This window comes from Micromonospora sp. WMMD1155 (genome assembly GCF_029581275.1).
Taxonomy (GTDB): Bacteria; Actinomycetota; Actinomycetes; order Mycobacteriales; family Micromonosporaceae; genus Micromonospora.
Genome location: NZ_CP120742.1, coordinates 1649815 through 1706060, shown reverse-complemented (window position 1 = coordinate 1706060; position 56246 = coordinate 1649815). Strand labels below are relative to the sequence as shown.

The following is a 56246-nucleotide window of genomic DNA, read 5'->3' as shown; positions in this document are numbered from 1 at the left end:
TGTGGGCGGCGAGGTCTTTCGTCGTAGTCCTGAGGAGTTCGTGCAGGAGGTGGAGCGTTTTCGGGCTCACTACCTCGAAGGTGACGGCCCGATCTTCGCGCTTTACGAGACGGTGCAGGCGGTCAGGGACGTAGCGAAGGCCGAAGACCGACACCTGACGGCACAGGAACGCGCGATTATTCGCGGGATCAGGAAGCGGACGTTCGTGATGTTCGAGGAGCAGCTCCGCGCGGCTGGTGACCTCGGCGCGGACCCGGACATCGCGAGAGCTGAGTAAGCGTTGCTCCGCGTGTTTGTCGACGCGAGGGGGGCCGGTGACGGCCGAGGGTGTGGACCGCCCGGTTGGTGCGGGCGGGGGAGCGTTACGAGCAGGCCGTCTTCGGTGGTGACGTGAAGTCGTTGGACGAGGCGGAGCCGGACCTGGCAGCGCTGGAAGCGGATGTGGTTCTGGCGCGGGCCCGGATCCTGCACGCCCGTTTCCTGGCGTGGTAAGCGGGCAGGGTGGGCGTGGAAGTTGGCGTGTCCGAATAAGATCGACGCATGGCGAGATCCGGCTCGGAGAGCATCTGGTCCACCGTCTGGGTATGGCCGGTCGGCATCGCGGTCGGTCTGGCTGTCGGCATCCCCGTGTTCGGCGCGAAGGGTGGGGTGGCGTTCGGCGTAGCCCTGGCCGTTGCCTTCGCGGTCGGCCTTGGCGTGATCAGGAACGGCCGGAAAGCCACCGTAGAGGATGGCCCGGTAGGTCTTTCCACCCGGGATGACCTGCGTGACCAGTCAATCCAAGGTGAGACGGACGGTAGCGCCACCGCCGTCCGCACGGACAGCCGGCACCGACCGTGATCGACTCCGTTTCGCCGAAAACGCGGTATCCGCGGCTGCGGGATACCGCACTTTCGGCGAAACCGAGTGGATCATTGCCGGCAGGGTCGGGAGAGGCCACCGGGCCGGGCGGTGTGGCCGAGGCGTTGGCCGTACAGGAGGAGTTGCGGCCGCTGGTCGATTTGGTCGGGCCGGGGCCGAGCGCACCTGCGACGATGGCCGGCCTGGATGTCGCGTACTCCCAGGATGGTGACCTTCTGGCGGCGGCCGTGACGGTGTTGGACGCCCGGACGTTGGAGGTGACCGAATCGGCGGTCAGCGTGGGGCGGCCCGCGTTCGACTACGTGCCGGGGTTGTTCGCGTTCCGTGAGTTGCCCGCGCTGCTCGCCGCACTGGACCGCCTGACCGTCGTGCCGGACCTGTTGGTCTGCGACGGGCACGGGCTGGCCCATCCGCGTCGGTTCGGGTTGGCCTGTCACCTGGGGGTGGTCACCGGGCTGCCCGCGATCGGGGTGGGGAAGACGCCACTGGTCGGGACGTGGGATCCGCCGGCCGACCAGCGGGGTGCCTGGTCACCGCTGCGCGACGGCGGTGACGTCGTCGGCCGGGTGCTGCGGACCCAGGACGGCGTGAAGCCGGTCTTCGTCAGCGTCGGGCATCGGATGAGCCTGGAGAACGCGACAGCGCAGGTGCTCGCGTTGACGCCGCGCTACCGGCTGCCGGAGACCACCCGCACCGCCGACCGCCTCAGCCGCGACGCACTCGCCGAAGCCCAAGCCCAAGCCCAACAAGCCGACTGACCGTGGCTGAGCGCCCGCGTTGAGGCAGGCCGCCGACCGCCCAGGCGCCCGCGTTGAGGCAGGCCGCCGACCGCGCCCGACCGCGCCCGACCGCGCCCGACCGCGCCCGAGCGCGCACAGCGCGGGCCGGCCCACCCTGCCTGGGCGGGCCCTTTACCTACGGCGAACCGCGGCGATGCTGATCCTTTCCGCGGGTCGACGGGCCGGGTCGCAAACAGGGTCGTAAACCGTAACGCCGCACACATCCGGCCCGCTCTATGACCGGCGGCCCTGATGGGCCGGTAGTAGCCTGTCCCGCGGACCCCACCCGGGGAGAACGGTGAGGTGATCATGACGGTGCGTCGACGCACGATGCGGCTCGCGGCGGTCTGCGCGCTGGTGGGCGGCCTGGTGCTGCTCGGCGCGTCGCCGGCGTCCGCCGACAGCGACGTGGTCCGGGTCGGTGCGGCCAGCAGCTTCGCCGCTGGCGGTTCCCCGCAGGGGGTGAACGTCGCGGTGCGCAAGCGCACCGACGGGTGCGTCCTGCTGCGTACCACGTTGGGTCTGCGCCTTGACGGTCTTCAGCCGGACCAGGTGACGGTCGAGGTCGCCTCGGATGGGCGTTGGCTTCCGGTGGGCGTGTCGGGCGGCAGTGGCACGGTGCAGACCGCGCAGACGTCGCCCGCGAAGCCGAGGCTGTGCAAGGGCAAGGCGATCACGGTGCGGTACCGGGTGGCGATCGCCGCGGGCGCCCCCGGTGGTCGGCTCGTCGTGACCGGTGTGGGTCTCAGCGCCGAAGGTCAGACGTTGGGTCACCACAGCGACGCGGCCCGGGTCACCGGTGGGCGGGTGACGCCGTCGCCGACGCCGTCGAAGACGCCGTCGCCCACGCCGACCCCCACCGAGGTCGCGACCGTCGACGAGGCGGTGACCCCGGCAGCCCTGGTGTCCGGCGCGCCGGACACCAAGGCGGCTGCCGCGGAGTCGTCCGGCGGTGGATCGCCGGTGATGTTCTTCGGCATCGTGATGGTGGCGGTCGGTTTGCTGCTCATCGTGCTGCTGTTGCGTCGCTCGCGGCAGGACCGCAAGCCGTCCGACGAGTCACCGGACTCGCTTGCGGGTGACCCCGGCGGCACCACCTACCGCGCCGGTGGTGGGTCACCGGCCGCGCCCGGTCGCCCAGGCCAGGTGTACGGCCAGCAGCCACCGGCCGCCGGCTGGGGTGCCGTGCCGTCGCCGCGCCCCCCGGCCGGCGGGGTCTACGGTGCACGGCCGGGCGGCACCACTCCCGAGGCGACGCAGCCGATGCCCGGCGGACCGCCGACCGGGACGCCGCCGACCGACGAGGGCGGCCACACTGTCTTCATTCCCCGGCTCCCCGGCTGAGCGAGGCTGGACCTGCCGCCTCCGTTAGGCTCAGGCTCGGTGTCTAACTTGCGGCCAAGGAGTGGAACACGTGTCTGATCTGTCCCAGATCGTGAAGGCGTACGACGTTCGAGGGACGGTACCGGACCAGTGGGACGAAAGGGCCGCCGAGGCGCTCGGGGCCGCGTTCACCCAGCTGCTCAACTCCACTGACGAGCCGGGCGACGCGGTTGTCGTCGGGTACGACATGCGGGCCACCTCGCCCGGGCTGGCCGCCGCGTTCGCCGCCGGCGTACGCGCCGAGGGCCGCTCGGTGATCGAGATCGGTCTCGCCTCCACCGACCTGCTCTACTTCGCCTCCGGCTCGCTCGACCTGCCCGGTGCGATGTTCACTGCCAGCCACAACCCCGCGCAGTACAACGGCATCAAGATGTGCCGCTCCGGTGCCCGTCCGATCGGCCAGGAGAGCGGCCTGGCGGAGATCCGGGACCGGGCTCAGGCCCTTCTGGATTCGGGCGAAGCCCGTCCGGCCGGTGAGCCGACCCGGCCGGCCGAGCGGCGTGACCTGCTTCCGGACTACGCCGGCTACCTGCGCAAGCTGGTGGACCTCTCGGGCATCCGGCCGCTGAAGGTGGTCGTCGACGCCGGTAACGGGATGGGTGGCTTCACCGTCCCGACCGTGCTGGGCGACGCCGCCCTGTCGCCGTTGCCGCTGGAGATCGTGCCGCTCTACTTCGAGCTGGACGGCAGCTTCCCCAACCACGAGGCCAACCCACTGGACCCGGCGAACCTGGTCGACCTCCAGCGGGCGGTGGTCGAGCACGGCGCCGACATCGGGTTGGCCTTCGACGGCGACGCCGACCGGTGCTTCGTGGTGGACGAGCGCGGCGAGCCGGTCTCGCCCTCGGCGATCACCGCTCTCGTCGCCGCGCGTGAGCTGGCGAAGCACCCGGGCTCCACGGTGATCCACGGTCTGATCACCTCCAGCGCGGTCGCGGAGATCATCCGTGAGCATGGTGGAGAGCCGGTCGTCGCCCGGGTCGGGCACTCGTTCATCAAGGCGGAGATGGCCCGGACCAACGCCGTCTTCGGCGGCGAGCACTCCGCGCACTACTACTTCCGCGACTTCTGGTTCGCCGACACCGGCATGCTCGCGGCGATGCACACCCTGGCGGCGTTGGGCGAGCAGTCCCTGCCGATGTCCGTGTTGGCCGGCGAGTACGAGCGCTACATCGCGTCCGGCGAGATCAACTCGACGGTCGCCGACCAGGCGGCGGCGGTGGCCGAGGTGCGGGCCGCGTACCCGGAGGCGGTGGCCGACGAGATGGACGGGCTCACTCTGCGTTTCCCCGACGGCGCGTGGTTCAACCTGCGCGCGTCCAACACCGAGCCGTTGCTGCGGCTCAACGTCGAGGCACCCTCCCGTGATCGGATGGTCTCGCTCCGGGACGACGTGCTCGGGCGCGTTCGCCGATAAGATCGCCTGCGCCGGTCGGCACCGCCGTCGGTGAAGCCGCACACGTGGAAGGAGCCGTGCCATGGCCCTGGATCCGCAGTTGCTCGAGATTCTCGCCTGTCCGGACACGCACCACGCCCCGCTCACCTACGATGCCGAGGCGCAGACGTTGACCTGCACGGAGTGCGGTCGGATCTTCGAGGTCCGCGACGACGTGCCGGTGCTGCTGCTCGACGAGGCGCGCGGCGGCCCTGGGCAGTCCTCATGATCGACGGCACGGCTGGGGTCAGCGGCCGTCGCGAAGCGGACGAGGCCCTGCTTGACAACCCGGACGCGCTGGCCGAGCACGACCCGGGCGGCATGCTCCGGCACACCGCGTCGGCCGGCGCGCAGGTCCGCGAGAGCGCCGCACTGGCTGCTGAGGCGAACCTGTCGGTCCTCGCCGACGACGGGCGGCCCCGAGCCGTCGTCATCGCCGGCATCGGCACGGCTGGGCGTACCGGGGATGTGCTCGCCACTGTCGCCGGGCCGCGCTGCCCGGTCCCGGTCATCGCGCACCGCAGCGCGGGTGTGCCCGGCTGGGTGGGCGCGGCCGACGTGGTGATCGCGGTGAGCGCGTCCGGTCGGAGCCCGGAGGCGCTCGGCGCGGCGGAGGCCGCACACCGGCGCGGTGCCCGACTGGTGGCCGTGGGCGCTCCCGACTCGCAGTTGCAGTCGATCGCCGAGCAGGCTCGGGCGCCGTTCATTCCGGTGCCTCGGCGTGCCCCGGCGCGGGCCAGCCTCTGGGCGCTCACCGTGCCGGTCCTGCTCGCCGCCCGTTCCCTCGGGCTCGTGAAGGTCAACGAGGCGGACCTGGCGGAGACGGCGGCCCGGCTGGACGCGGACGCCGACCGCTGCCGGTCCTCCGCCGAGTCGTTCGTCAACCCGGCCAAGTCGCTGGCCCTGGGGCTGGCCGGTTCGATCCCGATCGTGTGGGGCTCGTCCCCGCTGGCGACGGTGGCCGCCCGCCGGTTCGGCGACACCCTGTCCGCCAACGCCCGCTATCCGGTGGTCACCGGCGCGCTGGGTGAGGCCGGTCGGGGCCGGGTCGGGCTGCTCGACGGCGTCTTCGGTGGCCTGGCCGAGGGGGAGCGCGACATCTTCGCCGACCCGATTGAGACCGACGGTGACGGCACCCGGCTGCGGTTGGTGCTGCTGCGCGACGGCGGGCTCAACGCCGAGGACGACACCGACGAACCCTTCGCCGTCGAGGAGCGCCGCGCGGACGCGGTGCAGACCCTCGCCGAGCGTCGCGGCGTGCGGTGCGACGTGGTGACCGCCGAGGGTGGCTCCGCGCTGGAGCGGCTGGCCTCGCTGGTCGCGGTCCCGGATTTCGCCTCGATCTACCTCGCTCTGGCCCACGGGTTGGACCCGATGGCCGTGCCGGCCATCACCGAGATGAAGGAGCTGTCGAACCAGTGAACGGACGTAGGGGGCGGCGCGTCATGCGCGGGCCGGTCGGCTTCGTACGGCGAAGCGGAGCGGTGGCATGAGCGCCAACGGTGGGACGAAGGCGATCGTCGCCGCCCTCCTGGCCAACGTCGGCATCGCCGTCACCAAGTTCATTGCGTTCCTGCTCTCCGGCTCGTCATCGATGTTGGCCGAGGCGGTCCACTCGGTCGCCGACTCCGGCAACCAGGGCCTGCTGCTGCTCGGCGGTAAGCGGGCGAAGCGGGCGGCCACCCCGGAGCACCCGTTCGGGTACGGCCGGGAGCGCTACATCTACGCGTTCATCGTGTCCATCGTGCTGTTCAGCATTGGTGGCCTGTTCGCGCTGTACGAGGCGTACCACAAGTGGCAGGACCCGCACGGCATCGAGTCCTGGCACTGGCTGCCGGTGGTGGTGCTCGTGGTGGCGATCGTCCTGGAGTCGTTCTCCTTCCGGACCGCCATCAAGGAGTCCAACCACATCCGGGGCAACCAGTCCTGGGTGCGCTTCGTCCGCCGGGCCAAGGCACCGGAGCTGCCGGTGGTGCTCCTGGAGGACTTCGGGGCGCTCGTCGGTCTGGTGTTCGCGCTCTTCGGCGTCACCATGACGCTGATCACCGGCAACGGTGAGTGGGACGCCGCCGGCACCGCGATGATCGGCATCCTGCTGGTCGTCATCGCCGTGGTGCTGGCCATCGAGACGAAGAGCCTGCTGCTCGGTGAGGGTGCCGAGGCGTCCGAGCTGGCCGCCATCGAGCGGGCCGTCACCGACGGCCCCGAGGTGGAGCGGATCATCCACATGAAGACGCTCTACCTGGGGCCGGAAGAGCTGCTGGTGGCTGCCAAGATCGCCGTGCCGGAGTGGGAGAACGCCCACGACCTGGCGCGCGGCATCAACGCCGTCGAGGCGCGGATCCGCGCGGCGGTGCCGATCGCCCGGGTGATCTACCTGGAGCCGGACGTCTACAGCGTCGCCGCCGCCAACGCCGGCACCGGCGCCGCCGCCGACACCGCCGTGCCGCCGGCAGATGGCGCGGCCGGGCGGGCCGGAGGCTGACGGGTGGAACCGCTGTACGGACCGATCCGCGACTACGCCTGGGGGTCCCGTTCCGCCATCGCGCTCCTGCAGGGGCGGCCGGTGCCCAGCGACGGGCCGGAGGCGGAGCTGTGGTTGGGCGCCCACCCGGGCGCCCCGGCCAGCGTGGCCCGTGCCGGCCTGCGGGTGAGTCTCTGTGACCTGGTGCGGGACGAGCCGGGTCAGTGGCTCGGCCAGCGGGTGTCCGAGCGCTTCGGTGACCGCCTGCCGTTCCTGCTCAAGGTCCTCGCGGCGGACGCCCCACTGAGCCTGCAGGCGCATCCGGACGCCGAACAGGCCCGGGCCGGCTACGCGGCCGAGCAGGGGCGCCCCGAGGGGGAGCGCAACTACGCCGACCCGCACCACAAACCGGAGTTGCTCGTCGCGCTCACCCCGTTCGAGGCGTTGTGCGGTTTCCGGGACCCGACGGAGTCGGCCGAGGCCCTCGCCGCGTTCGGCGTACCGGAGTTGACGCCGGTGGTCACCGCGTTGCGTGATGGGCCGGCGGGGCTGCGGACGGCGGTGCGGACGCTGCTCGGCTGGCCGGTGGCCGAGCGCGAGGCGTTGTTGGGTTCGGTGCTGGCGTCGCCGGCCGACGGCCCGGACGCGGAGTTGGTCCACCGGTTGGCCAAGGTGTACCCGGCCGACCCGGGCGCGCTGGTGGCACTGCTGTTGCACCACGTGCGGCTGGTCCCGGGGGAGGCGATCTGGATGCCGGCCGGCAACCTGCACGCCTACCTGAGTGGCTGCGGTGTGGAGATCATGGCGGCCAGCGACAACGTGCTGCGTGGCGGCCTGACCCCGAAGCGGGTGGACGTCGACGAGTTGTTGCGGGTGCTGCGCTTCGAGGTGCTCCACGATCCGGTGCGCGCCGCCCAGCCGGTCGGCCCGGGTGTGGACTGGTGGCCCGTTCCGGTGGACGACTTCGCGCTGCACCACGTACGGGTCGACGCGGCGGTGCCCTCGGTCACGCTGCCGCTGCCCGGTCCCCGGGTGGTGCTCTGCGGTGGTGGTTCGATCACCGTGGACGATGGCGCCGGAGCGGTGACGCTCGTGTCCGGCCAGGCGGCGATCGGCACGGCGGCAGGTGAACCGTTGCGGATCAGTGGCGACGGTGACGCGTACGTGGCGACGTCGGGACTGAGCTGACGGCTGTCCGGACCACGACACAAGTCCGACTTTTCCGGAATGGCTTGACGCGACCCTGCCTGAGTGTGACTCTATGAGTACGCAGCGTTATCGCGACGACGGTCCGAGAACGTGCGGGGGAACCAAACCGGGGGGATGCACGGGGCGGGCGGGACGTGGGCGGCTGAGTCTGTCCACCACCGACCGCCCCGTGCGCTGTTCCGCGGCCCGTCCCCCGGCTGCCCGTCGCCGACGCGCGTAAGGTGGAGGGTCGGCGCAGACATCGTTCGACAGGAGCTTTCATGACCAGCACCCTCCCGGCGGCCGCCAGCGGTACGTCGTCCGAGGCCCGGCCGAGCACGCTCGCCGACGGCGACTTCAAGGTGGCGGATCTGTCGCTCGCCGAGTTCGGGCGTAAGGAAATCCAGCTCGCCGAGCACGAGATGCCCGGCCTCATGGCGATTCGCCGGGAGTTCGCCGAGGCGCAGCCGCTCGCCGGCGCGCGGATCACCGGCTCGCTGCACATGACCATCCAGACCGCCGTCCTGATCGAGACGCTTGTCGCGCTCGGCGCGCAGGTGCGCTGGGCGTCGTGCAACATCTTCTCCACCCAGGACCACGCCGCCGCGGCGATCGTCGTCGGCCCGAACGGCACGCCCGAGGCCCCGGCCGGCGTTCCGGTGTACGCGTGGAAGGGCGAGACCCTCCCGGAGTACTGGTGGTGCACCGAGCAGGTGCTCGCCTGGCCGGACGGGCAGGGCCCGAACATGATCCTCGACGACGGCGGTGACGCCACCCTGCTGGTGCACAAGGGCGCCGAGTTCGAGAAGGCCGGTGTGGTCCCGCCGGTCGAGTCGGCCGACTCCGAGGAGTACGCCGTGATCCTCGAGCTGCTGCACCGCTCGCTCGCCGAGGACGGCCAGCGGTGGACCCGGATCGCCGCCGGCATCAAGGGCGTGACCGAGGAGACCACCACCGGCGTGCACCGGCTCTACGAGATGCACCGCGCGGGCACCCTGCTCTTCCCGGCCATCAACGTCAACGACTCGGTGACCAAGAGCAAGTTCGACAACAAGTACGGCTGCCGGCACTCGCTGATCGACGGCATCAACCGGGCCACCGACGTGCTGATCGGCGGCAAGATGGCCGTGGTGATGGGCTACGGCGATGTGGGCAAGGGGTGCGCCGAGTCGCTGCGCGGCCAGGGCGCCCGGGTCGTGGTGACCGAGGTCGACCCGATCTGCGCGTTGCAGGCCGCGATGGACGGCTACCAGGTCGCCACCCTGGACGACGTCGTCGAGCAGGCGGACATCTTCATCACCGCCACCGGCTGCTTCGACGTCATCACCAACGAGCACATGGCCCGGATGAAGCACCAGGCCATCGTCGGCAACATCGGCCACTTCGACAACGAGATCGACATGGCTGGTCTGGCCAAGCGTTCCGACGTCGAGCGGATCAACATCAAGCCGCAGGTCGACCTGTGGCGCTTCGCCGACGGCCACGCCGTCATCGTGCTCTCCGAGGGGCGCCTGCTGAACCTGGGCAACGCGACCGGCCACCCGAGCTTCGTGATGTCGAACTCGTTCGCCAACCAGACGATCGCCCAGATCGAGCTGTTCACCAAGACCGAGGACTACCCGATCGGCGTCTACGTGCTGCCCAAGCACCTGGACGAGAAGGTGGCCCGGCTGCACCTGGGCGCGCTCGGTGCCAAGCTGAGCACGCTGACCAAGGAGCAGGCCGCGTACCTCGGTGTCTCCCCGGAGGGTCCGTTCAAGCCGGACCACTACCGCTACTGATCGACGATTCCGGACCGGGTCGGCTGTTCGCAGCCGGCCCGGTTCGTCGTCTCCGCCGTCTGCTCAGCCGGAGCGGGGGTCACGCCGGGTGGGTCGGAACCACGTCCAGACGCACCAGGCCAGCCACCCGAGCGACACGATGGTGGCCAGCGCCCGCATGCGCAGTGCGCTGAGCAGCAGCACCACGGCCAGCACCGCCAGCCACGGCAGGAATCCCTTCACGGCGGGGATCCTCCCACAGCCGTCCGCCGCGATTCGCCTCCCAGTGGCCGAAGAGCCTGGTCACGGGGTGAGTGAGCTTGTCGTGTACGACTTGACGGGAGTCCTGAGCGGGAGGAAGGTATGCCTGCCCTAAGTAAGTCGAGGCATGCCTAATCCACTCGGAGCCCGGATGTTCGCCACCTACCTGATCGGCCTGCGGGAAGGCCTGGAGGCCACCCTGGTGGTCAGCATCCTGGTCGCCTTCCTGGTGAAGTCGCAGCGCCGGGACCGGTTGCCCCAGGTCTGGGCGGGAGTCGGCCTGGCCGTGGCGCTCTCGGTGCTCTTCGGTTGGCTGATCGAGTACACGTCGACCTCGCTGCTGGCCCGCTCCGAGGACCGGGAGTTGTTCGAGGCGATCACCTCGGTCGCCGCCGTGGTCTTCGTCACCGGGATGATCTTCTGGATGCGCCGGGCCGCCCGGACCATCGCCGGTGAGCTGCGGGGCAAGCTGACCGAGGCGCTGGCCGTCGGGTCCCTGGCGGTCGCCGGCATGGCCTTCCTCGCGGTGGTCCGCGAGGGTCTGGAGACGGCGCTGATCTTCTACTCGGCCGCCCAGGGGGCCGCCGGCGACAGTGGCCCACTGCTCGCGTTGATCGGCGGCGTCGTCACCGCCGTGGTGCTCGGCGTGCTGCTCTACGCCAGCGCCGTGCGCATCAACCTGAGCACGTTCTTCACCTGGACCGGTGCCCTGCTGATCCTGGTCGCCGCCGGCATCCTCAAGTACGGCGTGCACGACTTCCAGGAGGCCGGTGTCCTTCCCGGCCTGAACGACCTGGCCTTCGACATCACCAGCGTGCTCGACCCGACTACCTGGTACGCCCACCTGCTCGCCGGCATGTTCAACGTGACTCCGGCGCCCACCGTGCTGGAGACGATCGCCTGGGTCGCGTACGCCGCCCCGGTCCTCCTGCTCTTCCTGCGACCAGCCCGGCGCAAGCCGGCACCCGCCGCGACCACCACCACCGTCACCGAGCGCGGGGCCGACAGCGGCACCGAAGCCGAGGCCGAGGCTGGGGCGACCTCCACGCCGCAGCGCGCCTGACCCCACGAGGAGAGACAGCTCAGATGCGTACCACCCAGTTCTTCGCGTTGGCCGCCGCCGGCGTGCTGGCGACGGCCGGTCTGGCAGCGTGTTCCGGTTCCGACGAGGGCGACCCGGCCGCGACCGGCGGTCCGATCGTGGTGAAGGCGAGTGACACCGCCTGCGAGGTCGGCACGACCGACCTGGACGCCGGCACCGCCACTTTCAAGATCACCAACTCGGGTGCCAAGGTGACCGAGTTCTACGTGTACGCCGACGGCGACCGGGTGATGGGCGAGGTGGAGAACATCGCCCCCGGGCTGAGTCGAGAGCTGCACGTCGAGCTGCCGGCGGGCACCTACCAGACGGCCTGCAAGCCGGGGATGAGCGGCAAGGGCATCCGGGGCGCGCTCAAGGTCAGCGGGTCCGCCCAACCGCTCACCGCCGACGCCGCGTTGGGTGACGCCACGGACAACTACCAGCGCTACGTCAAGAGCCAGACCACCGCGCTCCTCGCCAAGACCGAGGAGTTCGTCGGCGCGGTCAAGGCCGGTGACGTCGCGAAGTCCAAGGCGCTCTACCCGGTCGCCCGTACGTACTGGGAGCGGATCGAGCCGGTGGCCGAGATCTTCGGCGACCTCGACCCCAAGATCGATGGCCGCGAGGAGGTCATCGAGGAGGGGATGGAGTTCACCGGCTTCCACCGGATCGAGAAGGACCTCTGGCAGTCCGGCGACATCAGCGAGGACGGCCCGATCGCCGACCGGCTGCTGGTCGACGTGAAGGAGATCGTGGCCAAGGCCAACGCCGAGAAGCTCTCCCCGCTCCAGCTCGCCAACGGCGCCAAGGAACTGCTCGACGAGGTGGCCAGCGGGAAGATCACCGGCGAGGAGGACCGCTACTCGCACACCGACCTGTGGGACTTCGCCGCCAACCTGGAGGGTTCCAAGGCCGCCGTGTCCGCCCTCCGACCGGCGCTGGAACAGCGTTCGCCGGAGCTGGTCAAGCAGTTGGACACCGAGTTCGCCAATGTGGAGGCCCTGCTCGGCAAGCACCGCGACGGTGACGGGTGGAAGCTGCACACCGCGTTGAGCAAGCCCGACCTCAAGGAGCTCTCCGACGGGATCAACGCGCTCGCCGAGCCGATCAGCAAGATCGCCGCGGCCGTCGCGAAGTGACCGGACCGCAGGGGGACCGATGAGCGGGAACGGGTTGACCCGGCGGCGCGCGATCACGCTGGCCGGCGCCGGTGTGGCCGGTGTCGCCGGGGCCACGGTCGGCGTGCGGGCGATGGTGGACGGCTCCCACGGCCCGGCCGCAGCGAGCGACCACCCGGCCGGAGCCGTGCCGTTCCACGGTGAGCACCAGGCGGGGATCGTCACCCCGGCCCAGGACCGGCTGCACTTCGTCGCCTTCGATGTGATCACCAAGGACCGCGGCCGGCTGGTCGAGCTGCTCGAAGAGTGGACGGCCGCCGCCGCCCGGATGGCCGCGGGCCGCGACGCCGGGCTGCTCGGCGCGGTCGGGGGGATGCCGGAGGCTCCACCGGACGACACCGGTGAGGCGCTCGGCCTGCCCCCCTCGCAGCTCACCCTGACCATCGGCTTCGGGCCGACGCTGTTCCGCGACGCCGACGGTCGAGACCGCTTCGGCATCGCCGACCGGCGGCCCGCCGCCCTGGCCGAGCTGCCGAAGTTCCCGGGCGATGCGCTGCAGCCGCAGCTCTCCGGGGGTGACCTCTGCGTACAGGCGTGCGCCAATGATCCGCAGGTCGCCGTGCACGCCATCCGTAACCTGGCCCGGCTCGGCATGGGCGTGGTGAGCGTCCGCTGGTCGCAGCTCGGCTTCGGTCGTACCTCGTCCACCTCCCGGGACCAGGCCACCGCACGCAACCTGTTCGGCTTCAAGGACGGAACGGCCAATCTCAAGGCCGAGGACACCGACCTGCTACGCGACCAGTTGTGGGTGCAGCCGGGCGACGGGCCGGACTGGATGACCGGAGGTTCGTACCTGGTCACCCGCAAGATCCGGATGCTGGTGGAGACCTGGGACCGCACCCCGCTGGCCGAGCAGGAGGAGATCGTCGGACGGAGCAAGGGCAGCGGGGCCCCGCTCGGCCGGACCGACGAGTTCGACGAGCCGGACTTCGCCGCCCGTGGCGCGGACGGCAAGCCGATGATCGCCGAGCACGCGCACGTCACGCTGGCCCATCCGAGCCGGAACGGTGGCGCCCAGTTGCTCCGCCGTGGTTACAACTTCGTCGACGGCTCGGACGGTCTCGGCCGGCTCGACGCGGGCCTGTTCTTCATCGCGTACCAGCGCGATCCGCGTCGCCAGTTCGTGCCGATCCAGACCCAGTTGGCGCGGCACGACGTGATGAACGAATACCTGCGGCACGTCTCCAGCGGTGTGTTCGCCTGCCCTCCCGGGGTACGCGACGGCGGGGACCACTGGGGGAGGGCACTCTTCGGCTGACCGCCGTCCGGATGGCGACAGCGGAAACGGCCGGGGCTGCGGTGGCGCCGGGCGGCGCCGAAGGGGGATCATGGTGACAGCCAGGCAGACGCCGGTCCCACCGAACTGAATGAGGATGCAATATTAATCCCATGAGAGCCCGCGTACTGGTGGTCGACGACGACCCCGCGCTCGCCGAGATGCTCGGCATCGTGCTGCGCAGTGAGGGTTTCCTGCCCTCGTTCGTGGCGGACGGCGAGCGGGCGTTGGCCGCATTTCGTGATAGCCGCCCCGATATCGTGCTGCTTGACCTGATGCTGCCCGGAATGAGTGGTATCGACGTCGCCCGGTCGATCCGGGCGGAGTCCGGCGTGCCGATCGTCATGCTCACCGCCAAGAGCGACACGGTGGACGTCGTGCTCGGCCTGGAGTCCGGTGCCGACGACTACGTGGTCAAGCCGTTCAAGCCCAAGGAGTTGGTCGCCCGGATGCGGGCCCGCCTGCGCCGTGGCGAGGACGTGGCCCCGGAGATGTTGACCATCGGGCCGCCCGACAACCAGATCTCCATCGACGTGCCCGCGCACACCGTCAGCCGCAACGACGAGGAGGTGAAGCTGACTCCGCTGGAGTTCGACCTGCTGGTCGCGCTCGCCCGCAAACCCCGTCAGGTCTTCACCCGTGAGGTGCTGCTCGAACAGGTCTGGGGTTACCGGCACGCCGCCGACACCCGTCTGGTCAACGTCCACGTCCAGCGGTTGCGGGCCAAGATCGAACCAGACCCGGAGCGGCCGGAAATCATCCTCACCGTGCGGGGCGTGGGCTACAAGGCGGGGACCGGATAGCCTGGTCGCACTGTGTCGACCTCGCCGCCCACACCCTCCCCGAGCACGTCAGCCCGCCGGCCCAGCGCCGGCGGGGAGGTCTGGCGTGCCGTGAGCGGCCGGGTCGCCCGGGTCGTGGCCCGGGTGCACCAGACCTGGCGTCGATCGCTCCAGGTCCGGGTCGTGACCATCACGCTCGTCGCGTCCAGTCTGCTGGTCGGCGGTTTCGCGTTCCTGATCGCTGACAAGATCACCACCATCCTGCTGGACAACGCCCGCAGTGACGTCCGGCAGCGGGTGACCAGCGGCGCCAGCTACGCCACCAAGCAGGTCTCGCTCTACGGCCAGCCGCAGGAGGCGCAGCTCCAGGAGACGATCGACGACACCGTCAACTACCTCGCCGGTGGCGACCCGCAGCAGACCAGCGGCGTGGTGGTGGCGATCACGGCCAACGGCTATCCCGACCAGATCCAGACGCGCACCGCGCCCGCCGCGAACGTCCGACCGCTGATCAGCCCGGAGCTGCGCGCGGCCATCGCCGACGGCAAGGTGGCCAGCCAGATCCGCACCGGGCGGCTCACCGGCGAGCCGACCAAATACCTGGTCTACGGCTCACCGGTGCCCACCCGCTTCGGTCAGATCGAGATCTACTACCTGGTTCCGTTGACCCGCGAGGACGTCACCGCCGCCGACGCCCGAGCCACGGTGGTGGCCACCGGGGTCGCCCTGGTGATCCTGCTCGGGCTGCTCGCGGCGCTGGTCACCCGTCTGGTGGTCAACCCCGTCCGGGTCGCCGCGCGGACCGCCCAGCGGCTCTCCGCCGGCCTGCTCGACCAGCGGATGGTGGTCAACGGCGAGGACGACCTCGCCCTGCTCGCCGCCTCGTTCAACCAGATGGCCACCAACCTGCAACGGCAGATCCTGCGCCTGGAGGAGATGTCCCGGTTGCAGCGCCGCTTCACCTCCGACGTCTCGCACGAGCTGCGTACGCCGCTGACCACCGTCCGGATGGCCGCTGACCTGATCTTCGCCGAGCGCGACGAGTTCGACCCGGCGGTGGCCCGCAGCGCCGAGTTGCTCCAGGCCGAGTTGGACCGGTTCGAGGAGCTGCTCACCGACCTGCTGGAGATCAGTCGGTTCGACGCGGGCTTCGCCATGCTGGATTCCGAGCCGACCGACCTGGTGCCGGTGGTGCACCGGGTGGTCGACCGGCTGGCCGGGCTGGCCGAGCGGGTGGGCGTCCCGATCGAGCTCGACCTGCCGAGCGCACCGGTGATCGCCGAGGTCGACCCGCGCCGGGTCGAGCGGGTCCTCCGCAACCTGGTCGGCAACGCGGTCGAGCACGGCGAGGCCCGCCCGGTGCTGATCACCCTCGGCGTCGACGAGACCGCTGTGGCGATCACCGTCCGCGACCATGGGGTGGGGCTCAAGGTGGGCGAGGAGAAGTTGGTGTTCAACCGGTTCTGGCGGGCGGACCCGTCCCGGGCCCGGCAGACCGGTGGCACCGGGCTGGGCCTGTCGATCAGCCTGGAGGACGCCCGGTTGCACGGCGGTTGGCTGGAGGCGTGGGGTGCTCCCGGGCAGGGCGCACAGTTCCGGCTCACGCTGCCGGCCCGCGCCGGCGACCGGCTGACCACCTCACCGCTGCGACTGGTCCCGGCCGACGCCGCGCTGCCCTTCGGTGGCCCGCGCGACGGTGGCCCGCTGGCCATCGGCCCGGGCACCGGCGGCGCCTTGGCGATCGGCCCCGGCAGCGGCGGCCCCGGTGGGGGTGGCCGCGGCGGCGGCCCTGGCAGCGGCGGCCCCGGCAGCGGCGGCGGTGGAGCGTCGGCGGGTGGCCCGGCTCCGGCCGGGGACGAGCAGCGGGCGGAGGTGCGCTCATGAGACGGCAGTCCCTCGTCGGGGCGCTCGGTGTGGTGGTGATGCTGGGCGCCGGTTGCGGCATCCCGGCCGGCTCCGACGTGCGGGTGGACGGCAAGGGTGGGGCGGCGACGGGGGCCGGCGTGGTCGACCTGCGCAGCGGCGAGCCGCCGAAGCGGACGTCCAGCGGCAGCGACAACGAGATGTTCGTGCGCAACTTCCTGTCCGCCGCCGCGGGCGAGCCGGACCGGGCCTACGAGCGGGTCAAGGCCTACGTCGCCCCGGAGTCCAAATCTCGCCTGCAGGACAAGAAGGGCAGCGAGGTCGCGCTGAACGTGGTCCGGCTGCGCGAGGCGGTCTACACCCTGAACAGCGACTCCACCACCACCGTGAAGATCACCGTGCAGCAGATCGGCGTGCTGCGGGCCAACGGGGTCCTGGCCCCACCCGTCGCGACCGAGTCGGAGTACGAGTTCCGGCTCCGCAGCGCGGCGTTCGACGGTGGTGCCAACGACGACCGTGCCGGCCTCTACGTCCTCGACCCGCCGAACGTGCTGTTGCTCAGCGACGTCGCCCTCAAGCAGTACTACCAGGACGAGACGATCTATTTCTGGAGTTCCGACCGCAGCCGCCTGGTGCCGGACCAGCGCTACCGGCCGTTGGCGGTGCCCAGCGAACGCCGGGTCAACGAGGTGGTGAAGTGGCTGGTCGGCGGCCCGTCCGACTGGTTGCGGCCGGGGGTCGTCGGGCTGCCCGACCGCACCGAGTTGATCAACAACGCCACCGGCGCGGACAGCCGGTGGGAGGTCAACCTCGACATGTCCGGTGACGACCGGAACGGGATCGACCAGCTGATCACCCAACTCGCCTGGTCGCTCGGTGACCTGACCGGCAAGCTGGAGTTGAAGATCCGTAACAACTCGCAACCCGTGCAGGATCTGAGCGAGCGACGAAGCGCCCAGCAGCTCTACCCGAACGCCGACAGCCCGCGGCGGTTCGGCGTGTACGAGGGTGCGATCCACCCGCTCGACTTCGAGGGCGAGCTCAGCGGGGCGGTGCCGCTGACGCCCGAGGTCAACCGCAACATCGTCTCCGCCGACCTCGGTGTGGCGAGGGACCGGCGGATCCTCGCCGCGATGATCACCACGGGCAGCAGCAACGGCCGGTACCGTCTGTCGGTCGGCACGGGCGCCGCGCCGGTCACTGGCGTGAGCCGCAGCGAGACGGAGTACTCCTCGATGAGTCGCCCGGTCTGGCTGCGTACCGCCGACACCCGGGCCGCTCGCGGCCTGGTGGTCGCCGACGGGCAGCTCTACCGCTTCGACGAGGCGGCCGGCATGTACCAGGTGCCGCTCAACCTGCCCTCCGGCAACGTCACGGCGGTGGCCGCCGCGCTCGACGGCCAGCGGGTGGCGCTGATCGCGGGAGGCCGGCTCTATGTCGCCGCGGTGAACCTCGACGGCGGCGGGGTCTCGATCGGGCCGCCCCGGCAACTGGCCACCTCGCAGACCGGCCTCACGGCTGTCGACTGGGGTCGGGAGGACCGGCTGGTGGTGGCGGGGTCGGCGGGCCAGCAGGCGATCTACGAGATCAGCGTCGACGGCGCCCTGGAGACACCGCTGCGGACCGACGTCGGAGCCAAGGTCAACCACCTGACGGCGTACCCGACGAACCGCACCGTGCGATCACCCAGCGGGGCCTACATGTACGAGGCCAACGGGGTGGCCTACCGCAGCAGCCCGTTCGAGCGGATCGAGCCGGAGCGCGTGCGGGACATCGCGCCCGTGCCGGCCGGTGTGCGCCCGAGCAACCCGTCGGCGCCGTTCTTCCTCTACTGACATGGTGAGCGGGCTCTGGGCGGACCTCGCCGACCTGGTTCTGCCCACCACCTGCGCGGGTTGTCGGGAGCGCCGGCCCGGCCTGCGGCACGGGGTCTGCCCGGCCTGCGTCTCGGCGCTGGAGGCGTTGCGCCCCCTGTCGGTCCGGCCCACACCCGCCCCGTCGGGCCTGCCGCCCTGCGTCGCGCTCGGCCCGTACGCCGGCCCGCTGCGTGAGGCTCTGCTGGCGTACAAGGACCACGGTCGGCACGGGTTGGCCCGTCCGCTCGGCGCGCTGCTCGCGGAGGTCGTCGCGGCGGCGGTCGGCGGGGCCCGTCCGTTGGCGCTGGTCCCGGTCCCGGACACGGCGGCAGCGGCCCGCTCCCGGTACGGGGACCACCTGGACCGGCTGGCCCGGCACTGCGCGGCCCGCCTCGTCCGCAGCGGTTGGGTGGTGCGGGTGCACCGTCCGCTGCGGGCGCTGCCCCGGCCCGACTCGGTCACGCTGGACAGCGCGGGGCGGGCGGCGGCGGCCGAGGCGGCGTTCCGACCTCGCCCCACCACGCCGGGCCCGGGTGGTGGGGCACCCGTCGTGGTGCTGCTCGACGACATCGTCACGACCGGCGTCACCCTGGCCGCCGCAGCCCGGGTGCTGACCGCCACCGGCTGGGCACCGAGTGTCGCCGCGGTGCTCGCGGCGACCGAGAAAAGACACCACTCGTAACCGATCGTGTTTCCGTTTCACCCATTGGTGTACGAGCTGCGAAAAATCCTGGGCGGTCTCGGCGACATGGGGTGACTGTCGAGCGAACAGGAGTTAGCGTTTCGCTGTCGGGGGTAGGAGGTCGTTCCACCCGCCCCTGGCGGTGAGAGGAGGCGTAGCCGTACCAACCGGTCGACGCCAGCGGGACTCCCCACGGCGCGCGACCGGGCCAACCGGATCGAAGACCGTCCGAACAAGGGAGGTCACGTGGACATCGTGGTCAAGGGCCGAAACGTCGAAGTACCGGACCATTACCGGGTGCACGTAGCCGAGAAACTCGCAAAGATCGAACGCTACGACCACAAACTCATTCGTGTCGATGTCGAGCTGTTTCACGAGCGCAATCCGCGCCAGGCCGACCACTGCCAGCGGGTGGAGATCACCTGCATTTCCCGGGGCCCGGTGATTCGGGCCGAGGCCTGCACGAACGACTTCTACAGCGCGCTCGACGCCGCCATCGCCAAGCTCGACACCCGGCTGCGCCGCGCGGCCGACCGTCGCCGCGTACACCGGGGGCGGCACGCGCCGATCTCCGTCGCCGAGGCCACCGCGGGCCTGCCCGTCGCGGACCTGGTGGCCCCCGCGCTGAGCGCCCCGGCCGACGGCGCCCGCGCCGGCACCGCCGTCGCGGAGCGGGTCGAGGAGGAGTACGACGACAAGCAGCCCTGGCACATCGCCCGGGAGAAGGTGCACCCGGCGGAGCCGATGACCGTCGACGACGCGTTGTTCGAGATGGAGCTCGTCGGTCACGACTTCTACCTGTTCCAGGACAAGGAGTCGGGCCGCCCCAGCGTCGTCTACCGGCGTCACGCCTACGACTACGGCATCATCTCCCTCGCCACCTGACCGCGACGTCACCGGGTCGTGGTGCGGGTTCGCCCACCACGACCCGGTGATCCGTCAGCGCAGATCGCTCGGGAGCAGCGCGAACGTCAGATCGTCCAGACGGGTGCCGTCGAGGCCCGGCAGGCGGCCACGCTGTAGGCCCTCACGGTGGAACCCGACCCGCTCCAGCACCCGGTGCGACGCGATGTTGTCCGGCACCGTACCGGCGCCCAACCGAGCGATTCCGACCACACCGAACGCCCAGGCCGCGAGCAGCCGGACCGCCCGGGTCGCGTACCCCCGGCCGCGCCAGTCGGGCAACAGGGCATAGCCGACCGACGCCTCGCCGCCGGCCACATCGGTGTACGACAACCCGCAACTGCCCACCGGTTCCCCGCTGGACACGTCGGTGATCAGCAGTCGGGCGATCTCGCCGGTCAGCCATCCGCTCTCGGCGAGACGGCAGCGCCGCTCGATCGCCTCCCGCGTCGGCGGCACGGGCGGCGCCTGGTTCGCCACCACCTCGGGTCGAGTGTGCAACCGGTGCATCAGCTCCGCGTCGTCCGGCGCGAGCCGCCGCAGCGCCACCACCCGGTCGGTGAGCACCCCGTCGGGCAGGTCGGGAAGCAGTCGGGCGGCCGGGCCGGGCGGATCGTCGGCGAGGCGTACCCAGGCCAGCAGGTCGTGCCGACCCCCGTCGCGGGCGACGGCAGCCGACCGGCGGGAACCCTCGTAGCGGAAGCCGGCGGCCAACGCGACCCGCTGGCTGGGCGTGTTCTCCGGGTGGGTGAGCAACTCCAGGCGGGCTGTTCCGGCGGCGAGCGCGTGGTCACTCAGCGCGCGGGTACCCGCCGTGGCGACCCCGCGCCCGCGCGCCGCGGGTCGTACCCAGTAGCCGATCCCGGCCTGACCGCGGGTCGGCGACGGATTGTTGAGCGTCACCATGCCCAGCAGCCGGTCCGTGGGCGGGTCCGCGACGGCGTACGCCGCGCCGCCGCCGGTCCAGACCGCCGGGGCCCCGACGTCGATCCACCAACGGGCGTCGGCCTCGGTGTACGGATCCGGCGAGCCGATCGTGAACCGCTTGCTGACCGGGTCGGCCAGGCCGTCGACGATGTCGGCGGCGTCCTCGACGCGGAGCTGCCGCAGCCGCACCCCGTACGCCTCGATGACCTTGTCGTAGGTCATGTCAGGTCCTTGGCGAGCAGCGCGCCCACCCACACGTCGGCGCGCTCGCCCCGGTGCTGCACAGCGGCCCGGGCGGTCCCCTCGACGGTGAAGCCCGCCTTCTCCGCCGCCCTGCGGGAGGCGGTGTTGCCGACGTTCGCCCGCCACTCGATGCGGGCCAGGCCCAGCGTGCTGAAGCCCCAGGCGCTGAGGGCGACCAGCGCTGCGGGTAGGTATCCCCGGCCACGGGCCTCCGGGGCGGTCATGAACCCCACGTCCGCCAGCAGCGGGTCGCCGGAGGAGAGCCGAAGGTCGATCGTGCCCACGTACCTGTCGTCGGGGTCGGCGATCACGAAACAGGCGGCCTCCCCCCGCGCCCAGGCGTCCCGGCCGTAGGCCAGGTAGCCCTGTGCGTCGGTGCGGTCGTACGGGTCCGGCACCGTCGTCCAGCGGATGCTCTCCGGGTCCTGGCAGGTCCGCACCACGGCGTCCAGGTCCGACTCCTCCATCGGCCGCAGCCGCAGCTCGCCGGTCGTGGCCGTGGCGAACAGGACGGGCTGCGGGCGGCCGAAGACGGCGGCCCGCCGGGCGGCCAGGGTGCCCGGCCCGGCCGGCCCGGCCGGCCCGGCCGGCCCGGCCGGCCCGGCCGGCCCGGTCGACCCGGGCGCGGGCACCTCACCGGGCAGCAGGGAGCCGATCCAGCCGTCGGCGGCGCCGTGCGGCGCCGGGTGGGACAGCCGCAGTCGCCCGTCGATCCGGAATCCGGCCCGCAGCGCTACCAGCCGGGAGGCGTGGTTGCCCACCTCGGCCTGCCAGATCAGCCGGCGCAGCCCCAGGGTGTCGAAAGCCCAGCGGGCCACCGCCCGGGTGGCCCGGACCATCACCCCCCGACCCCGCGCCCACGGCGCGGTCCAGTAGCCGATCTCACCGGTGCCGGCCTGGTCGATGGAGATCAACCCGCACGAGCCGAGCAGATCGCCGGTCGCCGGGTCGCAGACCGCGAACGGCGCGCCGGTGCCCTCCGCCCAGGCTCGCCCGCTCACCTCGGTGACGAAACCGTGCGCGTGCTCCGGACGGTACGGGCGCGGCACTGTGGTCCAGCGCTGGATGTCCGGGTCCTGGCAGGCTCGGTGCACGGCCTCGGCGTCCGTCTCCCGCCAGGGCCGCAGCAGTACGCCGTCCTCAATGATCTCCGCAGGCTCCACCCGTGCATCGTGCCGCAACGTTCGCCGACGGCGTAACCGGATAACGTCCCCGGCGTGCCTGCTACGCGAGTTATGTCTGGTTCGGCGCGATGGACCGCCGCTACCAGTGACCATCACGCCGATGGAGCGCCTACGATGGTTCGAGACTGTCTAGGGGAGCGTTGATCCGTGTCGATTCTGGAAAAGGTCCTTAACGCGGGCGAGGGCCGCATGGTGCGGCGGCTCAAGGCCATCGCCAATGCCGTCAGCTCGATCGAGGACGACTACATCAACCTCACCGACGAGGAACTGGCCGGCATGACCGAACAGTTCCGGGAGCGACTCGACGAGGGTGAGACCCTCGACGACCTGCTGCCGGAGGCGTTCGCCGTGGCCCGCGAGGCGGCCGCCAGGGTGCTGGGCCAACGCCCGTACGACGTCCAGGTGATGGGCGGCGCGGCGCTGCACTTCGGCAACATCGCCGAGATGAAGACCGGTGAGGGCAAGACGCTGACCTCGGTCATGGCCGTCTACCTCAACGCGCTGTCCGGCAAGGGCGTGCACGTGATCACGGTCAACGACTACCTCGCCCAGCGCGACGCGGCGTGGATGGGCCGGGTGCACGAGTTCCTCGGGCTGACCGTCGGCGTGGTGCTGCCCAACCGGCCGGCCAGCGAGCACAAGGCCGCCTACGAGTGCGACATCACGTACGGCACCAACAACGAGTTCGGCTTCGACTACCTGCGCGACAACATGGCCTGGTCGAAGGACGAGCTGGTCCAGCGCGGGCACAACTTCGCAGTGGTCGACGAGGTCGACTCGATCCTGATCGACGAGGCCCGCACCCCGCTGATCATCTCCGGCCCGGCCGAGCACTCCGCCCGCTGGTACGGCGAGTTCGCCGGTGTGGTGGCCCGGCTCCAGCCCGGCACCGACGGTGAGGGCGACTACGAGGTCGACCACTCCAAGCGCACCATCGCCGTGACCGAGCGCGGTGTCGCCAAGGTCGAGGACCGGCTCGGCATCGACAACCTCTACGAGTCGGTCAACACCCCGCTGGTCGGCTACCTCAACAACGCCATCAAGGCCAAGGAGCTCTACAAGCGCGACAAGGACTACATCGTCAGCGACGGTGAGGTCCTGATCGTCGACGAGTTCACCGGTCGCATCCTGCACGGCCGTCGCTACAACGAGGGCATGCACCAGGCGATCGAGGCCAAGGAGGGGGTGGAGATCAAGCAGGAGAACCAGACCCTCGCCACGATCACCCTCCAGAACTACTTCCGCCTCTACGAGAAGCTGTCCGGGATGACCGGTACGGCCCAGACCGAGGCGAGCGAGTTCAACAAGGTCTACAAGGTCGGCGTCGTGACCATCCCGACCCACCGCCCGATGGTCCGCGAGGACCGGCCCGACGTCATCTACAAGACGGAGAAGGCCAAGTTCAACGCCGTCATCGAGGACATCGCCGAGCGGCACCAGATGGGTCAGCCGGTGCTGGTCGGCACCGTCTCGGTGGAGAATTCCGAGATCCTCTCCCAGTTGCTGCGTCGGCGCGGCATCCCGCACAACGTGCTGAACGCCAAGTTCCACGCCCGGGAGGCCGAGATCGTCGCCCAGGCCGGGCGCAAGGGCGCGGTCACCGTGGCGACCAACATGGCCGGCCGTGGCACCGACATCCTGCTCGGCGGCAACGCCGAGTTCCTCGCCGCGAACGAGCTGCGCCAGCGCGGCCTCGACCCGTTGGAGAACGAGGAGGAGTACGCCAAGGCGATGGAGGAGGTCCTTCCCACGTGGAAGCAGGCCTGCGACGCCGAGGCGGAAGAGGTGGCCGCCGCCGGTGGCCTGTACGTGCTGGGCACCGAACGGCACGAGTCCCGCCGGATCGACAACCAGCTGCGCGGTCGTGCCGGCCGGCAGGGTGACCCGGGTGAGTCCCGCTTCTACCTGTCCCTGCAGGACGAGCTGATGCGACGCTTCCGGGCCGGTGCGGTCGAGGCGGTGATGGAGCGCTTCAACATCCCTGAGGACGTGCCCATCGAGTCGAAGATGGTCACCCGGCAGATCAAGAGCGCCCAGGCCCAGATCGAGGGCCAGAACGCCGAGATCCGCAAGAACGTCCTCAAGTACGACGAGGTGCTCAACAAGCAGCGCCAGGTCGTCTACGCCGAGCGGCTCCGGGTGCTCAACGGCGAAGACCTCTCCGACCAGGTCCGCAACATGATCGACGACACCGTCGAGGCGTACGTGCGGGGAGCCACCTCGGAGGGCTACGGCGAGGACTGGGATCTCGAGCAGCTCTGGTCCAGCCTGAAGCAGCTCTACCCGGTCGGCGTGACGATCGAGGAGCTGGAGGAGGAGGCCGGCGGCTCGCGTGCCGGCATGGACACCGACTTCCTGGTCGCCCGCCTCAAGGACGACGCGAACGCCGCGTACGACCGGCGCGAGGAGGAGCTCGGCACCGAGGGTGTGCGCCAGCTGGAGCGGATGGTGCTGCTCCAGGTCATCGACCGGAAGTGGCGCGAGCACCTCTACGAGATGGACTACCTCCAGGAGGGCATCAACCTCCGGGCGTACGCCCAGCGCGACCCGGTGGTGGAATACCAGCGCGAGGGCTTCGACATGTTCGCCACCATGATGGACGGCATCAAGGAGGAGACGGTCGGCTTCCTCTACAACATCGACGTCCAGGTGACCGAGCCGGAGCCGGAGGAGGGGGCCGACGAGGTCACCCTGCTCGACAAGCCGGTGGAGATCCGGGCCAAGGGCCTCAACCAGGCACCGCGGCGGCAGGGCCTGCAATACTCCGCTCCGACCATCGATGGTGAGGCCAGCCCGGGCGCGGTCGCCGTCGAACAGGCCGAGCAGCAGGCTCCGGCGCTCGGCGTGGGCCGACCGGCCCCGAATGCTCCGGCGGCACCGGGGCAGACCGCCCCGTCCGCTCCGCAGCGGCCCGCATCCGGCCTTCGCGGCCCGGCGCTCCCGACGGCGGGCTCCCGTCGTCCGGCACCGAACCAGGCGGAAGCGAGCAACGGCCCGTCCCGCAACGCGCCGTGCCCGTGTGGCTCGGGTCGCAAGTACAAGCGCTGCCACGGCGCCCCCAACGGCGGCAACTGACCATCAGCACCTGACGAATCGGGTCCCGGCCGACAAGGCCGGGACCCGTTCGTCGTTTCCGGCCGTTCGTCGTCCGCGGTCTGCGCGGGCCTCTCACCCCGCCCCGCGCCTCCCGCCCCGCGCCTCCCGCCCCGCGCCTCCCGCCCCGCGCCTCCCGCCCCGCGCCTCCCGCCTCCCGCCTCCCGCCTCCCGTCTCCCGTCTCCCGTCTCCCGATGATCATCTCGGGTTCAAGGAAGCCGGGGTGTCGTCGACGGGTTGATGGCCCGACTTCCAAGAACCCGAGTCGATCAACCCCTGCGGGCGCGGCTGGCGCTGGTGTGGTCTGACATGGCCTGGTCCGGCTTCGGCTTCGCTCGGCCTGGCCTGGCCTGGCCTGGCCTGGCCTGGCCTGGCCTGGCCTGGTCCGGCTTCGGCTTCGCTCGGCCTGGCCTGGTCCGGCTTCGCTCGGCCTGGCCTGGTCCGGCTTCGCTCGGCCTGGCCTGGTCCGGCTTCGCTCGGCCTGGCCTGGTCCGGCTTCGCTCGGCCTGGCCTGGTCCGGCTTCGCTCGGCCTGGCCTGGTCCGGCTTCGCTCGGCCTGGCCTGGTCCGGCTTCGCTCGGCCTGGCCTGGTCCGGCTTCGCTCGGCCTGGCCTGGTCCGGCTTCGCTCGGCCTGGTCCGGCTTCGCTCGGCCTGGTCCGGCTCGGGTGGGTCGGATGCTCCTATAGAAGTCAAGGGGTGTTGAGGGCGGTGAAGTCGGCGAGGAGGGCGGTGTGGACCTCGCGGACGATGTAGCGCTTGAGGCAGCGCATGATCTCTTTTTTGTTGAGTCCTTGTTTGGTGCGTTTGTCGACGTAGGCGCGGGTGCGGGGGTCGTAGCGCATGCGGACCAGGGCGATGGTGTGCAGGGCTGAGTTGGCGGCTCTATCGCCGCCGCGGTTGAGGCGGTGCCGATCGGTGCGTCCGCTGCTGGCGGGGATGGGTGCGGCTCCGCAGAGGTGGGCCAGGGCGGCGTCGGAACGCAGCCGGTCGGGGTTGTCGCCGGCGGTGGTCAGGAGCTGTCCGGCGACGTCGGGGCCGACGCCATAGACGGCGCTCAGGTGTGGGGCGGTGCGGGCGACGACGGGTCGTAGCCGGCGATCGGCCTGGTTGATCTCGGTGGTCAGGGTCTGGATCCGGGTGGCGATCACGGCCAGGGCCGCCTTGGTGGCTTCCACAGGGTCGGTGAGCCGGGTCTCGTTGACGGGCAGTGCGGCGCATCGGTTGACGAGTGTCGTTGCCGGACCGTTGAGTTCTTGGCGCAGCGTGTCGGGCGCGGAGGCGATCAGCCCGTGCAGCTGGTTGAGGGCAGCGGTGCGGGCCTTGACCGCTCCGCGTCGGGCGACCCGCAGGGCGCGGATGGCTTCGACGGGGCCGGTGCGGGTCTTGGGTGTGCCGTTGGCCTGCCCGGACAGGGCCGCGCGGGCAGCGGCGAGCGCGTCCAAGGGGTCGGACTTACCTTTGGCGCGGCGGGCCCGCCGATCGGGGCGGTCGACCTCGACCAGGGCGATGCCACGAGCGGTGAGGAAGCGGGCAAGTCCGGCGCCGTAGGTGCCGGTGCCTTCCACGCCTACCTTCACCACCGCACCGAACCCCCGCAGCCAGGCCAGCAGGAGCTGGTAGCCGGCGGTGGTAGCCGGGAACTCCTGATCACCCAGAATCCGGCCGGCCTGATCAACCGCCGCCGCGTGATGAGTCTTGCCGTGGGTATCGACTCCGCCTGTGACCTGACGCTTCCTGGCTGCCATGCTGAAACCGTCGTCCCTCTCGCTTGCACCGAACAGGGTCGGCACGCACCGCCGGGACGGGCGGACAGGACAGTGATGGGACCTCTTGCACAGGCTCCTATCAGGTCACGAACGCCCCGCAGGTGAGTGCAGGAACGGGTCACCCGGACAGGCCGACGAATCCGCTAGAAGACGCCAACGTCAGTCAGAGGCTGAGTCAGACCAGCCGGGTGATCCGCTCCTACATCCTCACTGTCAGAGGACGTGCAGGGCGGTGCAGAGCCAGCGGCCCCGACGATGTTCCAGGCGGAGCGCCATCGCCCAGCTCGTACCGGCTGTGCTGGTGAGGACGGCAGCCGCCTCCACGGCGGCTTCCCGAGGCTCGCAGACGCGCAGCCGGAGCAGTCGGACCGTCGGCCGGGTGGCGCGGCGGCGAGGTGCGCCGGTTCGCGTGGAGGCGCGGGCCAACTCGGCCAGTAGGTCACCCGCTCGTGGTGGGTCGAGCAAGGCACGTAGCTGTGCCGGCGAGCGGTAGCCGTTGATCACTTCGAGGCAGGTGCCGACGAACCGATGCGCGGCTCGGGTGGACTCCGGGGCGGTCGCCGGAGGGAGCGACGTGACCGGGTGCGTGGTGGGCCGAGTGCGCACTGGGCGGAGGGCGGCTCGGCGCTCGGGTGGTCGCACCGGATCCGGTCGGGTCGAGGCGAAGAGGTCGAGGGCGAGCTGGCCGTGGACGGGAGCTGGCCAGTACGAGTCGTCGACCTCGTCGGCGTAGGGCGGATCGATGGGCGGGACGGGGCGCAACCGCACTGGTGGTCGGGAAGGGCCGGGTCGCGCCTCACTCATCACCCCTCCTTGATCTTGCGTTTGCTTACGTTTGCCTACGACAAGCCTAATTCTGGGCGACGAAACGGCTTCGGTCAATGCCTTGAGGGTGGGTCGGCCAGCACCGAAAGGCTTGATCCACTCGACTTCGCCGACATCGCGGTATCCCGGCGGCGCGGACACCCCGACTTCGCCGATATGGAGTGGATCAAGCCGGGCGCAGGCCAGAGGGCTGCGCTTACTCCGGGTCGCGGTCGACCAGGGGGTTGCTCTGCACCCATTCGGCAGTTTCGTGGTATTTGCGCGCGATGTAGTCCTCCAGGCGCGCGCGTTCGACGCGCCACTGGCCGCGTCCACCGATCTTGATCGCGGGCAGTTCGCCGCTGCGCACCATGTGGTAGACCTGCGAGTCCGACACGTTCAGCTCGGCGGCGACGTCGGAGAGCAGCAGGAACCTCGGCTCCACAGGAACTCCCGGGGTTGGTGTCGTTTGGCTCAGTTTGCCACCGAAGGCCCGTACCGCCCAGCACCCGGCTCCTCCTACAGCAGGGCGGACCGCGCAAGACACACCGGCCGGAAACTTCCACCGGCCGGAGGCGGGGTGTATGACGGTCACGGCGTGCGGCATGATCTGCGCCCGTGCCGGCGGCCGCCGGCGGTGGACGATGCGGGGAGACGACCGGTGACCGACGAGCTTGTCCGGGTGTACGTGCCGGCGACCGTACCGATGTTGGCCCGGCTGCGCGCGGAGGGCCTGGCCGCCGACGAGGCGCATGCCGTGACTCCGGCGTTGCGCGAGTGGTACGCCGAGGGCGACGAGGAGGAGCTGGAGTACGTCGCGTTCACCCGAGCCGCCCAGGACGCACTGCACCTGCTCCGGGCCGACCCGAGCGCTCCCCGCCGCCGTGTCGTCGTCTCGGTCGACCTGCCGGCGGGCGCGGTCGGGCGGGGCGACGGTGAGCTGGGTTCCAGCACGGTGACGTTGGTCGACGCGGTGCAGGTCGGTGCCATCGCGGCCATCCACGTGGATGGGGCGGAGGCGGTCGAGGACGTCACCGCGGCGGCCGACGTGGTGACCGAGGCCGCCGCCGGCGACCCCGACGCGCAGTTCGCCGTCGACGGCGCTGAGGACCACGAACTGGAGTGGTACGACGTGACGGAGCTGGACCTGCTGCTGCGCGCCGCCGGCTGAGCCGGACGCCGCGAGCGGGCGAGGTGCGGGGCCCGCCGGTCAGGCGCTGAAGCGATGCCGCGAGCTGTGGGCCCGGTCGCCAGGCACCAGGCCGGTTCCAGCCCGACCCGCCACGAGCCGGGCGTGAACCGTAGGTCAGCGGGCGGGGTCGGCCTTGGCCGGGTCGGTGTCGAGCCTGTCGAACACCTCGGCCGGGTCCGGCTCGGCGGCATCCGAGGCGACCGGCTTCGGCCTGTCGGCCGGTTCGTCGTCGTCGTGGTGTGCGGGGCCGAGCGTGCGGCCGAACGCGATGAGCGCGGTCAGCGCCCCGACGAAGAGCACCCAGATGCCGTTGTCGATCCGTGAGGTGCCCAGGGAGGTCTGCGCGACCGCGTCCGCCTCGCTGAGCGCGCTGGCGAGGTCGAGCAGCGACCGGCCGCCGACCCGGATGATCACCTCGGCGAGCAGCAGGAACAGCCCCGGCCCGGCGCCCGCGAGCAGGTACGCCGGCCAGCGCAGCGCCGGCGCCTCGGGGTCGTGGCGGAGGGCTCGCCGTCGCGACCAGGTCAGGTAGCCGTAGGCGAGCAGCCCGGCGAGCAGCCCGGCGGCGAGCGACTCGGTGCGGGACACCCACTTGGCGGCGTCGACCACCGACTGTTGGCTGTCTCCGGCCCCGAAGAGGTCGAACAGCGGGTCCCGGGCCTGGCTGAAGGCGACCACGAAGAGGAGCGTGCCCAGCGCGGCGGTCACCACCGCGCCGACCGCCGGGGCGGTCCGGGCGGCGGCCACCGCACCGCCGATGATCGCCGCCGCCGCGGTGGTGCCGGCGATCACGTTGGTGGTCGAGGTGTCGAAGTAGGTGAGGTTGATCGCCAGCGCGGAACCCAGACCGACCAGCATGCCGCCGCCGATCGCCCCGGTGAAGCGCAGCGTGGCCCAGTCGCCGTACCGACGGGCCAGCAGGTTGCCCGCCGCCAGCGCGACGGCGGCCCCGGCCACCAGCGCGGCGGAGATCACGCCGGGCAGCGCGAACGCGGAGAGGCTGATCGCGGTGACCCCGGCCGCCGCCGAGGTGATGGCCTCCCGGGTGGACCAGAGCATGGCGGTCAACCACCCGAGTGCCAGCAGCGCGAGGACCGCCGCGCCGGGCGCGGGCAGCGGTCGGTTGGTGGGGGTGGCCGCTTCGGCCGCCGGGTCGTCCGACTCCGCGGCCGGGACGCGGCCGGGCTGCTTGGTCATCGTCTCCCCTTCGAGGCGGCAGGTCACCGACCATTCAGGGTACGCGGGCCCGCTGGGCCGCCCGCCGCCCCGGGAGGACCGGAAGGGGGTACGCGCCGGGCGGATGACCGGCACCGGGGTCGAGTCGCCGGATCGAGCCCGGTCGGTAAGGGGAGAAGGGGTGGGCCGGTCCTTGGCCGAAGGTGATGGCGGAGGTGGGGCGCGCAGCTCTCCATGGGAGAATCACGGGAGGTCCCGCCGCTGCTCGGCCCCCGGGTGGCGTCCGGTGTCCGGCCGTCCGGTCGGTGCCCGCGGGTCCGGTTTCGCCACTGCTGTCGAGATCGCCAGGAGCCTTGATGGATGCCGTGTTCTCCGTTCCCGAGCCGCGCAACGAGCCGGTTCGCAACTACGAGCCGGGCAGCCCCGACCGGGACCGGCTCCAGCGGCGGCTGACCGAGCTCGCCGCCGAGCGCATCGACCTGCCGATGACCATCGGTGGTGAGCAGCGGATGGCCGCCGGTGACTCGATCGACGTCGTCCAGCCGCACAAGCACGCGCACGTGCTGGGCGTGACGGGTCACGCGACCCACGACGACGCCCGCGCCGCGATCAAGGCGGCCAAGGACGCCGCTCCGATGTGGCGGGCGCTGCCCTTCGAGGAGCGCGCCGCGATCTTCCTGCGTGCGGCCGAGTTGCTGGCCGGTCCCTGGCGCGACACCCTCAACGCCGCCACGATGCTCGGCCAGTCGAAGACCGCGATCCAGGCGGAGATCGACTCGGCGTGTGAGTTCATCGACTTCCTGCGGTTCAACGTGCACTTCGCCCGCCGTCTGCTCGAGGAGCAGCCGGCGTCCTCGCCGGGCGTCTGGAACCGTTTCGACCACCGCCCGCTGGAGGGCTTCGTCTACGCGGTCACCCCGTTCAACTTCACCGCCATCGCGGGCAACCTGCCGTCGGCGCCCGCGTTGCTGGGCAACACGGTGATCTGGAAGCCGGGCCCGACCCAGCAGTTCGCCGCGCACTTCACGATGCGGCTGTTCGAGGCCGCCGGCCTGCCGCCCGGCGTGATCAACATGGTCACCGGGCGGGGTGAGGAGGTCTCCGACGTCGTGCTCGCCGACCCGGACCTGGCCGGCATCCACTTCACCGGGTCGACGAAGGTCTTCCAGCAGTTGTGGCGGGCCGTCGGCGACAACATCGCCAGGTACCGGGGCTACCCGCGTCTGGTCGGCGAGACCGGCGGCAAGGACTTCGTCGTCGCGCACACCAGCGCCGACGTGGACGCCCTGCACACCGCCCTGATCCGCGGCGCGTACGAGTACCAGGGTCAGAAGTGCTCGGCGGCCTCGCGGGCGTACGTGCCACGCTCGATCTGGGAGGGTGGGCTGCGCGACCGGCTGGCCGCCACCACCGACTCGCTCACCTACGGCGACGTGGCCGACTTCGGCAACTTCGGCGGCGCGGTGATCGACGACAAGGCGTTCGCCAGGCACACCGCCGCGTTGGAGTTGATCGCCGGTGACGACTCCTGCCGGGTGCTGGCCGGTGGCACCGCGGACGACTCGGTCGGCTACTTCGTCCGGCCGACCCTGTTCGAGTGCTCCGACGCCGCCCACGAGACCTTCACCACCGAGTACTTCGGGCCGATCCTGGGCGTGCACGTGTTCGACGACGCCCGCTTCGACGACGTGGTCGCGCAGGCCGAGTCGATCGCCCCGTACGCGTTGACCGGCTCCGTGTTCGCCACCGACCGCCGGGTGGTCGACGCGGTCGCCGAGCGCATGCGGTACGCGGCCGGCAACTTCTACATCAACGACAAGCCGACCGGTGCGGTGGTCGGCCAGCAGCCGTTCGGCGGTGCCCGGGCGAGCGGCACCAACGACAAGGCGGGCTCCTGGCTCAACCTGGTCCGCTGGCTGTCACCGCGGACGATCAAGGAGACTTTCGTGCCGCCGACCGACCACACGTACCCCCACATGGGCTGACCGGCGACGACCGCCGGCGGCGCGCGGCGCTGCCGGCGGTCGGCCGATCTGCCGCAATCCATCGATAGTCCTGAACGGACAGTCTGCCGCCGACAGTGCACTTAGGAAGTCCGGTCGGGTGGCAAACTGGCAAATCCTGGACGCCGGGTGCGCAAAGTGGCAGCGTAGTGGGCATGGCGGATTCCGGAGTCAACCCCACGGCGGCGGCCCTGCTCGGGCTCCTGCACGAGGGCCCGATGACAGGCGGTCAGTTGATGGCCGCCGCTGAGCGCCGTCTGGCGCCGTACTGGTCGATGACCCGCAGTCAGGTCTACCGCGAGTTGCCGGTGCTGGCCGAACGGGGTTTCGTGCGTCTCGGTAAGCCGGGGCCGCGGATGAGCCAGCCGTACGCACTCACCGCCAGCGGGAAACGGACGTTTTCCCGCTGGCTGGCGGAGAACCCGGGGCGGGACACGATCCGCAACCCGATCGCGCTGCGGATGGCCTTCGGCAACCTGCACTCGGCGAGCCAGCTGAAGGGCCTGTACGCCTCGGCCAACGAATACCACACCGAGGCTCTCGCCCAGGTCCGGGAACAGGTCAAGAACGCCAAACGGGACGGCGAGACGTACGACGCCAGCGCGCTGGAGTTCGCCGTCGCCTACCACAAGGCGGCCCTGTCCTGGCTGAAGTCCGCCCCGGTCGGGTGATCTCCGGCGGGTTCGCCGGCCGGGACCCGGCCGTGTCTTCCGGGTCGCCACGCCACATTTGCGCTGAACTGCGGGCCTCGCAAGCTCACTCGTCGCCCGCGCAGTACGCTTGTCTGTCGTGACCGCTGCCGATTACGCCGAACAGCTCAAGGAACTCGACGCGACCCTGCGCAACATCGAGGCCGTGCTCAACATCGACCGGCTCCACGAGGACAAGGCCCGCCTCGAGCAGGAGGCTTCCGCCCCCGACCTCTGGGACGACCAGGCCAAGGCCCAGCAGGTGACCTCGCAGCTGTCGTACGTCAACGGCGAGATCAGCAAGCTGGGCAGCCTCCGTTCCAGCCTCGACGACGCCCAGGTGCTGCTGGAGCTGGCCGAGGCCGAGTCCGACCCCGGCGTGCTGGCCGAGGTCGAGTCGGAGATCACCGGGTTGACCAAGGCCATCCAGGAGATGGAGGTCCGCACCCTGCTCTCCGGCGAGTACGACTCCCGGGAGGCGCTGGTCGCCATCCGGGCGGGTGCCGGTGGCGTGGACGCCGCGGACTTCGCCGAGATGCTGCTGCGGATGTACCTGCGCTGGGCGGAGCGGCACGGTTACCCGACCGAGGTCTACGAGACCTCGTACGCCGAGGAGGCGGGCCTCAAGTCGGCGACCTTCGCGGTGAAGGTGCCGTACGCGTTCGGCACGCTCAGCGTCGAGTCGGGCACCCACCGCCTGGTGCGGATCAGCCCGTTCGACAACCAGGGCCGCCGGCAGACCAGCTTCGCGGGCGTCGAGGTCCTGCCGGTCACCGAGCAGACCGACCACATCGACATCCCGGAGAACGAGGTACGCGTCGACGTCTACCGTTCCTCCGGCCCCGGCGGGCAGAGCGTCAACACCACCGACTCGGCGGTCCGGCTGACCCACATCCCGACCGGCATCGTGGTGACCTGCCAGAACGAGAAGTCCCAACTGCAGAACAAGGCTTCCGCGCTGCGGGTGTTGCAGGCCCGGCTGCTGGAGCGCAAGCGCCAGGAGGAGCAGGCCAAGCTCGAAGGTCTCAAGGAGAACGCGGCCGGCTCGTGGGGCGACCAGATGCGGTCCTACGTCCTGCACCCGTATCAGATGGTGAAGGATCTCCGAACCGAGCAGGAGACCGGCAATCCGAGTGCGGTCTTCGACGGTGAGTTGGACGGTTTCATCGAGGCGGGCATCCGTTGGCGCAAGCAGCGGCAACTCGCTGACGACGGTGCGTAACGGCGCGTGGGCGCAGCGCGTCATCGATCTCCAGGTGGGAGCCTGATTCGGCGACTCGTGACGGATCGGCGGGGCGTGGGGCTTGGCTCAGTTGTTACACCGCGTAGACTCACCACCCGTGATTCAGCTTGAGCAAGTGACGAAGACGTACCCGAAGGCGTCCCGGCCTTCGCTCGACAACGTGTCCGTCTCGATCGAGAAGGGCGAGTTCGTCTTCTTCATCGGTCCATCCGGCTCCGGCAAGTCCACGATCATCAAGATGCTGCTGCACGAGGTGGCCCCCAACAAGGGGCGCGTCGTCGTCAACGGCAAGGACGTCACGTCGATGCGTTCCTGGAAGCGACCCCACTTCCGGCGCTCCATCGGCTGTGTCTTCCAGGACTTCCGGCTGCTGCCGAACCGCACCGCCTACGAGAACGTGGCGTTCGCCCTCGAGGTGATCGGTAAGACCAAGGCGGTCGCCCGCCGGGTCGTGCCGGAGGTGTTGGAGCTGGTCGGGCTCGGTGGCAAGGAGCACCGTTACCCGCACGAGCTCTCCGGTGGTGAGCAGCAGCGGGTCGCGGTCGCCCGGGCGTTCGTGAACCGTCCGCTGATCCTGCTGGCGGACGAGCCCACGGGAAACCTGGACCCGGACACCTCGATCGAGATCATGCGCCTGCTGGACCGGATCAACCGCACCGGCACGACCGTCGTGATGGTCACCCACGACTCCAACATCGTGAACCAGATGCGCCGCCGCGTCGTCGAGATCGAGAGCGGTCGCATCGTGCGTGACCAGGCCCGCGGCGTCTACGGGTGAGCCGACGCTCCACCCTTGCGCAGCCTGACGACGAACACCTCATGCCGGAGACCCGGAGGAAATCCCGATGCGCGTGAAATACGTCCTGTCCGAGGTACTGGTCGGACTGTGGCGCAACGTGACCATGTCCATCGCGATGATCATCACGATGGCGGTCTCGCTGACCATGCTCGGCGCCAGCGGTCTCATGTACCGCCAGGTCGACGACATGAAGGACCTCTACTTCAAGAACATCCAGGTCGCGATCTTCCTGAACCAGGAGGTGAGTGAGCAGGAGCGCACCGATCTGCGGACCAAGCTCGACGGTGACCCCCTGGTGAAGGAGGTCATCTACGTCGACAAGGCCCAGGCGTACGAGCGCTTCAAGACGATGTACCAGGACGCTCCGGACCTGGTGAACGCGGTCAAGCCGGATCAGCTGCCGGAGTCCTTCCGGATCACGCTGAACAACCCGGAGCAGTACAAGAACATCTACGACCAGTACAAGGAGACCGGGGGCGTCGACGAGATCGTCGACCAGAGCAAGCTGCTCGACAAGATCTTCAACATCCTCACGTCGATCCAGAACATCGCACTGGCCGCCGCCATCGTGATGGCGATCGCCGCCCTGCTGCTGGTCGCGAACACCATTCAGGTGGCCGCGTACAGCAAGCGGCGGGAGGTCGCGGTCATGAAGCTGGTCGGCGCGTCCAACTGGTTCATCCAGGCGCCGTTCGTGCTGGAGGCCGTGGTGGCCGGCCTGATCGGCTCGCTGCTCGGTCTGGTGGCCCTGATCGCGGCGAAGTATCTGCTCTTCGACGGCTCGTTGAGCGCGTTGCAGGGTCTGCTCTCGCCGATCACCTGGGGTGACATCCTGTTCATCTTCCCGGTGATGGCCGGTGTCGGTGGTCTGGTCAGCGCGGGCACCGCCTGGATCACCCTGCGCTTCTACCTGCGGGTCTAGGCACCGTACGGGTCGTCCCGTGGTCTCCTCAAGGACCCTCCCGCAGCCGGAAATAAACGGCGCGGGAGGGTCCTTGTAACATGATCGGTTGTCCGGCCGGGGTGAGCCCGGCCACCGACGCCGGAGAGGGGGTGGCACCGATGCCACGGGAGAAGGGGCGCAAGGTGGTCGCCTCCAACAAGAAGGCGCGCCACGACTACGCGATCCTGGACACCTACGAGGCGGGCATGGCGCTGACCGGCACCGAGGTCAAGTCGCTCCGGGCCGGGCGCGCGTCGCTCGTCGACGCCTTCGCCCAGGAGCGCGACGGCGAGTTGTACCTGCACGCCATGCACATCCCGGAGTACACCCAGGGCACCTGGACCAACCACGAGCCCCGGCGTACGCGCAAGCTGCTGCTCAACCGGAGTGAGATCGACAAGCTGGTCGGCAAGACCCGCGAGGGCGGTCTGACGATCGTCCCGCTGCAGGTCTACTTCTCGGACGGCTGGGCCAAGGTCGAGATCGCCCTGGCCAAGGGCAAGAAGGCGTACGACAAGCGTCAGGATCTCGCCAAGCGGGACGCGGACCGGGAGATCGCCCGGGTGTCCGGTCGACGCGGCAAGGGCATGGACGACTAATTCATCCTGTTTGTCCGGGTCGGCGCGTCGGGCCGGGGCTCGGGATGAAAGCCGTTGCGCCAGGCGTTAGTCTTGTCAGTGCCACCACATCGGTGGCCTGTCGAGGGGGTGACTGGTTTCGACTTCGTACGCAGCGACAGGGGAAGCGAGCCGAGGAAGCCGACGTCGTCTCGAGAATCGGTCGTCGGAAACCAATAAGCGCCAAGAACACTCGCGCTGACTTCGCTCTCGCCGCCTGAGGCGAGTAGCAAGTCTGTCGGCCTGGGAGCGCCTTCGACCCAGTTAGCCGGCATCAGCTAGAAGGCTGGCCAATCGGACCCGGTCGCGGGGTCCGTGCGGCGAGATCAATCAGCGACTGGGCCCGTCACACCAACTTGCTCGCGTGAGCGGTGGGGCCGAGTAGAGGCACAGCGAGCTGCGCTCGGAGAAGCCCTGACAAACCGGCGAAGGACCCGGGTTCGATTCCCGGCACCTCCACCACCTCGAACGAAGCGCCCCGGCCCACCAGCCGGGGCGCTTCGTCGTGTCGGAGGTCCTACGCTGCCTGCTGTGACCCACCAGGAGCTGCGCCTGTCGGTAGGCGCGTCACCCGCTCAGCGCACCGTGGCGGTCCTGTCCGGTGTCTTCGTCGCGGCCGTCGGTGTGGCGTTCGTGGCGCTGCCCCTGCTCGCCGGCGGGCTGCTGCGTCGCTTGACCGGTCCCGGGGACGCGTTCGCCTCCTACGAGGAGGCCCGCGATCTGCCGCCGGGAATGCTGCCGCCCGGTCTGCGGGATTCCGCCGACGGTGCGGACCAGTCCGGTTTCGCCCCGGTCGTCGGGCTGTGCGGCCTGCCGTTCGTCCTGCTCGGCGTCTACCTCGTGCTGCGGGTGCTCCGCACCGCCGCGTGGCTGGACGGCACCCGGGTACGGGTCCGGGGCGCGTTCCGTACCCGTACCGTCGACCTCGCCACGGCCCGGATCGACGCCGACGGGGTGTCGCATCGCGGGGACGACGCTTCGACGGTCGGGCAGCGGCTGCGCGCCGCCGTCGTCGCCGTCGACCGGACCGGCGCGCCGCGGGTCGTCATCCCGCTGCGCGGCATGGGCCTGGACAGCCTGCCCCCGTCCGAGCTGCGCGCGTTGGCGGACGCGATCACGACCGGCCGACCGGCCGACGGGCGCGACGACCCCGCGCACACCGTCGCCGACGAGTTGCACCGCCTGGCGGCACACCCTCGCTAGGCCACTCCTGGCCCCGTGACCGGTGACCATTGATGCGGATGGGGCGTTCGGGGCCAACGAGGCAGATGAGCCTGAGGGCCCTGGACAGGGCCGACCGGTGAGCCTCACCATCGCGGTATGGGATAGCAGCGTCGCGCGGGAGGTGCCATGGTCACCGGTCCGGTCCAGCAGCCGTCACTCGTCGCCCGTCCGCGTGCCGCGCACCCCGTCGATCCACATCCCATCGGGCTACCCGGAGAACCCCGCCCGGCCGGGCTCGCCGGAGACGTGCACGCCTTCGGCCGGGCCGTGGCCGTCCCCACCACCGAGCCGCGCTGGCGCGAGGAGGTCCTGTCACGGCTGCGTCCGGTGCGGCAGGGCTTCGCCGAGCACGTCCGGGTCACCGAGGGCCCCGGAGGTCTCTACCGGGAGCTGCTCACCCAGTCGCCACGGCTGGAACACGGTGTGCGCCTGCTGACCCGTGAGCACGCGCCGATCGTGGCCGCGCTCCTCGCGGTCCAGCGGATCGCCGAGCAGCCCGAGGCGCACCCGGACGAGTTACGACATCGGGCGGGGCACCTGCTGCGGAAGTTGGCCCGCCATCGGCGTCGCGGTGCGGACCTGCTCTGGGAGGCGTACCAGACGGATCTGGGCGGCGAGACCTGAGCCCACCTCGGGGAACCGTGGGGTCGGTGGCCGCGTCGAACCGGTCATGCGTCGACCGGTCCTGTTGCTCGTCCTCCCGTTGCTGGTCGTGGCCGGCTGTGCCCCCACCCGTGCGGATCTGTTCGACGGTCCCAGCGACCCACAGCGTGCCGAAGCCTTCGACCAGCGGGCCGCCCGGGTCGCCGAGGCGTGGCAGCCCGGCCCGGAGTGGCGCACGGGGTACGTCCCGCTGGAGGGGCCGACCATCCTCACCGGCGACCCGCGCTTCACCCCCGACACGGAGGCGGCGTTCCGGGCCGGCTGGTACCGGGCGCAGGTTCCGCTGTACCCCACCAGGGTCGGCGGCGAGATCCGGTTCCCGGACGGCCGACTGACGCTGCCGCTGGTCAGCGCCGCCGAGGCGTACCGCCAAATCGACCAGGGTGACCCGTTGCCCTGCCCGGGGCGACCGAAGCGGCCCGGCCTGCCCACCCCCGGCGGCCCCACCGTCGAACCGGGACCGGATGGTTGGACCACCAGCACGGCGGCCCCGACCGCCTGCCGCTCGCTCACCGTCACCGGGGTCACGCTGGGCAGCGTGCCGGTCCGGACGAGCCGGGGTGAGGCGCAGGTCCCGGCCTGGCTGTTCACCGTCGAGGAGTTGGCCGCCCCGGTGGCCCGGCTCGCCGTCGCGCCCACGGCGGTGGGCCGGGTGCCCGAGCCCACCGCGCCAGCCGAGCCGTTGCCGGACGGGCTGGTGTCCGCCCAGGACCTCGCGGCGGTCGACGGTGCCCGGTTGATCGTGCGGCTCGGCGTCGGTACCTGCGACACCGCGATCACTCCGCTGGTGTGGGAACGGCCGGACGTCGTGGTGGTCGGCGGCAGCGTCACCCGGAGCACCGACGTCTGCCCCGCCATCCTCAAGATGGAACCGGTCACCGTCATCCTCGCGGCGCCGCTGGGCGCCCGGCCGGTGCTGGACGTGTCCACCGGCGCCGCGCTGTCGATCGCGTCGCGCTGACCGGTCGGCTCAGAGGATGCTGGGCACGTCGGTGCTGATCGGCACGGGCAGCACGGTGGGTCGGTCGGCGCGCAGTCCGGCGGCGAGCGCGACGCCGAGGTGGTCGGGGGTCTCCACCACCTCGGTCGCGCAGCCGTAGCCGGCCGCGATCGCGACGACGTCCAGCCCCGGCAGGTCCAGGCCGGGCACTCCGGGCGTGTCCTTCAGCTCGGCGAACGCCTTGAGGATCGCGTACTGCTGGTTGACCGGGACGACGACCACCACCGGCAGGGCGAGGCGCGCGGCGGTCCACAGCGCCTGCACCGAATAGTGGAACGAACCGTCGCCGATCACCGCCACCACGGGTCGCCCGCGCCCGGCGTCGCGCTCGGCGAGGGCCACCCCGATCGCCGCCGGCAGGCCGTAGCCGAGCCCTCCGCTGGCCATCGTGAAGTACGACGCCGGGCGGTTGACCTTCAGCTGGCGGCGCAGCGCGGACAGGTTGGAGGGTGACTCCTGGACCAGTACGCCGTCCGCCGGCCAGTGCGCGGCCAGCGCGGCGAACAGGGCGTCCGCGCTCAGCGGGGCGGTGACCTCGGGTGCTGCCGGCGCTTCCCGGGGCGCGGGCGGTGGCCGGTCGGCCGGTGGCACCCGTTCGGTCAACGCGGTCAGGGTCAACCCCGGGTCGCCGAGCAGGCTGTCTCCGACCGGGGCGCGGGCGGCCTCGTCGGGATCGTCGGTGACGTGGAGCAGCCGGGCCCCGTCGGGCAGGTGCCCGCCCGGTACGTACGGGTAGTAGCGGAACACCGGGGCGCCGACGACCAGCACCGTGTCGTGCCCCCGTAGCGCCTCGGCCAGCGGACCGATCGCGTACGGAAGCACTCCACGGAAGTGGCTGTGGTCCTCCGGGAACACGGCACGCTCGGGCGCGGGAGCCGACCAGACCGGCGCGGCCAGCCGCTCGGCCAGCGCGACGGCTGTCGACCAACTGCCGGAGCGGTCCACCCCCGGCCCGTACACCAGCACCGGGTTGCGGCTGCCGGCGAGGACCCGGACGAAATCGTCCAACCGTTCCGGATCCGGTGCGAACCGGGTGGCGACCGAGCGCGGCGCGGGCGACGGGTCGGCCGGTTGGGCCCAGTCGTCCATCGGCAGCGAGAGGAAGACCGGTCCGGCCGGTGGTTGCACAGCCGTCGCGTACGCCCGCAGCACCGCGGCGGGGATGTCCTGCGCTCGGGCCGGCTCGTAGGCCCACTTGACGTACGGCTGCGGAAGTTCGGTGGGGCGACGGTTGGCCAGCCGGGGTTCGAGCAGCAGCATCTCCCGGGTCTGCTGTCCGGCGGTGACGATCAGCGGGGTCTTGTTGTGCCACGCGGTGACCAGGTTGCCCATGCCGTTTCCGGTGCCCGGAGCGGTGTGCAGGTTGACGTGCGCCGGTACTCCACGGGCCTGGGCGTACCCGTCGGCCATCGCCACCGCCGACGCCTCGTGCAGCGCGTGGACGTAGTGGAAGTCGGCGGGGAAGTCCTGGAGGAACGGCTCCTCGGTGGACCCGGGGTTGCCGAATACCGTGGTCATGCCGAGGGTGCGGAGCACGTCGTACGTCGCGTCCCGGACCGTTGCCATCGCCACCCGCCTCCGTGTCGCGGGCAGGGACGACCGTGGTCACCCTCCCGATCAGCCGAATCTATCGGGATGTGACGGACCTTTCGGGCGTTTCTCCACCGACTGTGGCCAAGAGCATCGATCACCAGGAGGTTCGTCGCCGGGGGTGTCGAATCTCCGTCTCAACTGTCCGATCACCTGCCGGTCAGACCTTAGCCAGCACCGGGGACGCAGGCTATGGTGCCAGGCATGGCGTTGACAGCGCGGCTGATTCCGGCGCACCGGGTGGATCCGGCAGATGACCGATCCCCGGCGCCGGCTCACGGTTGACGGGTGTGTGGGATGCAGGGAGAGGGCCAGGCGATCGGCGGACGAGCCATGGAGTCGATGACCGGGCGGCTGCTGGTCGCGACTCCGGCGCTCAAGGACCCGAACTTCGACCGTACGGTGGTGCTGCTGGTCGCCCATGAGCCGGGCGGCGCGCTCGGCGTGGTGCTGAACCGGGCCACCGAGGTGCCGGTGGCCGACGTGCTCGGCGACTGGAGTGACCTGGCCCGCCACCCGGCGGTGCTGTTCGAGGGCGGCCCGGTGCAGCCCGACTCGGCCATCTGCCTGGCCCGCATGCGACACCCGATGCGTCGGCTCAAAGGCTTCCACCAGGTCTCCGGAGCGGTCGGCACGATCGACCTGTCGGTCGACCCGGAGCGGCTGCGGGAGGGCATCGGCGGCATCCGGGTCTTCGCCGGCTACTCGGGCTGGGGCGGCGGCCAGTTGGAGCAGGAGATCGCCGACGGCTCCTGGTTCGTGCTGGACGCGCTGCCCGGTGACGCCTTCGTCGACCGGCCCGACGACCTGTGGCCGATGGTCCTGCGCCGGCAGGGCGGGATGATGGCCGCCGTCGCGCACTTCCCGCCGGACGTGGCGCTCAACTGACCCGACATCGGCGGGGGACCCCCGCGAGATGACCATGCCGGCCGGTCTGTGTATAGTTTCCGAGTGCCCGGGCGACCGGGACGACAGCAAGGGGCCGTGGCGCAGCTGGTAGCGCACCACACTGGCAGTGTGGGGGTCAGGGGTTCGAGTCCCCTCGGCTCCACCCTTGTTTTACAGGTCAGCGGCCTGGCTTGATGCCCATCAAGCCAGGCCGCTGACCTGTTTCCGCTGCGGATGTGCGGGGCGGGATCGTCGGCAGGCAGACGGTGAAGGTCGCCCCGGCGCCGGGCCGGCTGTCGGTGGAGATCGTCCCGCCGTGGCTGGTCACCACCTCGCGCAGGAGGGCCAGACCCAGGCCGAAGCGCCGGCCCTTGGCCCCGGCGCCACGGTGGAAGCGGTCGAAGAGGTGTTTCACGTCAGCGGGGTCGAAGCCGGCTCCGCTGTCCGTGACCACCAGTTCCGCGCTACGCCGGGAGGCGCGCAGGGCGACGTCGATGCGGCCGCCGGCCGGGGTGTGGGTGAGGGCGTTGGCGAGCAGCTCGCCGACCACCCGGCGCAGGGCCGAGGCGACGCCGGGGACCAGAACCGGGGTGTCCGGGACGGTCAGGTGCACCTGTACGCCCTGCTCGGCGGCGCGGTCGGCCTCGCAGTCGACGGCCTCGGTAGCGAGGCGGGCCAGGTTGACGGGCTCGGAGGGTTGCCGTTCGGCCGGGGTGGCGGCGAGGCGGGCGGAGAGCAGGAGTTCGTCGACGATCTCGCCGAGGCGGCCGGTGGTCTCGATCAGGCGGTCGTAGTCGGCGCGGTCGGCACCGGCGCGGCGGGCCAGGATCTGGGCGCGGGTGTGGACCTGGGCGATGGGGGTGCGCAGTTCGTGGCTGGCGTCGGCGACGAAGCGGCGTTGCCGGCCGAGCGCCTCGGCGAGCGGCGCCACCGCCCGGCGGCCCACGGTGATGCCCGTGAGTGCCGCCGCGGCGAGGCCGACGACCGCGGCGAGGAGGAACGCGGCGAGCAGGTGACGCCGGTCGGAGACCTGGAAGCGCGCGTCGAACACGGCTTGCACGACGCCGGTGCCGCGCGGCTGGGTGCGTACGTAGTAGGTCGTGCCGTTGCGGTCGACCTTGTCGCTGCGGACCTGGCGGTCGAGGGCCACCGCGTCGATGGCGGACCGCAGTGGGAAGCCCGGAGGTGGCGGGTTGCGGCCCGAGTCGATGGTGCCGCCCTCGTACAGGATGATCCAGTTGCACCCCGGCGGCCCGTCGATGGTGCCGTTGACCGCGCCGTAGGTGAGCTCTCGTTCGATCTGTTCGTGCTGGCTGTGCAGCAGCGTGGCGTAGGAGATGGCGGCGCCCAGGGCGAGCAGCGCCGTGATGGTGAGCCCGACGAGCATGCTGACCCGCACCCGGGCCCGGCGCAGCATGGTGTCCTCGAAGCTCACAGTGTTCCCAGTCGGTAGCCGAGGCCGTGCACGGTCCGGATCACCGAGCGGCCGAGTTTGCGCCGCAGGTAGTAGACGTACGTGTCGACCAGGGACGCCGCTGCCGCCTCGTCGAAGACCCGGCTGCGCAGCTCGGACCGGGAGTGGACGGTGTGCGGCCGGGCCGCCAGCACCCGCAACAGCTCGAACTCGCGGGCGGACAGGGCGATGCGGGTGCCGTCGGGCAGGACGACGTCACGTACCGAGAGGTCGAGCTGGCCCGGGCCGAGCCGCAGCACCTCGGTCGACTCGGAGGTCCGGCGGCAGAGGGCCCGGATGCGGGCGCTCAGCTCGTCGAGGTCGAAGGGTTTCGTCAGGTAGTCGTCGGCGCCCGCGTCGAGCCCGGCGATCCGGTCGTGGACGGTGCCGAGCGCGGTCAGCAGCAGCGCCCGGGCGACCACGGCGCGGGAACGCAGCCGGACGACCAGATCCAGCCCGTCGAGGGCGGGGAGCAGGCGGTCGATCACCATCACGTCGTACGGCCGGGTGAGCCCCAGGTGGAGGCCGCGCTGGCCGTCGGGGGCCTGGTCGACGACGTATCCCTCGTCGGTCAGGGTCTCCGCGACCATGCCGCGTAGCTCCGAGTCGTCCTCGACGAGCAGGAGTCGAGTCATGCCTAGATAGTGACACCGATGCATCGACAAGTCTCTATGTTCCGGAAAACTTGTCGTCTCAAACAAACAATCTACCGGCTTCCGGTGGTCACGAGCGACGGTGTGGCGGCAGAAGTGCGCGCCTCGCGCCGCTCGATCCAGCCGAGCAGCGGTGTCGTCATGAGTGTCGTGACGAGCGCGACGAGCACCAGCACCGTGAACAGCGACGAGTTCACGATGCCCGCCTCCAGCCCCACGTTGAGAGCGATCAATTGCATCAGGCCCCGGGCGTTCATGAGGGCCCCGACGCGCAACGCGACACCGTTCGGCTCGCCCATCAACCGGGCCGCGCCCCAGCAGGCGCCGAACTTGCCGATGATCGCCACGGCGACGCACGCGGCGGCGAAGCCGAGCACGGCCGGGTTGCCCAGCAGCGCGAACTCGGTACGCAGCCCGGAGTAGGTGAAGAACAGCGGCAGGAACACCGTCGCGGCGATCGGCGTCAACGTGTCCACCACCTTGTCGGTCTGGGCGGAGTGCGGCATCACCACGCCGACCGCGAAGGCGCCGAAGACCGCGTAGAGCCCGATCTCGTCGGTGTACCAGGCGACCAGGAAGAGCAGCGCCACGGTGCCCAGCAGCCGCGCACGGTCGCCCGGGAGCCCCATGACGTAACCGGTCACCCGCCGCCCACCCAGCCACAGCACCACCGCGAACAGCGCCGCGCCACCCGCGCAGACCAAGGCCGGGCCGACCGCGCCCGAGGCGAATGCCAGCACCACGGCCAGCATGATCCACGCGACCATGTCGTCGATCGCGCCGGAGGCCAGGGCGAGCAGCCCGAAGCGGGTGCCGGCGAGGCCGCGCTCGGTGATGATGCGGGCGAGCATGGGGAAGGCCGTGATCGCCAGCGCCACACCGACGAACGCCGCGGACACACCGAGCGACACGCCCTCCGCGCGGATCGGGACGAACCCCGCCATGCCCAGGACCAACAGGACCCCCAGCACCAGTGGAACCGTGACGCCCGCCAGCGACACCGCTCCCGCCGTGCCCGCCAGCCCGGTCACCCGGTGTGAGGTGAAGGCGTACCCGGCCTGGAACATGAACAGCACCAGACCGACCTGGCCCACCACGTACAGGATCGGCAACAGCGGCGCGGGGAACAGCGCGGCCTGCGCGCCCGGCCACAGCAGGCCCAGCAGCGACGGGCCGAGCAGCACCCCGGCGAGCATCTCGCTCACCACCGGAGGCTGACCCGCCCTGCCGAGCAGCCAGGAGACCAGCTTGCAGAAGAGCAGGATGACCGTGACCGCGATGAAGAACCGCGGGGCGAGTTCGGTGGGGGTCACGGGCCTGCCTCCTCAAAGAATCGGGTGCACAACTTCTGTCGCCGGGCGTCGACGACCATCCAGGTGCCGCAGGCGAGCTGCTTGACCGACCGCCCCACGTCGAAGAACCGGTCGCGCTGCCGCATCAGGGCGAGCCGGTCGCGGCCGGGACCGGGGAGGCCCCGGGGCGTCAGGTACGCGGGACCGCGGCTCGGCAGCGAGCGGGTGTGCGCCACCGACGAGCTGACCGAGAAGCGCCGCAGCACCTCGCGGGTCGCCGCGCGCAGTTGGACGGGGGCCGAGCCACGCGCCGGACAGGCCCGGTTGGCGGTGACGCCGTACGGGATGAAGTGCGCGTCCTGCCGACGCAACGTCGACCAGCGGTCCGGGTTGAACTCGGCGTCCGCCGCGGGGCCGGTGCGCTGGTAGGCCGGATAGTTGAAGAGCAGCACCGATCCGGTGGGGAGGACGTGATCGCCGACGGTGATGGGTCCGGAGGTGATCCGGTGCGCGATACCGAACAGCGGGTACACCCGCAGCGTCTCGTCGATGAGCCGGTCGAGAGAGCCGTCGGAGGTGTCCGTGACGGCCCCGGCGCACAGCAGGATGTGCGTCATGGCCTCCGACATCTGCACTACCGCCGTGTTGAAGAACGCACCCTGCAGATACCAGGCGGTCTCCAGGGCGGTGAACGGCGGTGGCAGCACGACCGGGCACGTCCCGGCGTCGATCCGGTCCAGCAGGTAACGCGTCAGGCGGTCCCGCCGGGACATGTGCCGCAGACTCATCCCCTTCAGTGCGGTGACCACGTCGTCCGCGTTCGCCACGATGAGTTCCCGGACGTCGCGCGGGCAGGGCGCGCCGAACACCAGCTCGTAGGAGACCTCGGCCCAGATCGGCATCATGAGGTCCCGTAGCCGCACGTGACTGATCCGGTCGGTCGGCAGCGCGTCGAGGATCCGCCGGGTCGCGGCCGTGGCCAGCTCGTCGGAGCGCGCGTGGGGGACGGCGAGTACCTGACGCGTCGTCCGCGCGACCGTCCGGTACCGCTCGCCGGGCTCCAGGTGCTCCTGGTGCATCTGCGGACCGGGCGCGAGCCAGTACCAGAACAGGTCCGACAGGCCCGCTCCGCGGCTGCGCCCGTCGGCGGCCGGGTCGCTGTAGACCCGCTCGAAGTCCTCCGGCCCCACCAGCGGCCCGGGGACGGGAACGCCCTCGGTCCCGTTGACCCGCTCGAAGATCCACTCCCGGAGGGTGACCACGGCCTTCACCGGCTCACCACCTGGTCGGGCGTCACATCGGCCGGCCGCCGCGCCCCGGCCAGGGCGAGGGCCTGATCCAGCTCCGTCGTCAGTCGTTCGAGTGTTTCCCGTACGCCCGCCGCGCCGCCCGCCGCGAGCCCGCGTACCACCGGACGCCCCACCAGCACCGCCCGCGCCCCGAGCGCGAGCGCGATCAGCACGTCGGTGCCGCCGCGCACACCCCCGTCGAGCAGCACCGGGATCTGCCCGCGCACGGCTGCCACGACTCCGGGCAGCGCGTCGAGCGTGGGGATCGCCCCGTCGAGCTGTCGCCCACCGTGGTTGGACACGATCACGCCGACGGCGCCGTGCTCGACCGCGAGGCGGGCGTCCGCGGGATGCAGGATTCCCTTGAGCAGGATCGGTAGTCCCGTGACGCCACGCAGCCAGGAGATCCGATCCCACCCCGCCGTCGCGTCCATCGCGATCGAGCGCACCCGGCCGGTCGCGTCGCGCATGTTCTCACAGGCGTAGCCGGGTGGCAGGTCGGTGAAGCCGTTGCGCACGTCACGCTCGCGCCGCCCGAACACCGGGGAGTCCACTGTCACCACGAGCGCCCGGCAGCCCGCCGACTCGGCACGCTTGACCACGTACTCCGTGAAGGCGAGATCGGGTTGCGGATACAGCTGGAACCACAGCGTCGCGCCCGCCGCCGCGATCTCCTCGACCGGCTGGGTGGCCGCCATGCTGACCACCATCGCGGTCCCGGTCGCCGCGACCCCGCGCGCGGTGGCCGTCTCGCCGTCCGGGTGCGCGAGTCGATGAAAGGCCGTCGGAGCGACCAGGACCGGGGCGGCCAGCGATGTGCCGGCCACCGTGGTCCGCAGGTCCCGCTCGCCGGTCGCCCGCAGCACTCGTGGCACGATCCACCGCCGCTCGAAGGCCCGTTCGTTGGCGGCCACCGTGCGTTCCCGCCCGGCGCCGCCCTCGAAGAAGTCCTGGTGGACAGGGTCCATGTCAGCCCTCGGCGCCGGAGAGGCAGCGCCTCAGGAACTCCTGGAGCGGCCGCACGTGGACCTCGGGTCGGTCCCACCGGTTCTCCAGGTTCTCGGCGAGGTGGTGGGTGCCGACCACTCGGCCCGCGCGGTGGTGACGGACGACCGGGTGCAGGTACGCCGCGTCGTGCGCCTGCCCGACCACGTCCTGGGCGACGCGGGTGACGGTGATGTCGAACGGGTCGACCTGGTCGTGGTCGGGGCCGTACTCCAAGGTGATCACGAACGCCTGGTCGTAGTCGTGCTCGGCGGTGCGCAGACCGGTCGACGTGAAGTAGTCCACCGGCACCTCCTCGTGGTAGCGGGCCTCGTCCCCGGCGACGGTCAGCACGTCGGCGAGGAACCCGAACTGCTGCCACAGGGCCGAGGTGCGGTTGACCCGCTCGATGACGGCCGCCGTCATGGCCGCCGGGTCGGCGGCGAGCCGCGTGGCCGGCCAGTCCTCGGCGTCGTACCGGCGGGAGAGGACCCGGTGCAGCGCGCGTACCGCGTAGCGGAAGCCGTGCACGAAACCGCTGGTGGACTTCTTGAAGTCGCGTTGCTGCGAGATCGTGCCGGCGAAGAACAGCCCCGGTACGTTCACCGACTCCCATTCCTCGGTCTGCGCCGGGAACCGGTCGGAGATGGCCAGTCGGGGCCGGGCCGAAGCGTCGAAGATCGAGTCGTCGAATCGGAATCCCGTGCACGCCAGCACCCGGTCGTAGTGCAGTTCCTTCACGACCTCGTTGGCCCGGGAGAAGCTGAACGCGACCCGGTAGCCCGTACCGTCGCGCTCGATGCTCTTGATCGTGCCGTCGAGGATCGCGTTCGCCGACTTGAGCTGATAGGTGTCGAGGAAGTTGTTGTTGACCGCGCGCAGGTGCCCGACGTAATGGGTGCGCCACGCCATCCGGACCGAGCTGGGCCCCGCGAGGTGGATCAGCGTCGTGGTCTCCATGAGGTTGTCGGCGGTCTCGAAGGCGGAGTTGCCCTTGCCGATGATCAGCACCTTCTGGTCGAGGTAGTCACGTGGCTCGACGCTCATCACGTCGTACCCCTCGGCCAGCTCGAATCCCGGGATGTCCGGCGCGTAGGTCTTCGAGACGCCGGTGGCGACGATCACCGCGCGGGCCGCCCAGCGCCGATCGCCGGCCTCGACGGTGAACACGTCGTCGTGTGTGGACACCCGGGTCACCCGGGTGCCGTAACTGACCTTGACGCCGGTCTTCGCGGCGAAGTCCGCGAGGTAGCGCACCATCACGTCGGCGTCCGGGAAGTACCGCTCGGTGTACTGCGTGAACAGCAGCGCCGGGTCGTCGGTGAGCAGGGAGTTCCAGTCGAGCCGCAGATTCAGTTCGGGGTCGTCCGTGCCGGTGTGCGGTTTGTTGATCGAGATGAGCTGCCGGTGCCGCGGATAGGTGGCGAAGAACGCCCCCGGCCCGTCGGCGCCCTCCAGCACCAGATAGTCACGCTTTCCGTCGGCCTCGAGCAGGGCGGCGAGCTGAAGGCCGGCCGGACCGGCTCCGATGATCAGGTAATCAAGCGTCACGGCGCTCACCGTACGAGCGGGAATTCAGAGAATTTTCAAGCTCCTCCAGAACTGCCGCCGCCGTTCGCACGTCACCGTCGAGCGGCCGGTCCGGGTCGATCGGGGGGATCGCCTCCTCCAACGCCCGAAGGACACGGTGGCATCCCACCGCCGTGGGCCGGCGTGCCCCCACGTGCACCGCCTGGCGCAGTCCCAGCCCGAGTGACCCGGTGATCAGGCGCAGGAGTTCCGCCTGGTCCAGAGCGCGGAGCGCGGCCTGTGTGCCGAGCGGGATGACGTCCTGGTTGTGCAGGTTGGTGGGGAGGCTCTGCGCGCTCGCGGGCACGGTGTCGCGCCTGATCTCGGCGACGAGTGCCGTCGACGCGAGCTGCACGCCCTGCAACCCGTGCTGCTGACCCGGCCCCGCCGCGAGCATCGGCGGCAGCCCGCCGTTACGCCCGGGATCCACCAGCAGGTCGAGCTGCCGCTCGGCGAGGTTGCCGACCTGGGCGATCACCATGGACAGGACGTCGGAGCCGAAAGCGGCGGGCTGGCCGAAGAAGTTGCCGCCGTGCACGACCTTGTCGTCGTCCGGAAAGAACAGCGGATTGTCGCTCACCCCGCGCAGGTCAGCCGCCACGACGCCGTCGACGTAGCGCAGGGCGTCCTCGGCCGCTCCGAGCAACTGTGGCGCGCAGCGGATGCTGTAGGGCTCCTGCAGCGGTCTGGTGCCGGACGCCCGCAGACCGGCGGCTGTCGCTCGCATCGCGGCGCCGACCTCGACGGCGCCCCGGTGACCGTAGGCGTCGAGGAGGGCGGGATCGAGGAACTGCGGGTCGCTGCCGAGCAGGTCGGCGAGGAGGCAGCTCAGCGTCCGCACCACGCGGTGCGAGGTGCGGACCCGGTCCAGGGCGAGGGTCAGCGCCGCGGTGGTGAGCGACGTGCCGTTGACCAGCGCGAGCGCGTCGCGACCATCGAGCGGCAACGGCTCCAGGCCGGCCTTCGTCAGGGCCTCACCGGCGGGCATCCGGACGCCGTCCAGGTAGGCGTACCCGCGACCGCGCAGCGCCTGAGCGGCGGCGCCGAGCGGGATCAGGTCGCCGCTGGCCCCCACCGAGCCGAACCTGGGCATGGCCGGTGTGAACGTCGTGCCGAGCATGGCGGCGAGCGCGTCGACCACGTGCGGCGAGACCCCGGACGCGCCCCGGGCCAGGGACCAGGCGCGGACCAGCAGCGTCGCGCGTACGACCTCCGGGGCGAGGTCCGGGCCCTGGCCCGCTCCGAGGTGGGCGAGGGTGTTGTCGGCCTGGTCGCGCTGGTCGGCTCGGCCCGCGTAGCCGACCAGCGCCCCGAAACCGGTGGTGGCACCGTAGATCGCTCGGTCGTCGCCGAGTGCCTTGCCGAGGAATGTGCGGCCGGTCGCCACTCGGTTGCGTACCTCTTCGCCGATCACCACAGTGACCGGGCCCCCGGCGGCGCGTAGGTCGGCGGGGCGTAGCGGAGCTGCCAGATCCACCTCAATCGTCATGGAAGCGGATGCTAGAGACAGGTTCTCAGAGCGCTCTGAAATCGTCTCAGTACATTGCGCCACATGACGCACGATTGCCTGATCATCGGAGCCGGGCCGGCGGGTCTGCAGCTCGCGGCCCTGCTGGAGCGCGACGGTCACGACTATGTGGTGCTGGAGGGCGGCCCGCGGCCGGGCACGTTCTTCGAGACCTATCCCCGGCACCGCCAACTGATCTCGATCAACAAGGTGTGGACCGGGTCGACGGATCCGGAGTTCAACCTACGGTCGGACTGGAACTCGCTGCTGACCGACGATCCGGCGCTGCTCTTCAAGAACTACAGCACGCGCTACTTCCCGGCCGCGGACGACCTCGTGCGTTATCTCGCCGACTTCGCGCGGGGTCTGCGCGTCCGCTACGACACCCGGGTGACAGCCGTGTCGAAGACCGCCGACGTGTTCACCGTGCAGGCCGGCGACCAGAGCTGGGCGGCACGGAGAGTCGTCGTCGCCACCGGCGTCTCCCAGCTCTACGTGCCGCCGATCGAGGGCGCCGACCTGGCCGAGCGCTACGACACCGTCAGCGTCGACCCCGCCGATTTCGTCAACCAGCGTGTGCTGATCATCGGTAAGGGCAACTCGGCCTTCGAGACCGCGGACGCGCTCGTCGAGACCGCCGCCACGATTCACGTCGCCGGGCCGCACTCCATCAAGCTGGCCTGGCAGTCTCATTACGTCGGGCACCTGCGCGCGGTGAACAACAACTTCCTGGACACGTATCAACTGAAGTCGCAGAACGCCGTCCTGGACGGCACGGTGGAGCAGATCAGCCGGCGGGAGGACGGTGGGTTCCGGGTGCTCTTCCGGTACGCCCGAACGGTCGAGAATCTGCGCGAGCTGGAGTACGACCGGGTCGTCCTCTGCACCGGATTCCGCTTCGACGCGTCCATCTTCGCCGAGTCCGCCCGGCCGGAGCTGGTCATCAAGGACCGGTTCCCGGCGCAGACGCCGGCCTTCGAGTCGGTGAACGTCAGCGGTCTCTACTTCGCCGGCACCCTCAGCCAGCAGCGTGATTTCAAGAAGTCCACGAACGGCTTCATTCACGGCTTCCGCTACGCCACCCGCGCCCTGCACCACATCCTCCGCGAGCGGCACCACGGGCAGCCCTGGCCGTCCCGGCGGATCGCCCTGACGCCGGAGGCGATCGCCGACTCGATCATCGCCCGGATCAACGTGACCTCGGCGCTGTGGCAACAGTTCTCGGTGCTCGGCGATGTCATCACGGTCGAGGGCGATTCCGCCCGCTACCGCGAGGAGGTGCCGGTCGCGTATCTGCGGGAGGCGGAGCCGGACCTGTTCGCGTTCCTGGTCACCCTGGAGTACGGCCCCGACCACGACCAGGTCGACCCGTTCGACATCACCGTGCCGCGTCCGGCCGAGAACGACGCGAACGCCGCGCACGACGCCAGCTACCTCCACCCCGTCGTCCGGGTGCTGCGCGACGGGCAGGTCGTCGCCGAGCACCACCTGGCGGAGAACCTGGAGAACACCTGGGACCTGCCGACCGTGCACCGGCAGCCCCTCGAGGTCTTCGTCAAGGGCGTCCTCGCCGATGCCCGGTGACGTCTGGCCGCAACCCGTCCTCGACCTCCTGGCGGCCGGCGGGGACCGGCCGGTCTTCGAGGATGGGCCGGTCGTCACCACCGCTGCGGAGATGGCGGGTCTGATCCGGCGCGTCGCGGCCGGGTTGCGCTCGACCGGCGCGGGGCCCGGAGTGGGTGTGACGCTCGATCTGCCGGTCACCGCCGCCGCCTTCGCCGCCACGATGGCCGCCTTCGCCGTCGGGGCGCGGGTGTCCGGGTGGCGTGCCGATCTGCGCCCGGCACAGTTGTCCGGCTCCCTCCTCGTCGACTCGGCCAGGCTGGCCTCGCTCACCGGGCATCCCGACGACGGGCTGCCACTCGTCGCGGCGGGACGGGCCGAGGATCCCGCGCGGATCACCTGGACCAGTGGCAGTACGGGAACGCCGAAGGGTGTGGTCCAGACGTACGCGGCCATGTCGGCGGCCTGGGCCCCGTACCCGGACCGGTGGCCGCCGGCGGTCGCCGACCTGGCCACCCGGATGCAGCGTTACCTGGTCTTCGGCTCGCTGGCCAGTCAGGTGATGCTGGAGTACGGCGTCGTCGCCCTGGCGGCCGGCGGCACCCTCGTCGTGGCACCCCGGCCGGTCTTCCCGGACGCCCTGGTCGAACACCGGGCCACGGCGAGCGTGATCACCGTCGGCAAGTTGCACCAGCTGATCCGGGACCAGCGTTCCCACCCGGTGGACCTGCGTCACCTGCGGGCGCTGATGGTCTCCGGGTCGCCACTCGCGCCGGGCCGACTGGCGGAGGCCCTCGACCTGCTGGGTCCGGTGCTCTTCCACGGGTACGGGCAGACCGAGACGTCGATGATCGCCATGGTGACCCCCGCCGAGATGGTGGGAGACGCCGCCACGCTCGCCACGGTCGGTCGCCCGGCCGTCGACGTCTCCATTCGCGACGGTGAGATCTATGCCCGCACACCCGGGCAGGCGTCCTCGTACTGGCAGGACCCGGACGAGTCGGCCGAGGTGTTCGTGGACGGCTGGGTGCGTACCCGTGACCTGGGGGAGCTCGACGCGAACGGTTACCTGCGGCTGCTCGGGCGCGCTCGGGACGTGATCATCGTCAACGCGCAGCTGGTCCACGCCGGACCGGTGGAACGGGCGCTCGTCGCCGACGCCGCGGTCGGCGAGGCGTACGTCGTCGGGCGCCCGGACGAGATGACCGGCGAGGCCGTACACGCCTTCGTGGTGCCGGTGGCCGGGAGAACGCCTGACCCGGACGTGTTACGCAAGATCGTGGCCGCGCAGGTGAACGATGCTGCGGTGCCGCGAACCGTCACGGTCATCGACCGGGCCCCGCTCGCGCCGAGCGGCAAACCGGACAAGAGTCGACTCGCGCAGCTTCTTGACGATTCGTGACGGTGGGGCCGACAGACGAAACGCCCTGACCGGGAGACCCGGTCAGGGCGGTTGTCGACTGTATGTCCGGTACGGGCCGAGGTCAGCCCTGGCGGCTCTTCCACTGCGGGTTGGCGCGGTTCACCACGACCGTCCGGCCGCGACGGCGGACCACCACCGAACCCGGCTTCTGCTTCAGTGCACGCAACGAGCTACGTACCTTCATCTCTGCCTCCTCGGTGCAAGCGGTTCCGGGTATCGAAACGCCACGCCCACCCCGGGGATTCCCCGCCCCTAGACTGGCGGTCGGCGATGCGCGGGGAGGTGCCGGAGTGTGGCCTGGGGCTTTTGTGACTGTGGTGTACGCGTTCCTCGGTTGGCTCGTGGCGTTCAGCGCCCGGGTCGCGCTGCGCCCGACGGTGAACCGGAACCGCAGCCCCGGCGTACGAACCCCGGCGACCATGCGCTCGGCCAAGCACTGGCACGCAGCGCACCAACGGGTCGCCCAACCCCTGCGCCGCACCGGCATCCTGCTGGTGGTCGCCTCGCCGCTGCCGATCCTGCTCGGCGCCGCCTTCGGCGACCCTCCGGTGATCGCGGCCGTACTGGTGTTGGCCCTGCTCGTCGTGCCCTACCTGCTCTACCTGGCCTACCTCGCCGATCGCGCCGCAGGGGCCGTCGACGGGAAGCGGTGACCGGGCCGGGCGGCGTCGGATCTGGTGACCCGGGCCGCCCGCAACCCGGCGGTGCTCAGCCCAGGTGCTGCTCGATCTCGGCCAACTCGTCGGCGGTGAAGTCGAGGTTGTCGAGCGCGGCGATGTTCGTCTCCAACTGCTCGACGCTGCTCGCCCCGATGATCAGGCTGGTCATCCGTGGGTCGCGCAGCGCCCAGGCCAGCGCGAGCTGCGCGAGCGACTGGCCGCGCCGCTCGGCGACCGCGCCGAGGCCCCGGATGGTGGCCATCTTCTCGTCGCTGAGGTCGCTCTCGTTGAGGAAGACGCTGGTGCGCACCCGCGAGTCGGCCGGGATGCCACCCAGGTAGCGGTCGGTCAGCAGGCCCTGGGCCAGCGGGCTGTACGCGATGCAACCCGCGCCGACCTGCTCCAGCGTGTCGAGCAGGCCGTCGGACTCGGTCCAGCGGTTGAGCATCGAGTACGACGGCTGGTTGATCAGCAGCGGCGTACCCAGGTCACGCAGGATCGCGGCGGCCCGCGTGGTCTGCTCGGAGTCGTAGTTCGAGATGCCGACGTAGAGCGCCTTGCCGGAGCGGACGATGGCGTCGAGCGCGCCCATCGTCTCCTCCAGCGGAGTGTCCGGGTCGAACCGGTGCGAGTAGAAGATGTCGACGTAGTCCAAGCCCATCCGGCCCAGCGACTGGTCCAACGAGGAGATCAGGTTCTTGCGCGAACCCCACTCGCCGTACGGGCCGGGCCACATGAGGTATCCGGCCTTGCTGGAGATGATCAGCTCGTCCCGGTACGCCCTCAGGTCGGTGGCGAGCATCCGGCCGAAGTTCTCCTCCGCCGAACCGGGCGGCGGACCGTAGTTGTTGGCCAGGTCGAAGTGGGTCACACCCAGGTCGAAGGCGCGTCGCACGATGTCGCGCTGCCGCTCGAACGGACGGTCCGGGCCGAAGTTGTGCCAGAGCCCGAGGGAGACGGCGGGCAGCCGCAGGCCACTGCGCCCGCTGCGCCGGTAGGTCATGGAGTCGTAGCGGTCATCCGCGGCGAGGTAGGTCACGATCATGAGCCTAGCTCTGGCCGGCGCTGCCGGGGATCGGGCGTGCGAACCCGGACATCGCGGTAGTTTCGACGCGACGACCGGCCCGGCCCAGCGGAGAGTGAGCGACGTGGACGACATCACCGCACTGATCCTGGACGACCACGCCGCCTTCCGGCGTGGCTTCGCCCGCCTCGACGACGCCCGCGACGAGCAGGAGATGCTCGCCGTCTGGGACGCCCTCGCCCTGCACCTGGACATCCACGCCGAGGCGGAGGAGGCGATCCTCTACCCGCACCTGGTCAAGCACGGCGACGACGGCGAGGACGAGACCGCCGACGCGATCGGCGACCACAACAAGATCCGGGACGCCATCGCCGAGGCGAAGCTGCACCCGGTCGGCTCGGACGAGTGGTGGGCGGCGGTCGGCAAGGCCCGCCGGGAGAACAGCGAGCACCTCGCCGAGGAGGAGGACGAGGCGTTGCCCGACTTCCGCCGGCACGCCGGCGTCGAACTCCGTGCCGAGCTGGGGCAACGCTGGCTGACCTTCTACGGCGAGCACAAGAACGGCCGCAACCTGCCGTTCCGCGACAAGGACCCGCAGCAGTACGTCGCCGACCACCGCTGAGATCTCCCCGGCACGGGGGAGTCGCCCGAGCCCGGTTCGGCAGCAGAATGACGAGGTGACAGTCCGAGCGGCGCTGACCCCGCTGGTCGCCGGCACCACCTGGCGACGCGGCGTCTTCCTGTTGCTCGGCGGGGTGCTGGCGCTGCCGTACGGGGTGCTCGCGGTGACCTTCGCCCAACTGTTCGCCGACTCGGCGATCCCCCGCCCACTGGTCTACGCCCTGCTGGTGATCGCGGCGCTGATCGCCGGGCTGCCGCTGCTGCTGGACGGCAGCCGGGCACTGGAGATCGCCGCCGTACGAGCCCTGCTCGGCGTCGACCTGCCCGAACCCGCGCCCGGGCACCGGGGCGACCGGGAGACCCGGCTGCGCAGCGCGCTCTGGATCGCCACCCATCTCATCGTCGGCGCGGT

General features: G+C 70.9%; 53 protein-coding genes, 1 tRNA gene and 1 other RNA gene (2 of these 55 only partly in view). 38 read left to right on the top strand and 17 right to left on the bottom strand.

The window, feature by feature from the left end:
* The 11 genes from O7617_RS07505 to ahcY all read left to right on the top strand — a co-directional run.
* Positions 1 to 277 carry the 3' portion of a hypothetical protein gene (locus tag O7617_RS07505; protein WP_282262433.1) on the top strand. The gene continues 107 nt to the left of window position 1, outside the view, so 277 of the gene's 384 nt are visible here — the last part of the coding sequence; its start codon lies off the left edge, out of view; the stop codon is at positions 275 to 277.
* A gap of 50 nt (positions 278 to 327) precedes the next feature.
* On the top strand, positions 328 to 492 hold the full coding sequence (locus tag O7617_RS07500; protein WP_282262432.1) for a hypothetical protein: 165 nt from the start codon (positions 328 to 330) through the stop codon (positions 490 to 492).
* A gap of 48 nt (positions 493 to 540) precedes the next feature.
* Positions 541 to 840: a hypothetical protein gene (locus tag O7617_RS07495; protein ID WP_282262431.1), complete on the top strand. Its 300-nt coding sequence runs from the start codon at positions 541 to 543 to the stop codon at positions 838 to 840.
* A 74-nt stretch (positions 841 to 914) separates the two neighbouring features.
* A complete protein-coding gene (gene nfi, locus O7617_RS07490; protein ID WP_282262430.1) occupies positions 915 to 1619 on the top strand; it encodes a deoxyribonuclease V in 705 nt (234 codons plus the stop codon).
* 330 nt (positions 1620 to 1949) lie between these two features.
* A complete protein-coding gene (locus tag O7617_RS07485) occupies positions 1950 to 2984 on the top strand; it encodes a hypothetical protein (protein WP_282262429.1) in 1035 nt (344 codons plus the stop codon).
* Between the two features lie 70 nt (positions 2985 to 3054).
* Positions 3055 to 4440, top strand: a complete 1386-nt coding sequence (locus tag O7617_RS07480) for a phosphomannomutase/phosphoglucomutase (RefSeq protein ID WP_282262428.1) — start codon at positions 3055 to 3057, stop codon at positions 4438 to 4440.
* Between the two features lie 61 nt (positions 4441 to 4501).
* Positions 4502 to 4687, top strand: coding sequence for a Trm112 family protein (locus O7617_RS07475; protein WP_091394023.1), 186 nt, complete (start codon positions 4502 to 4504; stop codon positions 4685 to 4687).
* Positions 4684 to 5880, top strand: a complete 1197-nt coding sequence (locus O7617_RS07470) for an SIS domain-containing protein (RefSeq protein ID WP_282262425.1) — start codon at positions 4684 to 4686, stop codon at positions 5878 to 5880. Before O7617_RS07475 ends, O7617_RS07470 begins: the two co-directional genes overlap by 4 nt.
* Before the next feature lie 67 nt (positions 5881 to 5947).
* On the top strand, positions 5948 to 6943 hold the full coding sequence (locus O7617_RS07465) for a cation diffusion facilitator family transporter (protein ID WP_282262423.1): 996 nt from the start codon (positions 5948 to 5950) through the stop codon (positions 6941 to 6943).
* A 3-nt stretch (positions 6944 to 6946) separates the two neighbouring features.
* Complete coding sequence (gene manA / locus O7617_RS07460) at positions 6947 to 8110, top strand: mannose-6-phosphate isomerase, class I (protein ID WP_282262422.1); 1164 nt, start codon at positions 6947 to 6949, stop codon at positions 8108 to 8110.
* Between the two features lie 281 nt (positions 8111 to 8391).
* On the top strand, positions 8392 to 9891 hold the full coding sequence (gene ahcY / locus O7617_RS07455) for an adenosylhomocysteinase (RefSeq protein WP_282262421.1): 1500 nt from the start codon (positions 8392 to 8394) through the stop codon (positions 9889 to 9891).
* Positions 9892 to 9954: 63 nt separating this feature from the next.
* On the opposite strand, the gene O7617_RS07450 is transcribed toward ahcY, so the two are convergent.
* The gene (locus O7617_RS07450; RefSeq protein WP_282262420.1) at positions 9955 to 10113 is read right to left on the bottom strand and encodes a hypothetical protein; all 159 of its coding nucleotides are present in this window, start codon (positions 10111 to 10113) and stop codon (positions 9955 to 9957) included.
* Between the two features lie 169 nt (positions 10114 to 10282).
* On the opposite strand from O7617_RS07450, the gene efeU reads away from it, so the two are divergent.
* The 8 genes from efeU (at position 10283) to raiA (ending at position 19734) form a co-directional block, all read left to right on the top strand.
* Positions 10283 to 11194 carry an iron uptake transporter permease EfeU gene (gene efeU, locus O7617_RS07445; RefSeq protein WP_282264664.1) on the top strand — a complete coding sequence of 304 codons (912 nt, stop codon included), beginning with the start codon at positions 10283 to 10285 and terminating at the stop codon, positions 11192 to 11194.
* Positions 11195 to 11217: 23 nt separating this feature from the next.
* Complete coding sequence (gene efeO, locus O7617_RS07440) at positions 11218 to 12351, top strand: iron uptake system protein EfeO (protein WP_282262419.1); 1134 nt, start codon at positions 11218 to 11220, stop codon at positions 12349 to 12351.
* A gap of 19 nt (positions 12352 to 12370) precedes the next feature.
* Positions 12371 to 13648 carry an iron uptake transporter deferrochelatase/peroxidase subunit gene (efeB, locus tag O7617_RS07435; protein ID WP_282262418.1) on the top strand — a complete coding sequence of 426 codons (1278 nt, stop codon included), beginning with the start codon at positions 12371 to 12373 and terminating at the stop codon, positions 13646 to 13648.
* A gap of 131 nt (positions 13649 to 13779) precedes the next feature.
* Positions 13780 to 14469 (top strand): MtrAB system response regulator MtrA, encoded by a 690-nt coding sequence (mtrA, locus tag O7617_RS07430; RefSeq protein WP_278150699.1) that lies wholly within the window; start codon positions 13780 to 13782, stop codon positions 14467 to 14469.
* A 12-nt stretch (positions 14470 to 14481) separates the two neighbouring features.
* Positions 14482 to 16332, top strand: coding sequence for an MtrAB system histidine kinase MtrB (gene mtrB / locus O7617_RS07425; protein ID WP_282262414.1), 1851 nt, complete (start codon positions 14482 to 14484; stop codon positions 16330 to 16332).
* Positions 16329 to 18146, top strand: a complete 1818-nt coding sequence (locus tag O7617_RS07420; protein WP_282262412.1) for an LpqB family beta-propeller domain-containing protein — start codon at positions 16329 to 16331, stop codon at positions 18144 to 18146. Before mtrB ends, O7617_RS07420 begins: the two co-directional genes overlap by 4 nt.
* Before the next feature lies 1 nt (position 18147).
* Positions 18148 to 18849 carry a ComF family protein gene (locus O7617_RS07415; protein ID WP_282262411.1) on the top strand — a complete coding sequence of 234 codons (702 nt, stop codon included), beginning with the start codon at positions 18148 to 18150 and terminating at the stop codon, positions 18847 to 18849.
* Between the two features lie 246 nt (positions 18850 to 19095).
* Entirely contained in the window at positions 19096 to 19734 is a 639-nt protein-coding gene (raiA, locus tag O7617_RS07410; RefSeq protein WP_282262410.1) for a ribosome-associated translation inhibitor RaiA, read from the top strand.
* A 54-nt stretch (positions 19735 to 19788) separates the two neighbouring features.
* Here the strand turns inward: raiA and O7617_RS07405 are convergent, their stop codons facing one another.
* A complete protein-coding gene (locus tag O7617_RS07405) occupies positions 19789 to 20901 on the bottom strand; it encodes a GNAT family N-acetyltransferase (RefSeq protein WP_282262408.1) in 1113 nt (370 codons plus the stop codon).
* Positions 20898 to 22085, bottom strand: a complete 1188-nt coding sequence (locus O7617_RS07400; RefSeq protein ID WP_282262406.1) for a GNAT family N-acetyltransferase — start codon at positions 22083 to 22085, stop codon at positions 20898 to 20900. Before O7617_RS07400 ends, O7617_RS07405 begins: the two co-directional genes overlap by 4 nt.
* 168 nt (positions 22086 to 22253) lie before the next feature.
* On the opposite strand from O7617_RS07400, the gene secA reads away from it, so the two are divergent.
* Entirely contained in the window at positions 22254 to 25181 is a 2928-nt protein-coding gene (gene secA, locus O7617_RS07395; RefSeq protein WP_282262405.1) for a preprotein translocase subunit SecA, read from the top strand.
* Between the two features lie 708 nt (positions 25182 to 25889).
* Here secA and O7617_RS07390 read toward each other — a convergent pair.
* The 3 genes from O7617_RS07390 to O7617_RS07380 form a co-directional block, all read right to left on the bottom strand.
* Positions 25890 to 26945 (bottom strand): IS110 family transposase, encoded by a 1056-nt coding sequence (locus tag O7617_RS07390; RefSeq protein WP_282257763.1) that lies wholly within the window; start codon positions 26943 to 26945, stop codon positions 25890 to 25892.
* A gap of 234 nt (positions 26946 to 27179) precedes the next feature.
* On the bottom strand, positions 27180 to 27770 hold the full coding sequence (locus tag O7617_RS07385) for an Rv3235 family protein (protein ID WP_282262404.1): 591 nt from the start codon (positions 27768 to 27770) through the stop codon (positions 27180 to 27182).
* Positions 27771 to 27987: 217 nt separating this feature from the next.
* On the bottom strand, positions 27988 to 28215 hold the full coding sequence (locus O7617_RS07380; RefSeq protein ID WP_282262403.1) for a helix-turn-helix domain-containing protein: 228 nt from the start codon (positions 28213 to 28215) through the stop codon (positions 27988 to 27990).
* Positions 28216 to 28431: 216 nt separating this feature from the next.
* On the opposite strand from O7617_RS07380, the gene O7617_RS07375 reads away from it, so the two are divergent.
* Complete coding sequence (locus O7617_RS07375) at positions 28432 to 28941, top strand: hypothetical protein (protein ID WP_282262401.1); 510 nt, start codon at positions 28432 to 28434, stop codon at positions 28939 to 28941.
* Between the two features lie 135 nt (positions 28942 to 29076).
* Here the strand turns inward: O7617_RS07375 and O7617_RS07370 are convergent, their stop codons facing one another.
* Positions 29077 to 30159, bottom strand: a complete 1083-nt coding sequence (locus tag O7617_RS07370; RefSeq protein WP_282262400.1) for a hypothetical protein — start codon at positions 30157 to 30159, stop codon at positions 29077 to 29079.
* Between the two features lie 335 nt (positions 30160 to 30494).
* Between O7617_RS07370 and pruA the strand changes: the two genes are divergently transcribed.
* The 10 genes from pruA (at position 30495) to O7617_RS07320 (ending at position 39280) form a co-directional block, all read left to right on the top strand.
* Positions 30495 to 32123 (top strand): L-glutamate gamma-semialdehyde dehydrogenase, encoded by a 1629-nt coding sequence (gene pruA / locus O7617_RS07365; protein WP_282262399.1) that lies wholly within the window; start codon positions 30495 to 30497, stop codon positions 32121 to 32123.
* Positions 32124 to 32296: 173 nt separating this feature from the next.
* Entirely contained in the window at positions 32297 to 32812 is a 516-nt protein-coding gene (locus O7617_RS07360; protein ID WP_030490856.1) for a PadR family transcriptional regulator, read from the top strand.
* Positions 32813 to 32930: 118 nt separating this feature from the next.
* A complete protein-coding gene (gene prfB / locus O7617_RS07355) occupies positions 32931 to 34052 on the top strand; it encodes a peptide chain release factor 2 (RefSeq protein ID WP_282262398.1) in 1122 nt (373 codons plus the stop codon).
* A gap of 118 nt (positions 34053 to 34170) precedes the next feature.
* Positions 34171 to 34851 carry a cell division ATP-binding protein FtsE gene (gene ftsE, locus O7617_RS07350; RefSeq protein WP_030331491.1) on the top strand — a complete coding sequence of 227 codons (681 nt, stop codon included), beginning with the start codon at positions 34171 to 34173 and terminating at the stop codon, positions 34849 to 34851.
* Between the two features lie 67 nt (positions 34852 to 34918).
* A complete protein-coding gene (ftsX, locus tag O7617_RS07345; RefSeq protein ID WP_282262397.1) occupies positions 34919 to 35794 on the top strand; it encodes a permease-like cell division protein FtsX in 876 nt (291 codons plus the stop codon).
* A 140-nt stretch (positions 35795 to 35934) separates the two neighbouring features.
* Complete coding sequence (smpB, locus tag O7617_RS07340) at positions 35935 to 36414, top strand: SsrA-binding protein SmpB (protein ID WP_282262396.1); 480 nt, start codon at positions 35935 to 35937, stop codon at positions 36412 to 36414.
* Positions 36415 to 36518: 104 nt separating this feature from the next.
* Positions 36519 to 36894: a transfer-messenger RNA gene (ssrA, locus tag O7617_RS07335) on the top strand.
* A 69-nt stretch (positions 36895 to 36963) separates the two neighbouring features.
* On the top strand, positions 36964 to 37635 hold the full coding sequence (locus O7617_RS07330) for a hypothetical protein (RefSeq protein ID WP_282262395.1): 672 nt from the start codon (positions 36964 to 36966) through the stop codon (positions 37633 to 37635).
* Positions 37636 to 37782: 147 nt separating this feature from the next.
* Positions 37783 to 38280 (top strand): hypothetical protein, encoded by a 498-nt coding sequence (locus O7617_RS07325; RefSeq protein ID WP_282262394.1) that lies wholly within the window; start codon positions 37783 to 37785, stop codon positions 38278 to 38280.
* Positions 38281 to 38326: 46 nt separating this feature from the next.
* Positions 38327 to 39280 carry a hypothetical protein gene (locus O7617_RS07320; protein WP_282262393.1) on the top strand — a complete coding sequence of 318 codons (954 nt, stop codon included), beginning with the start codon at positions 38327 to 38329 and terminating at the stop codon, positions 39278 to 39280.
* Between the two features lie 9 nt (positions 39281 to 39289).
* Here O7617_RS07320 and mdlC read toward each other — a convergent pair whose 3' ends face one another.
* On the bottom strand, positions 39290 to 40885 hold the full coding sequence (gene mdlC, locus O7617_RS07315; protein ID WP_282262392.1) for a benzoylformate decarboxylase: 1596 nt from the start codon (positions 40883 to 40885) through the stop codon (positions 39290 to 39292).
* A 321-nt stretch (positions 40886 to 41206) separates the two neighbouring features.
* Here mdlC and O7617_RS07310 point away from each other — a divergent pair, with 321 nt between their 5' ends.
* On the top strand, positions 41207 to 41797 hold the full coding sequence (locus O7617_RS07310) for a YqgE/AlgH family protein (RefSeq protein ID WP_088986211.1): 591 nt from the start codon (positions 41207 to 41209) through the stop codon (positions 41795 to 41797).
* Positions 41798 to 41887: 90 nt separating this feature from the next.
* Positions 41888 to 41960, top strand: a tRNA-Ala gene (locus O7617_RS07305).
* Between the two features lie 15 nt (positions 41961 to 41975).
* On the opposite strand, the gene O7617_RS07300 is transcribed toward O7617_RS07305, so the two are convergent.
* From O7617_RS07300 to O7617_RS07270, 7 genes are all read right to left on the bottom strand, one after another.
* Positions 41976 to 43232: a HAMP domain-containing sensor histidine kinase gene (locus tag O7617_RS07300; RefSeq protein WP_282262391.1), complete on the bottom strand. Its 1257-nt coding sequence runs from the start codon at positions 43230 to 43232 to the stop codon at positions 41976 to 41978.
* Positions 43229 to 43885 carry a response regulator transcription factor gene (locus O7617_RS07295; RefSeq protein WP_282262390.1) on the bottom strand — a complete coding sequence of 219 codons (657 nt, stop codon included), beginning with the start codon at positions 43883 to 43885 and terminating at the stop codon, positions 43229 to 43231. Before O7617_RS07295 ends, O7617_RS07300 begins: the two co-directional genes overlap by 4 nt.
* A 71-nt stretch (positions 43886 to 43956) precedes the next feature.
* Entirely contained in the window at positions 43957 to 45216 is a 1260-nt protein-coding gene (locus tag O7617_RS07290; RefSeq protein ID WP_282262389.1) for a cation:proton antiporter, read from the bottom strand.
* Positions 45213 to 46466 (bottom strand): cytochrome P450, encoded by a 1254-nt coding sequence (locus O7617_RS07285; protein WP_282262388.1) that lies wholly within the window; start codon positions 46464 to 46466, stop codon positions 45213 to 45215. Before O7617_RS07285 ends, O7617_RS07290 begins: the two co-directional genes overlap by 4 nt.
* On the bottom strand, positions 46463 to 47452 hold the full coding sequence (locus tag O7617_RS07280; protein ID WP_282262387.1) for an alpha-hydroxy acid oxidase: 990 nt from the start codon (positions 47450 to 47452) through the stop codon (positions 46463 to 46465). Before O7617_RS07280 ends, O7617_RS07285 begins: the two co-directional genes overlap by 4 nt.
* A gap of 1 nt (position 47453) precedes the next feature.
* Entirely contained in the window at positions 47454 to 49019 is a 1566-nt protein-coding gene (locus O7617_RS07275) for an NAD(P)-binding domain-containing protein (protein ID WP_282262386.1), read from the bottom strand.
* Complete coding sequence (locus O7617_RS07270) at positions 49009 to 50526, bottom strand: aromatic amino acid ammonia-lyase (RefSeq protein ID WP_282262385.1); 1518 nt, start codon at positions 50524 to 50526, stop codon at positions 49009 to 49011. Before O7617_RS07270 ends, O7617_RS07275 begins: the two co-directional genes overlap by 11 nt.
* Before the next feature lie 63 nt (positions 50527 to 50589).
* Between O7617_RS07270 and O7617_RS07265 the strand changes: the two genes are divergently transcribed.
* Together O7617_RS07265 and O7617_RS07260 are read left to right on the top strand one after the other, a co-directional pair.
* Positions 50590 to 52128: an NAD(P)-binding domain-containing protein gene (locus O7617_RS07265; protein WP_282262384.1), complete on the top strand. Its 1539-nt coding sequence runs from the start codon at positions 50590 to 50592 to the stop codon at positions 52126 to 52128.
* Positions 52118 to 53509, top strand: a complete 1392-nt coding sequence (locus O7617_RS07260) for a fatty acid--CoA ligase family protein (protein ID WP_282262383.1) — start codon at positions 52118 to 52120, stop codon at positions 53507 to 53509. The genes O7617_RS07265 and O7617_RS07260 overlap by 11 nt, the downstream gene beginning before the upstream one ends.
* Before the next feature lie 82 nt (positions 53510 to 53591).
* On the opposite strand, the gene O7617_RS07255 is transcribed toward O7617_RS07260, so the two are convergent.
* The gene (locus O7617_RS07255) at positions 53592 to 53714 is read right to left on the bottom strand and encodes a 50S ribosomal protein L36 (protein ID WP_030331473.1); all 123 of its coding nucleotides are present in this window, start codon (positions 53712 to 53714) and stop codon (positions 53592 to 53594) included.
* Positions 53715 to 53838: 124 nt separating this feature from the next.
* Between O7617_RS07255 and O7617_RS07250 the strand changes: the two genes are divergently transcribed.
* Positions 53839 to 54183: an SdpI family protein gene (locus O7617_RS07250; protein WP_282262382.1), complete on the top strand. Its 345-nt coding sequence runs from the start codon at positions 53839 to 53841 to the stop codon at positions 54181 to 54183.
* A 55-nt stretch (positions 54184 to 54238) separates the two neighbouring features.
* Here the strand turns inward: O7617_RS07250 and mgrA are convergent, their stop codons facing one another.
* Complete coding sequence (gene mgrA / locus O7617_RS07245) at positions 54239 to 55234, bottom strand: L-glyceraldehyde 3-phosphate reductase (protein WP_282262381.1); 996 nt, start codon at positions 55232 to 55234, stop codon at positions 54239 to 54241.
* Between the two features lie 103 nt (positions 55235 to 55337).
* Between mgrA and O7617_RS07240 the strand changes: the two genes are divergently transcribed.
* Both O7617_RS07240 and O7617_RS07235 read left to right on the top strand, forming a co-directional pair.
* On the top strand, positions 55338 to 55835 hold the full coding sequence (locus O7617_RS07240; RefSeq protein WP_282262380.1) for a hemerythrin domain-containing protein: 498 nt from the start codon (positions 55338 to 55340) through the stop codon (positions 55833 to 55835).
* A 55-nt stretch (positions 55836 to 55890) separates the two neighbouring features.
* A protein-coding gene (locus O7617_RS07235) for a histidine kinase (RefSeq protein WP_282262379.1) crosses the window boundary here: on the top strand, positions 55891 to 56246 show its 5' portion. It continues 889 nt past the right edge of the window; 356 of the gene's 1245 nt are visible here — the first part of the coding sequence; it begins with the start codon at positions 55891 to 55893; its stop codon lies off the right edge, out of view.

What these genes read in the sequence shown, in the direction of transcription:
- O7617_RS07495 (WP_282262431.1), top strand. Translation starts at nt 541, where the DNA reads ATGGCGAGATCCGGCTCGGAGAGCATCTGGTCCACCGTCTGGGTATGG.
- O7617_RS07485 (WP_282262429.1), top strand. Translation starts at nt 1,950, where the DNA reads ATGACGGTGCGTCGACGCACGATGCGGCTCGCGGCGGTCTGCGCGCTG.
- O7617_RS07475 (WP_091394023.1), top strand. Translation starts at nt 4,502, where the DNA reads ATGGCCCTGGATCCGCAGTTGCTCGAGATTCTCGCCTGTCCGGACACG.
- O7617_RS07470 (WP_282262425.1), top strand. Translation starts at nt 4,684, where the DNA reads ATGATCGACGGCACGGCTGGGGTCAGCGGCCGTCGCGAAGCGGACGAG.
- O7617_RS07465 (WP_282262423.1), top strand. Translation starts at nt 5,948, where the DNA reads ATGAGCGCCAACGGTGGGACGAAGGCGATCGTCGCCGCCCTCCTGGCC.
- ahcY (WP_282262421.1), top strand. Translation starts at nt 8,392, where the DNA reads ATGACCAGCACCCTCCCGGCGGCCGCCAGCGGTACGTCGTCCGAGGCC.
- efeU (WP_282264664.1), top strand. Translation starts at nt 10,283, where the DNA reads ATGTTCGCCACCTACCTGATCGGCCTGCGGGAAGGCCTGGAGGCCACC.
- efeO (WP_282262419.1), top strand. Translation starts at nt 11,218, where the DNA reads ATGCGTACCACCCAGTTCTTCGCGTTGGCCGCCGCCGGCGTGCTGGCG.
- efeB (WP_282262418.1), top strand. Translation starts at nt 12,371, where the DNA reads ATGAGCGGGAACGGGTTGACCCGGCGGCGCGCGATCACGCTGGCCGGC.
- mtrA (WP_278150699.1), top strand. Translation starts at nt 13,780, where the DNA reads ATGAGAGCCCGCGTACTGGTGGTCGACGACGACCCCGCGCTCGCCGAG.
- O7617_RS07420 (WP_282262412.1), top strand. Translation starts at nt 16,329, where the DNA reads ATGAGACGGCAGTCCCTCGTCGGGGCGCTCGGTGTGGTGGTGATGCTG.
- O7617_RS07415 (WP_282262411.1), top strand. Translation starts at nt 18,148, where the DNA reads ATGGTGAGCGGGCTCTGGGCGGACCTCGCCGACCTGGTTCTGCCCACC.
- O7617_RS07405 (WP_282262408.1), bottom strand. Translation starts at nt 20,901, where the DNA reads ATGACCTACGACAAGGTCATCGAGGCGTACGGGGTGCGGCTGCGGCAG.
- O7617_RS07390 (WP_282257763.1), bottom strand. Translation starts at nt 26,945, where the DNA reads ATGGCAGCCAGGAAGCGTCAGGTCACAGGCGGAGTCGATACCCACGGC.
- O7617_RS07385 (WP_282262404.1), bottom strand. Translation starts at nt 27,770, where the DNA reads ATGAGTGAGGCGCGACCCGGCCCTTCCCGACCACCAGTGCGGTTGCGC.
- O7617_RS07370 (WP_282262400.1), bottom strand. Translation starts at nt 30,159, where the DNA reads ATGACCAAGCAGCCCGGCCGCGTCCCGGCCGCGGAGTCGGACGACCCG.
- pruA (WP_282262399.1), top strand. Translation starts at nt 30,495, where the DNA reads ATGGATGCCGTGTTCTCCGTTCCCGAGCCGCGCAACGAGCCGGTTCGC.
- O7617_RS07360 (WP_030490856.1), top strand. Translation starts at nt 32,297, where the DNA reads ATGGCGGATTCCGGAGTCAACCCCACGGCGGCGGCCCTGCTCGGGCTC.
- ftsX (WP_282262397.1), top strand. Translation starts at nt 34,919, where the DNA reads ATGCGCGTGAAATACGTCCTGTCCGAGGTACTGGTCGGACTGTGGCGC.
- smpB (WP_282262396.1), top strand. Translation starts at nt 35,935, where the DNA reads ATGCCACGGGAGAAGGGGCGCAAGGTGGTCGCCTCCAACAAGAAGGCG.
- O7617_RS07325 (WP_282262394.1), top strand. Translation starts at nt 37,783, where the DNA reads ATGGTCACCGGTCCGGTCCAGCAGCCGTCACTCGTCGCCCGTCCGCGT.
- O7617_RS07320 (WP_282262393.1), top strand. Translation starts at nt 38,327, where the DNA reads ATGCGTCGACCGGTCCTGTTGCTCGTCCTCCCGTTGCTGGTCGTGGCC.
- mdlC (WP_282262392.1), bottom strand. Translation starts at nt 40,885, where the DNA reads ATGGCAACGGTCCGGGACGCGACGTACGACGTGCTCCGCACCCTCGGC.
- O7617_RS07310 (WP_088986211.1), top strand. Translation starts at nt 41,207, where the DNA reads ATGCAGGGAGAGGGCCAGGCGATCGGCGGACGAGCCATGGAGTCGATG.
- O7617_RS07295 (WP_282262390.1), bottom strand. Translation starts at nt 43,885, where the DNA reads ATGACTCGACTCCTGCTCGTCGAGGACGACTCGGAGCTACGCGGCATG.
- O7617_RS07280 (WP_282262387.1), bottom strand. Translation starts at nt 47,452, where the DNA reads ATGGACCCTGTCCACCAGGACTTCTTCGAGGGCGGCGCCGGGCGGGAA.
- O7617_RS07270 (WP_282262385.1), bottom strand. Translation starts at nt 50,526, where the DNA reads ATGACGATTGAGGTGGATCTGGCAGCTCCGCTACGCCCCGCCGACCTA.
- O7617_RS07265 (WP_282262384.1), top strand. Translation starts at nt 50,590, where the DNA reads ATGACGCACGATTGCCTGATCATCGGAGCCGGGCCGGCGGGTCTGCAG.
- O7617_RS07260 (WP_282262383.1), top strand. Translation starts at nt 52,118, where the DNA reads ATGCCCGGTGACGTCTGGCCGCAACCCGTCCTCGACCTCCTGGCGGCC.
- O7617_RS07255 (WP_030331473.1), bottom strand. Translation starts at nt 53,714, where the DNA reads ATGAAGGTACGTAGCTCGTTGCGTGCACTGAAGCAGAAGCCGGGTTCG.
- mgrA (WP_282262381.1), bottom strand. Translation starts at nt 55,234, where the DNA reads ATGATCGTGACCTACCTCGCCGCGGATGACCGCTACGACTCCATGACC.